General features: G+C 64.5%; 42 protein-coding genes and 8 pseudogenes (2 of these 50 running past the window's edge). 17 read left to right on the top strand and 33 right to left on the bottom strand.

The genetic code is table 11. From position 1 onward, the window contains the following. Positions 1-293 carry the 5' end (the start) of a PEP-CTERM sorting domain-containing protein gene (locus IPK20_06510; protein ID MBK8016396.1) on the bottom strand. It extends 301 nt beyond the left edge of the window, so the window shows 293 of its 594 coding nt (coding positions 1-293); it begins with the start codon at positions 291-293; its stop codon lies off the left edge, out of view. 211 nt (positions 294-504) lie between these two features. On the opposite strand from IPK20_06510, the gene IPK20_06505 reads away from it, so the two are divergent. Then, the gene (locus IPK20_06505; GenBank protein ID MBK8016395.1) at positions 505-2,178 is read left to right on the top strand and encodes an alkaline phosphatase D family protein; all 1,674 of its coding nucleotides are present in this window, start codon (positions 505-507) and stop codon (positions 2,176-2,178) included. Positions 2,179-2,256: 78 nt separating this feature from the next. Here IPK20_06505 and IPK20_06500 read toward each other — a convergent pair whose 3' ends face one another. After that, a complete protein-coding gene (locus tag IPK20_06500; protein MBK8016394.1) occupies positions 2,257-3,138 on the bottom strand; it encodes a pirin family protein in 882 nt (293 codons plus the stop codon). 22 nt (positions 3,139-3,160) lie between these two features. Further along, the gene (locus tag IPK20_06495; protein ID MBK8016393.1) at positions 3,161-3,781 is read right to left on the bottom strand and encodes an NAD(P)H-dependent oxidoreductase; all 621 of its coding nucleotides are present in this window, start codon (positions 3,779-3,781) and stop codon (positions 3,161-3,163) included. Positions 3,782-3,888: 107 nt separating this feature from the next. Between IPK20_06495 and IPK20_06490 the strand changes: the two are divergent. Then, positions 3,889-4,814 (top strand): annotated as a pseudogene (locus IPK20_06490) (LysR family transcriptional regulator). A 123-nt stretch (positions 4,815-4,937) separates the two neighbouring features. Here IPK20_06490 and IPK20_06485 read toward each other — a convergent pair. The 6 genes and pseudogenes from IPK20_06485 to kdpF form a co-directional block, all read right to left on the bottom strand. Further along, entirely contained in the window at positions 4,938-5,630 is a 693-nt protein-coding gene (locus tag IPK20_06485) for a response regulator (GenBank protein ID MBK8016392.1), read from the bottom strand. Then, positions 5,627-8,327: pseudogene (gene kdpD, locus IPK20_06480) on the bottom strand (two-component system sensor histidine kinase KdpD). The gene IPK20_06485 and the pseudogene kdpD overlap by 4 nt, the downstream one beginning before the upstream one ends. A 52-nt stretch (positions 8,328-8,379) precedes the next feature. Next, a complete protein-coding gene (gene kdpC, locus IPK20_06475; GenBank protein ID MBK8016391.1) occupies positions 8,380-8,955 on the bottom strand; it encodes a potassium-transporting ATPase subunit KdpC in 576 nt (191 codons plus the stop codon). Between the two features lie 11 nt (positions 8,956-8,966). Continuing rightward, positions 8,967-11,033, bottom strand: a complete 2,067-nt coding sequence (kdpB, locus tag IPK20_06470) for a potassium-transporting ATPase subunit KdpB (GenBank protein ID MBK8016390.1) — start codon at positions 11,031-11,033, stop codon at positions 8,967-8,969. A gap of 16 nt (positions 11,034-11,049) precedes the next feature. Beyond that, positions 11,050-12,846 carry a potassium-transporting ATPase subunit KdpA gene (kdpA, locus tag IPK20_06465; protein ID MBK8016389.1) on the bottom strand — a complete coding sequence of 599 codons (1,797 nt, stop codon included), beginning with the start codon at positions 12,844-12,846 and terminating at the stop codon, positions 11,050-11,052. Beyond that, positions 12,843-12,935, bottom strand: a complete 93-nt coding sequence (gene kdpF, locus IPK20_06460; GenBank protein MBK8016388.1) for a K(+)-transporting ATPase subunit F — start codon at positions 12,933-12,935, stop codon at positions 12,843-12,845. Before kdpF ends, kdpA begins: the two co-directional genes overlap by 4 nt. 277 nt (positions 12,936-13,212) lie before the next feature. Between kdpF and IPK20_06455 the strand changes: the two genes are divergently transcribed. The 4 genes and pseudogenes from IPK20_06455 (at position 13,213) to IPK20_06440 (ending at position 15,621) form a co-directional block, all read left to right on the top strand. Further along, positions 13,213-13,494, top strand: coding sequence for a cupin domain-containing protein (locus tag IPK20_06455; GenBank protein ID MBK8016387.1), 282 nt, complete (start codon positions 13,213-13,215; stop codon positions 13,492-13,494). 25 nt (positions 13,495-13,519) lie between these two features. After that, a complete protein-coding gene (locus IPK20_06450; GenBank protein MBK8016386.1) occupies positions 13,520-14,290 on the top strand; it encodes a ParA family protein in 771 nt (256 codons plus the stop codon). A 217-nt stretch (positions 14,291-14,507) separates the two neighbouring features. Next, positions 14,508-14,975: a tetratricopeptide repeat protein gene (locus tag IPK20_06445; GenBank protein ID MBK8016385.1), complete on the top strand. Its 468-nt coding sequence runs from the start codon at positions 14,508-14,510 to the stop codon at positions 14,973-14,975. Then, positions 14,972-15,621, top strand: a pseudogene (locus IPK20_06440) (HAD-IA family hydrolase). Before IPK20_06445 ends, IPK20_06440 begins: the two are co-directional and overlap by 4 nt. Positions 15,622-15,630: 9 nt before the next feature. Here IPK20_06440 and IPK20_06435 read toward each other — a convergent pair. The 16 genes and pseudogenes from IPK20_06435 to IPK20_06360 all read right to left on the bottom strand — a co-directional run bounded on the left by IPK20_06435 (position 15,631) and on the right by IPK20_06360 (position 37,826). After that, positions 15,631-16,419 carry an SDR family oxidoreductase gene (locus tag IPK20_06435; protein MBK8016384.1) on the bottom strand — a complete coding sequence of 263 codons (789 nt, stop codon included), beginning with the start codon at positions 16,417-16,419 and terminating at the stop codon, positions 15,631-15,633. Between the two features lie 55 nt (positions 16,420-16,474). Then, positions 16,475-17,125 carry a thiol:disulfide interchange protein DsbA/DsbL gene (locus IPK20_06430; protein ID MBK8016383.1) on the bottom strand — a complete coding sequence of 217 codons (651 nt, stop codon included), beginning with the start codon at positions 17,123-17,125 and terminating at the stop codon, positions 16,475-16,477. 31 nt (positions 17,126-17,156) lie between these two features. Then, entirely contained in the window at positions 17,157-17,789 is a 633-nt protein-coding gene (locus tag IPK20_06425; GenBank protein MBK8016382.1) for an SPOR domain-containing protein, read from the bottom strand. Positions 17,790-17,794: 5 nt separating this feature from the next. Beyond that, complete coding sequence (locus IPK20_06420) at positions 17,795-19,555, bottom strand: arginine--tRNA ligase (GenBank protein ID MBK8016381.1); 1,761 nt, start codon at positions 19,553-19,555, stop codon at positions 17,795-17,797. 85 nt (positions 19,556-19,640) lie between these two features. Beyond that, positions 19,641-21,818 (bottom strand): primosomal protein N', encoded by a 2,178-nt coding sequence (locus tag IPK20_06415; GenBank protein ID MBK8016380.1) that lies wholly within the window; start codon positions 21,816-21,818, stop codon positions 19,641-19,643. 315 nt (positions 21,819-22,133) lie between these two features. Continuing rightward, positions 22,134-23,195: a uroporphyrinogen decarboxylase gene (locus tag IPK20_06410; protein MBK8016379.1), complete on the bottom strand. Its 1,062-nt coding sequence runs from the start codon at positions 23,193-23,195 to the stop codon at positions 22,134-22,136. A gap of 130 nt (positions 23,196-23,325) precedes the next feature. Further along, a complete protein-coding gene (locus IPK20_06405) occupies positions 23,326-24,810 on the bottom strand; it encodes a glutamate synthase subunit beta (protein ID MBK8016378.1) in 1,485 nt (494 codons plus the stop codon). A gap of 94 nt (positions 24,811-24,904) precedes the next feature. Beyond that, positions 24,905-29,523, bottom strand: a pseudogene (locus tag IPK20_06400) (glutamate synthase subunit alpha). A 449-nt stretch (positions 29,524-29,972) separates the two neighbouring features. Continuing rightward, positions 29,973-31,094, bottom strand: coding sequence for a deoxyguanosinetriphosphate triphosphohydrolase (locus IPK20_06395; GenBank protein ID MBK8016377.1), 1,122 nt, complete (start codon positions 31,092-31,094; stop codon positions 29,973-29,975). Beyond that, positions 31,087-32,175 (bottom strand): 3-dehydroquinate synthase, encoded by a 1,089-nt coding sequence (aroB, locus tag IPK20_06390; GenBank protein ID MBK8016376.1) that lies wholly within the window; start codon positions 32,173-32,175, stop codon positions 31,087-31,089. Before aroB ends, IPK20_06395 begins: the two co-directional genes overlap by 8 nt. Continuing rightward, positions 32,169-32,753, bottom strand: coding sequence for a shikimate kinase (locus tag IPK20_06385; protein ID MBK8016375.1), 585 nt, complete (start codon positions 32,751-32,753; stop codon positions 32,169-32,171). Before IPK20_06385 ends, aroB begins: the two co-directional genes overlap by 7 nt. A gap of 122 nt (positions 32,754-32,875) precedes the next feature. Then, a complete protein-coding gene (locus tag IPK20_06380) occupies positions 32,876-35,008 on the bottom strand; it encodes a type IV pilus secretin PilQ (protein ID MBK8016374.1) in 2,133 nt (710 codons plus the stop codon). Positions 35,009-35,019: 11 nt separating this feature from the next. Beyond that, positions 35,020-35,550 (bottom strand): pilus assembly protein PilP, encoded by a 531-nt coding sequence (locus tag IPK20_06375; protein ID MBK8016373.1) that lies wholly within the window; start codon positions 35,548-35,550, stop codon positions 35,020-35,022. Beyond that, a pseudogene (locus IPK20_06370) lies at positions 35,550-36,172 on the bottom strand (type 4a pilus biogenesis protein PilO). The gene IPK20_06375 and the pseudogene IPK20_06370 overlap by 1 nt, the downstream one beginning before the upstream one ends. A gap of 5 nt (positions 36,173-36,177) precedes the next feature. Then, entirely contained in the window at positions 36,178-36,771 is a 594-nt protein-coding gene (locus tag IPK20_06365; GenBank protein MBK8016372.1) for a PilN domain-containing protein, read from the bottom strand. Then, positions 36,768-37,826, bottom strand: a complete 1,059-nt coding sequence (locus IPK20_06360; protein ID MBK8016371.1) for a pilus assembly protein PilM — start codon at positions 37,824-37,826, stop codon at positions 36,768-36,770. Before IPK20_06360 ends, IPK20_06365 begins: the two co-directional genes overlap by 4 nt. Before the next feature lie 223 nt (positions 37,827-38,049). Here IPK20_06360 and IPK20_06355 point away from each other — a divergent pair, with 223 nt between their 5' ends. The 3 genes from IPK20_06355 to IPK20_06345 all read left to right on the top strand — a co-directional run bounded on the left by IPK20_06355 (position 38,050) and on the right by IPK20_06345 (position 41,835). Continuing rightward, complete coding sequence (locus IPK20_06355) at positions 38,050-40,374, top strand: penicillin-binding protein 1A (GenBank protein MBK8016370.1); 2,325 nt, start codon at positions 38,050-38,052, stop codon at positions 40,372-40,374. 54 nt (positions 40,375-40,428) lie between these two features. Next, positions 40,429-41,019, top strand: coding sequence for a hypothetical protein (locus IPK20_06350; protein ID MBK8016369.1), 591 nt, complete (start codon positions 40,429-40,431; stop codon positions 41,017-41,019). A gap of 66 nt (positions 41,020-41,085) precedes the next feature. After that, positions 41,086-41,835, top strand: a complete 750-nt coding sequence (locus tag IPK20_06345) for a flagellar brake protein (protein ID MBK8016368.1) — start codon at positions 41,086-41,088, stop codon at positions 41,833-41,835. Between the two features lie 18 nt (positions 41,836-41,853). On the opposite strand, the pseudogene hemB reads toward IPK20_06345, so the two are convergent. Together hemB and IPK20_06335 are read right to left on the bottom strand one after the other, a co-directional pair. Beyond that, positions 41,854-42,867: pseudogene (gene hemB / locus IPK20_06340) on the bottom strand (porphobilinogen synthase). Between the two features lie 195 nt (positions 42,868-43,062). Continuing rightward, positions 43,063-43,655, bottom strand: a pseudogene (locus IPK20_06335) (YihA family ribosome biogenesis GTP-binding protein). Positions 43,656-43,801: 146 nt separating this feature from the next. Between IPK20_06335 and IPK20_06330 the strand changes: the two are divergent. Continuing rightward, a complete protein-coding gene (locus IPK20_06330) occupies positions 43,802-44,419 on the top strand; it encodes a c-type cytochrome (GenBank protein MBK8016367.1) in 618 nt (205 codons plus the stop codon). Between the two features lie 10 nt (positions 44,420-44,429). Here IPK20_06330 and hemL read toward each other — a convergent pair whose 3' ends face one another. Together hemL and IPK20_06320 are read right to left on the bottom strand one after the other, a co-directional pair. Next, entirely contained in the window at positions 44,430-45,716 is a 1,287-nt protein-coding gene (gene hemL / locus IPK20_06325; protein MBK8016366.1) for a glutamate-1-semialdehyde 2,1-aminomutase, read from the bottom strand. Continuing rightward, on the bottom strand, positions 45,713-46,351 hold the full coding sequence (locus IPK20_06320; GenBank protein ID MBK8016365.1) for a thiamine phosphate synthase: 639 nt from the start codon (positions 46,349-46,351) through the stop codon (positions 45,713-45,715). The genes hemL and IPK20_06320 overlap by 4 nt, the downstream gene beginning before the upstream one ends. Positions 46,352-46,471: 120 nt before the next feature. Between IPK20_06320 and IPK20_06315 the strand changes: the two genes are divergently transcribed. Beyond that, a complete protein-coding gene (locus IPK20_06315; protein MBK8016364.1) occupies positions 46,472-46,654 on the top strand; it encodes a rubredoxin in 183 nt (60 codons plus the stop codon). Between the two features lie 8 nt (positions 46,655-46,662). Next, positions 46,663-47,058, top strand: a pseudogene (gene gloA, locus IPK20_06310) (lactoylglutathione lyase). Here gloA and rsmA read toward each other — a convergent pair. Genes rsmA through IPK20_06290 form a run of 4 tightly spaced genes read right to left on the bottom strand, consistent with a single transcriptional unit; the run spans position 47,033 to position 52,388 of the window. Continuing rightward, positions 47,033-47,848, bottom strand: coding sequence for a 16S rRNA (adenine(1518)-N(6)/adenine(1519)-N(6))-dimethyltransferase RsmA (gene rsmA / locus IPK20_06305; GenBank protein MBK8016363.1), 816 nt, complete (start codon positions 47,846-47,848; stop codon positions 47,033-47,035). The pseudogene gloA and the gene rsmA overlap by 26 nt on opposite strands. Then, complete coding sequence (pdxA, locus tag IPK20_06300) at positions 47,838-48,827, bottom strand: 4-hydroxythreonine-4-phosphate dehydrogenase PdxA (GenBank protein ID MBK8016362.1); 990 nt, start codon at positions 48,825-48,827, stop codon at positions 47,838-47,840. The genes rsmA and pdxA overlap by 11 nt, the downstream gene beginning before the upstream one ends. Continuing rightward, a complete protein-coding gene (locus tag IPK20_06295; protein ID MBK8016361.1) occupies positions 48,824-50,134 on the bottom strand; it encodes a peptidylprolyl isomerase in 1,311 nt (436 codons plus the stop codon). Before IPK20_06295 ends, pdxA begins: the two co-directional genes overlap by 4 nt. A gap of 22 nt (positions 50,135-50,156) precedes the next feature. Beyond that, the gene (locus tag IPK20_06290; protein MBK8016360.1) at positions 50,157-52,388 is read right to left on the bottom strand and encodes an LPS-assembly protein LptD; all 2,232 of its coding nucleotides are present in this window, start codon (positions 52,386-52,388) and stop codon (positions 50,157-50,159) included. A 59-nt stretch (positions 52,389-52,447) separates the two neighbouring features. Here IPK20_06290 and IPK20_06285 point away from each other — a divergent pair, with 59 nt between their 5' ends. The 5 genes from IPK20_06285 to dusB all read left to right on the top strand — a co-directional run. After that, entirely contained in the window at positions 52,448-53,446 is a 999-nt protein-coding gene (locus tag IPK20_06285) for a phosphotransferase (protein ID MBK8016359.1), read from the top strand. A gap of 94 nt (positions 53,447-53,540) precedes the next feature. After that, entirely contained in the window at positions 53,541-54,242 is a 702-nt protein-coding gene (locus IPK20_06280; protein MBK8016358.1) for a nucleotidyltransferase family protein, read from the top strand. Position 54,243: 1 nt separating this feature from the next. Continuing rightward, positions 54,244-55,572, top strand: a complete 1,329-nt coding sequence (locus IPK20_06275) for an aminopeptidase P N-terminal domain-containing protein (GenBank protein ID MBK8016357.1) — start codon at positions 54,244-54,246, stop codon at positions 55,570-55,572. Positions 55,573-55,577: 5 nt separating this feature from the next. After that, positions 55,578-56,729 (top strand): FAD-dependent monooxygenase, encoded by a 1,152-nt coding sequence (locus IPK20_06270; protein ID MBK8016356.1) that lies wholly within the window; start codon positions 55,578-55,580, stop codon positions 56,727-56,729. A gap of 119 nt (positions 56,730-56,848) precedes the next feature. Continuing rightward, positions 56,849-57,671, top strand: the 5' portion of a protein-coding gene (gene dusB, locus IPK20_06265; GenBank protein ID MBK8016355.1) for a tRNA dihydrouridine synthase DusB. The gene runs 185 nt beyond the window's last position; only the first 823 of its 1,008 coding nucleotides appear in the window; the start codon lies at positions 56,849-56,851; the stop codon falls past the right edge of the window.

The following is a 57,671-nucleotide window of genomic DNA, read 5'->3' as shown; positions in this document are numbered from 1 at the left end:
GCATCCAGCGCGAACGAAAGCGTGCCGAAGGGCGAAGCCGTGAAGTTGTCGACAATGCTGTTGAACAGGGCCGAGCCGCGGTCGATGTCCGCGGCGTCCACCTCGTAGGTCAGGACCACGCTGCCCGGTGCATTGAAGCCGATGTCGACGGCGACCGTGTCAGGCGTACTGAAGTCGGTTCCGGCGGTATTCCCGTTCAGCACGCTGTCGACGAGCGACAGCGCGTGAGCGGCAGGAAGCTGAAGCAAGGCAGCGGCGCCGGCCAGCGCGGCGATTCTCAGGGAGTTCTTCACGGTCGTCCTCGGTGGATGTCATGAAGTGCGCCCGTCCGAAACGGTGGAAGCGGGGCACACCGATGTTCCGTCTGAGTCTACGACCGCCGCGTGACGGCCACGCGTGCGGGCAGTGAGCCGTAGGAGCTACCTTCCGATCGAGCCTGTTCATCGGCCTGACACCCCTGACCGCAATACTCCGGCGCTCATTCTGAAAGCACCCGGAGATGCCATGAGCTTCCACAGACGGATCGACCGCCGCGACTTCATTCGGGGCGTCGGCGCATTGGGCGCGACGGCCGCCGGGCTCCCCGCCCAGGCCGCCGCCACTCCCTTCTCGTTCCTCCACGGCGTGGCCAGCGGCGATCCTCTGGCGGACCGAGTCGTGATCTGGACCCGCGTGACGCCGCAACAGGATGCGCCCGTTCCGGTGACTTGGGAGATTGCGCTGGACGACGCCTTCCGCCGCGTTCTGCGCCGAGGCCGTGTCCTCACGAATTCCGGGCGGGACTTCACGGTCAAGGTGGACGTCCTCGGGCTCCCCAGCGGGGCCACGCTCTTTTACCGGTTCAGCGCCGGAGCCGCGGAGTCTCCCGTCGGACGTACCCGGACGCTGCCTGTGGGTCACGTCGAACAGCTCAAGCTTGCCGTGTTCTCCTGCTCCAACTACCCGGCGGGCTACTTCCATGCGTACGGCGAGGCTGCGAAGCTGGACGATCTCTTCGCCTCGGTGCACCTGGGCGACTACATCTACGAGTATCCACGGGGCGGATATGCTTCGGACACGGCGGCCGCGATGGGACGCGAGGTGGAGCCGGCCAGCGAGATCGTCTCGCTCGCCGACTACCGTCAGCGCTATGCCCAGTACCGGAGCGATCCGGATCTGCAGACGCTGCATGCGCGCATGCCGATGATCGCGGTGTGGGACGATCACGAGATCGCCAACGACACGTGGAAGGACGGCGCCGAGAACCACGACCCTGCGACCGAAGGCCTCTTCTCCCTGCGCAAGGCCGCCGCGGTACGGGCCTATCACGAGTGGATGCCGACCCGGCCCGTCGATGCTTCGCGCCCGGACCGCATCTACAGGTCATTCGCCTTCGGCAACCTCATCGCCCTGCACATGCTCGACACCCGGGTGATCGGCAGGGATCGGCAGCTGTCGTACACGGACTACTTCGGTGTGGGAGGCTTCGACGCGGCGGCATTCCAGGCAGCGCTCACCCAACCGGCCCGTCAGCTCCTGGGTGCGGAACAGTCGGGCTGGCTCAACGCGCAGGTGGCCGGTTCCACGGCGACATGGCAGGTGCTGGGCCAGCAGGTGCTCATGGGCCGCATGAACATTCCCGCACCGCTGGTGCTTGCGCAGATCTCCTTTTCCAACTACGTGGCCCTGCTGCAGAAGGCAGCCACTCATCCGGAACTGCTGACGGCGCCCGAACAGGCGATCCTCGCCCAGCCCGCCATCCCCTACAACCTCGATGCCTGGGACGGCTACTTCATGGCAAGGGAGAACGTGCTGGGCTTGATGCGGGCGCTGAACCGCAATCTGGTCGTGCTCTCGGGGGACACCCACAACGCCTGGGCCAACGATCTCGCCGACTACGCCGGCAACGCGGTGGGTGTGGAGTTCGCGACGCCGGGTGTGTCTTCGCCCGGCCTGGAGGAGTACTTCCCGCTGGAGAATCCGGTTGCCGTGGCGGCGGGACTCACCCAGATCATCGGTCCGCTGCAGTACGCGAACACCCATCAACGCGGGTTCATGGTCGTGACGGCCAATCATGCCGAATGCTCCGCGAAGTGGTTCTACGTGAGCACGGTCAAGTCGACGGGCTACTTCCCGATCGAAGGTCCGGCGTTCAAGACGCTGCCGGGTCCGGCAAACCGCAAGCTGATTCCCGTCTAGACGAGGCGTCGGCACCGGGCAGTCAAGCCCGGTGCCGACCGCTACCGTGCCAGGACAAGCGATGGGGCGGCGCCGGTGTCAGCCGGCGTCGACCAGCCGTCCCGACTGATAGTCCAGGAAGGCCTGGCGCAATTCGTTCTCGTTGTTCATCACGAAGGGTCCGTACTGCGCTATTGGCTCGTTGAGCGGGCGCCCCGCGATGATGAGCGCACGTGCCGGCTCGTCTCCCGCGACCAGTTCCACACCATCCGCATCCGCAGCGTTGGCCAGGATTGCCATGCGTTGTGCCGGGACGGACGTCGCGCCTATCGCAACGCGGCCTCGATACACGTAAACGAACGCGTTGTGCCCCGCCGGGATGGACTGGGCAAGGCTCGCTCCGGCCTCCAGATGCACGTCAAGGTAGAGCGGCTCGGTCACGTCCCGCTTCATGGCACCGGCGATGCCCATGCTTTCGCCCGCGATCACCCGAACGGTCACTCCTTCCCCACGAACCTCGGGAATCTGTTCGGACGGGATGTCCCGATACCACGCGGGCATCATCTTGTCCTTCGCCGCCAGATTGAGCCAGAGCTGGAAGCCCTCCATCCGCCCTTCTTCCTGTTCGGGCAATTCGCTGTGAATCACGCCGCGGCCGGCGGTCATCCACTGCACGCCTCCGTTGGTCAGAAGGCCCTCGTTGCCGCCGGAATCGCGATGCCGCATCCGGCCGGCGATCATGTAGGTGATTGTCTCGAATCCGCGGTGCGGGTGCGAGGGGAAACCTGCGATGTACTCGTCCGGGTTGTCGCTGCCGAAGGCGTCGAGCATCAGGAACGGATCGAGACGCCGTTGCAGCGACTGCGTGAGCACACGGGTGAGCTTGACCCCGGCACCGTCGCTCGTCGCCTGCCCCGCCACGAGGCGCTCCACGGGCCTGGGCCTTGCCACGGCGTGGATGGTGATGGGCAATGCACTCATGCTTCTCTCCTTTGTCGTCTCGTCAGGCCGGCAGGGACAACGCCGGCGCGATCAGTTCGTTCATTTCCTCGCGCGCCCGGTCCAGCCCGCGCGCCTCGGCCTCCGGCCCCATGGAAAGCCCTTCGGCATACACGAAGTGCACATCGGTCATGCCCAGGAAGGTCAGCACGGTTCGAAGATAGGGCACCACGTTGTCGGTCGGCAGGCCGCGGTGGACACCGCCCCGGGTGAGTACCACGTAGACCTTCCGGCCTCCCAGCAATCCCTCGACACCGCGCTCCGTGTAGCGGAACGTGACACGCGCCCGGGAAATGGCATCGATCCAGTTCTTGAGCAGGGCGCTTACCCCGAAGTTGATCATGGGGGCGGCGATCACCACGGTGTCGGCTGCCTGGATCTCCGCGATCAGGGCGTCGTCGGCCGCAACGCGCGCCTTCTGTTCCGGCGTTCGCTGCGAATCAGGAGTGAAAAGCGCTCCGAGCGCGGTCTCGTCCATGACGGCAGGCGGATTCTGACCCAGATCCCGCACCTTGCGGACCGCGGCAGGCGTCGAATCGAGCAGCCGCTGAACGAGTTCGCTGGCCAGACGGGTCGATAGCGAGGCGGACCCTCGCGCACTGGAATTCACCTGCAGGATGTTCATGGCGTTTCACTCCGGAGGTTGTGATGGCATGAACTGTATTGGCGCCCCCGCGGCAACAGAAGCCGTCATTCTGGATTTCATTGTTGCTTTGATGGAACAATCCGCCCATGAACTCCGATGCCGACGACCTTCTTCTCTTCGCCCGAGTCATGGAAGCGGGCAGCTTCAGCCGGGCCGCGGAGCGGCTCAGGTTGCCCAAGTCCACGGTGTCGCGCCGGATTGCCGGCCTTGAACGCCGTCTTGGCGAAAAGCTCCTGCAAAGGACCACCCGCAAGCTGTCGGTGACCGCGTTCGGTGAGGACGTCCTGCTGCGCGCGCGTTCGATCGCCGCGGAAGTCGAAGACACCCTCTCGTTCGCGCAGCACAGGCAGACGTCGCCGCGGGGCCGGCTGAGGGTGTCCATGCCGGGAGACTTCGCGTCCTACGCGCTGGCGCCCACGTTGGCGCGGTTCGCGGTGGACCATCCCGATGTCTCGCTGGAACTGGATCTGTCTCCCCGGCGTGTGGATCTCGTCGGCGAAGGTTTCGATCTGGCCGTGAGAATGGGCGCCCTGGACGACGACGCGCAACTGGCGGCCCGCCGCCTGGCCGTCTTCCACATGGGTCTGTACGCCTCGCCTGCCTTCCTGCAGACGCATGGAAACCCGGATGACCCGGAAGCGCTGCGGCAGCTCCCGGCGCTGATGATGATGTCGCGCGCGGGCGAACCGATCCCATGGCGGCTCGAGCGGCGGCATCGCGACGGAACCACGGAGACCCGGAGATCGATCCGCCGCGCAGGACGACCGCGAATGCGCCGGACCTTCTGCTGCGCATGGCCCGGCAGGACGCGGGCGTTGCTGCAGCCACGGACTTCTTCACGATGTCCGACATCGCGGAGCGGCGCCTGGAGCGCGTGCTTCCCGAGTGGACGCTCGGGACCTCTACCGCCTGGGCCGTGTTCCCGGGACGCCGGCTTCTGCCGCTTCGTACCCGGCTCTTCATCGAAGTGCTGGCAGCCGTCCTTGCCCCCTGCAATCCCTCCGAAGCGTGAACGCCTCCGATCCTGCGGCAACGTGCGCGCAGCATCATCGGAATCAGGACGCGATCGCGGACAATCGACCGAACCGACGTGCTTGCGGTCGCGCGTGGGCAGGCCGGTGGCACGCCCGCCCGCTCAACCGACGAAGCGGTAGCCGACGCCCGACTCGGTCACGAAGTGCCGCGGCCGCGACGGGTCGGCCTCCAGTTTCTTGCGCAACTGGGCCATGAAAACGCGCACATAGTGGCTGTCCTCCACATGATGCGGCCCCCAGACGGCCTTGAGGATCTGGCGGTGAGTCAGGACGCAGTCGGGGTTGGCGGCGAGGTAGGCGAGCAGCCGGTATTCGATGGGCGTGAGGTGGACGACGGCTCCTCCCTTCCTGACGACCCGCTTGCCGAGATCGATCTCGATCTGCCCGAACGCGAGGCTGGACGCGCCGGATCCGGCGATCGCGGCCCGCCTGCGAAGGTGCGCCCGCACCCGCGCCAGCAATTCGGCGGCACTGAAGGGCTTCGTGAGGTAGTCGTCGGCACCGGCATCCAGCGCAGCCACCTTCTCGGCTTCGGCTGTCCGCGCCGAGAGGACGATGACGGGGACGTCGGACCAGGTGCGAAGGTCGCGGATGAACTCGGTTCCATCCATGTCCGGCAGGCCGAGATCGAGGATGACCAGATCCGGCCGGCGCGTCCCCGCATCGATGAGCCCGCGCCGGGCGTTCTCGGCCTCGACCGCACTCAAGCCTTCGGTCTGGAGCGCCATGCTCACGAAACGCCGGATCCTTTCCTCGTCTTCGACGACGATCACCACGGGGACCGCCTCGCTCACGGCTCCCTGTCTCCGGGAGGTTCGTCGACGGGAACGATGGGAGGTGTGCCGCGCGGCACGGTGAACGAGAACCGGGCCCCGCCTTCGGCACGGTTGGAGGCACGGATGCGACCGCCGTGAGCTTCCACGATCGCGCGGCAGATGGCGAGCCCCAGTCCCACGCCGGGAGTGGGACTCTCCCGCTGCCCGCGCTCGAACTTGTCGAACAATCTTTCCTCCTTGCCCCGGGGCAGCCCCGGCCCGTCGTCCGACACCGAGATCTCGACCTCCTGCTCGTTCGCGGCTGCCGCGATGCCGATGACGCTGCCGCGGGGTGTGTACTTCACGGCGTTCTCGAGCAGATTCGAGAATACGCGCTGCATCAGCGGCGCGTCCAACCGGAGCAGCGGCAGATCCTCCGGCAGGCGGACCTGCACCTCGCGGCCGGCGAGCATCGGCTCCAGGGCCTTCAGGGCGCTTCCCACGACTTCTTCGAGCGGATGCCACTGGAGGTCGAGTTCCACGCGTCCCGATTGCAGCCTGGCCATGTCGAGGAGGTTTTCGACCAGGGACGTCATGCGCCGGATCTCCTCCGTCATGGCCTCGGTCAGTTCCCGCTGCGCATCGGTCAGGCCGGGCCGTGTCATCACCAGGGACTCGGCGAGCCCCATGAGAACGGAGAGCGGTGTCCGCAGGTCATGGGAAATCGCGGCGAGCAGCGAATTGCGAAGGCGTTCCGACTCGATCTGCAGGGTGGTCGTCTGCGCCACGTCGACGTAGTGCAGCCGCTCCAGCGTGATGGCCACCAGGCTGGCGCAAGTCTCCAGCAGACGAAGCTGTTCCGGTGAATAGAACCTGAGCGATCGCCTCGGTTCCACGGCGAGCACGCCACGGATGCGCATCGGCGCCCGCAACGGGAGGTACAGCAGCGCGCTGCCCGGGAGGGTGTCGGTGCCGTGGCCTGCCGGTTCGCCGTGATCGAATGCCCACTGCGCGACGCCGCGATCGATCTGCAGGCTGACATCGCCTGCCGGCAGCGCCCCGTTCGCGTCGGCTGCGAGGACGGCCGCGCGTGTCGAATTCTGCCTTGATGAACTGGGTCACGATCTCCGAGATCTGGTCGGGCAGCAGCGCCGCGGACAGATCCCGCGACATGGTGTAGAGGGCCCGGACCCGCGCCTCCCGCCGGTTCGCCACCTTGGCCTGATAGGTGAGATCGGCAGTGAGCTGGCCGATCACGAGCGCCACCACCAGCATCACGGCGAAGGTCATCAGGTACTGAACGTCGCTGACCGCGAACGTGAAGCGTGGCGGCACGTAGAGAAAATCGAACGCGGCCACGCTCAGGACGGCAGCGGCGACCGCAGGTCCTCTGCCGTACCGAACAGCGACGACGACCACGGCGAGCAGGAACAGCATGATGACGTTGGTCAGCTCGACCACGTCGTGAAGGGGCGCGGCGAGGAGCGCGACAAGAGCCGATGCGCCGGCGGCCTTGCCGTACGCGGGCCACGGGGCGCGGAACCGGCCGCCGAGATCCGCGAGCAGGCTGTCCTCCTCTTCGCCCCGCCGCGGCCGCGCCTCGAGCCCCGGAGCGGTCTGGATGACGTCCAGTTCAGGTGCGGCCATGCCGACCCGGTCGGCGAAGGACCGCTGCCACGGGGCCCTCTTCCGCCCCAGGTTTCGTCCCACGACGACATTGGCGAGGTTGTGATCCCTCGCGTACTTGACGATCACCTCGGCCTCGTCGCTCCCGGCGAGCGTCGCCGTTTCCGCGCCCATGTCCCGGGCGAGACGCAGCGCCCGGAGAACACCGTGCCGCCGCGCCTCGGACAGACGCTGCAGCTTCGGAGTCTCCACATAGACCGCGTGCCAGGGGACGTTCAGCCGGGCGGCGAATCGCGCGGCGCTGCGCAGGAGCTTCTCGCCGGCCCCGTCGGGACCGATGCAGACGAGCAGGGACTCCTGAGTCTGCCAGACCTGCGAGACGGCCGCGCTGCGGCGATACGTCAGCATGTCCGCGTCCACGCGATCGGCGGTGCGCCGCAAGGCGAGCTCGCGCAGCGCAATCAGATTGCCCTTGCGAAAGAAACTGGCGACGGCACGCTGCGCCTGATCCGGCACGTACACCTTGCCTTCCTTCAGGCGCTGCAGCAGTTCGTCCGGCGGCAGATCGACGAGCACCACCTCGTCCGCACCATCGAAGACATGTTCGGGCACGGTTTCGAGCACGCGAATGCCGGCGATGCCGCCGACCACCTCGCTGAGCGTTTCCAGGTGCTGGACGTTCACGGTGGAGTACACGTCGATTCCTGCGGCGAGCAGTTCCTCGACATCCTGCCAGCGCTTGGGGTGGCGCGATCCCGGCACGTTGGAGTGCGCCAGTTCGTCCACCAGAACGAGCGCAGGACGGCGCTCGAGCGTGGCGTCGAGATCGAATTCCGGAAGCGTGCGATCCCGGTACCGGACCTGCCGCAACGGCACTCGCTCGATGTTCTGCGCCATGGTCTCGGTTTCGACGCGTCCGTGCGTCTCGACAACACCGATCACCACGTCGACACCCTGCTCCTTCATCCGCCGCGCGGCCGCGAGCATGGCGAAGGTCTTGCCGACGCCGGCGGAAGCTCCGAAGAAGATCTTCAGCTTCCCTCTGGGGGCGCGTGCCTCCTCGGCCTCGATGCGCTTGAGCAGGGCGTCGGGGTCCGGACGGTCTTCCATCACGGTCGGGAATCCGGGCGTGGGCGGCAAGCCGCCTTGGCAGGTGCGCCGCTCACGATCCGCGACCGTCCAGCAGGAGGTTCAGTTGCAGGACGTTGACGCGCGGCTCGCCGAGAAAGCCGAACTTGCGCTGCACGGCGACGCGTTCGACGAGTGCGGTCACGGCGGCGGCGTCCAGGCCGCGGGCCGCTGCCACGCGGGGCACCTGATAGCGCGCTCCGGCAATGGTGATCTCGGGATCCAGCCCGCTCGCCGAGGCGGTGACGAGATCCACCGGAATCGGGCGCCGGTCCCCCGGAGCCGCGGCGCGCAGCGCGTCGATGCGCGCCTTGACCGCATCCGTGAGCGCGGGATTGGCGGGGCCCTGATTGGAGCCACTCGATGCAGACGCGTTGTAGGGCATGCCTCCCGTCGCCGAAGGACGGCCCCAGAAGTACTTCGGATCGGTGAAGTTCTGGCCGATCAGCGACGAGCCGACGATCCGGCCGTCACGGCGGATCAGGCTTCCCTCGCTTTCGTGGGGAAAGGCGAGCCTCGCCACCACCGTCACCAGGACAGGGTAGAGCGCGCCGGTGAGCAGCGTCAGCGCGACGAACAACGACAGGGCAGGACGAAGCAGAGTCCCCATGGCATACCTCCTCAGGCAAGACCCAGAGTGGCGATCAGCAGGTCGATCGCCTTGATTCCGATGAACGGTGCGACGATGCCGCCCACACCGTAGACCGCCAGATTGCGCCGCAACACCGTCGCCGCGCCCGAAGGGCGATAGGTCACGCCCTTCAATGCGAGCGGAATGAGCACGACGATGATCAGCGCGTTGAAGATCACGGCGGACAGAATGGCCGACGCGGGCGAAGCAAGCCCCATCACGTTGAGGGCGGCCAGTTGCGGGTAAGTCGCGACGAAGGCGGCGGGAACGATGGCGAAGTACTTCGCGACATCGTTGGCGACGCTGAACGTCGTGAGCGCACCCCGGGTCATCAGCATCTGCTTGCCCGTCTCCACGACCTCGATGAGCTTGGTCGGGTTACTGTCGAGATCGACCATGTTGCCGGCCTCCTTCGCGGCCTGTGTTCCGGTGTTCATGGCCACGGCCACGTCCGCCTGAGCGAGCGCGGGCGCATCGTTCGTGCCGTCGCCCGTCATGGCGACCAGCCGGCCCTCGCCCTGGAACTTGCGGATCAACTGAAGCTTCGCCTCCGGCGTGGCCTCGGCAAGAAAATCGTCCACACCGGCCTCCGCCGCAATGGCGGCCGCGGTCAGCCGGTTGTCGCCGGTGATCATCACGGTGCGGATTCCCATGCGCCGCAATTCGGCGAAACGCTCCTTGATGCCGCCCTTCACGATGTCCTTCAGCTCCACGACGCCCAGGACCCTGGCGTCATCCGCGACCACGAGCGGCGTGGATCCGCGGCGGGCGGTCTCCTCGACCGAAGCCACCACGTCGGGTGGAAAGCGGCCACCCTGGGATTCCACGTGCGTGCGGATCGCATCCGCGGCCCCTTTGCGGACGCGGCGGAGCCCCAGGTCCACACCGCTCATGCGAGTCTGCGCCGAGAAATGGACGAACGTCGCGCCCAGCGCTGCGATGTCGCGGGCGCGCAGATTGAACCGCTGCTTGGCCAGCACGACGATGCTGCGGCCTTCGGGTGTTTCGTCGGCCAGCGAGGCGAGCTGGGCAGCATCGGCCAAGTCCGCCTCCGTCACGCCTTGTGCCGGCAGGAACGCTGCCGCCTGGCGATTGCCGAGGGTGATGGTGCCGGTCTTGTCCAGCAGGAGCACATCGACGTCGCCCGCCGCCTCGACAGCACGGCCCGACGTCGCGATCACGTTCGCCTGCATCATGCGGCTCATGCCGGCAACGCCGATGGCGGAGAGCAAGCCGGCGATCGTGGTCGGAATGAGGCACACGAGCAGCGCCACGAGAACGGTCAGCGACACGGGCGCACCGGCCCCGGACGCGGCAACGCTGTAGAGCGAGTAAGGCAGCAGCGTGACCGTGACGCCCAGGAAGATGATCGTCAGCGCCACCAGCAGAATGGTCAGGGCGATCTCGTTGGGTGTCTTCTGGCGCTTGGCGTTCTCCACCATGGCGATCATGCGGTCCACGAAAGTCTCCCCCGGGTTCACGGTGACGCGCACGACGATCCAGTCGGACAGCACCCGCGTGCCTCCGGTCACGGCGGAGAAATCGCCGCCGGATTCGCGGATCACCGGCGCCGATTCTCCGGTGATCGCGCTTTCGTCGACCGAGGCCACGCCGTCGATGACTTCGCCATCGGCCGGAATGACCTCCTGGGCGGCGACCAGGACGCAGTCGCCACGGCGCAGATCCGTGGCAGGCACCGTGTGCCATTCCGAACTCACGGTCTCTCCATGGAGCTTCTTGGCCCACGTCTCCTTCTTGAGGCCCCGCAAGGCTGCCGCCTGCGCCTTGCTCCGGCCTTCGGCGAGCGCCTCGGCGAAGTTCGCGAAGAGGACGGTGAACCAGAGCCAGAGGGTGATGCCGGCGATGAACCAGGCCGAGGCTTCGGCCTGGCCGCGCAGGGCCTCGATCCAGAGCAGTGTGGTGAACGCGCTGCCGATGTAGACGACGAACATCACCGGATTGCGCCATTGCACGCGCGGATCGAGCTTGCGCAGCGCTTCGACGAGCGCCGGTCCGGCAAGCTGGGTGTCGAACAAGGAATGGTGGCGGATGGTCATGGTGATCCCCCTGGGCTCAGCGCAGGGCAGCCTGCGCGAGATGCTCCGCCACCGGCCCGAGGGCCAGCGCCGGAACGTAGTTGAGCAGTCCGATCAGCAGCACGGTGCCGATCAGCAGGACGACGAACAGCGGGCCGTGCGTGGGCATGGTGCCGTTGCCGGCCGCAATGCGCTTCTTCGCGGCGAGCGCGCCGGCCATCGCGAGCACCGGCACGATGACGCCGAATCGGCCAAGCCACATCGCGAAGGCCAGAGCGTTGTTGTAGAAGAAGGTGTTGGCCGACAGGCCGGCGAAGGCACTGCCGTTGTTGTTCCCCGCGGAAGTGAACGCGTACAGGATCTCCGAGAACCCGTGCGCGCCCGGATTGGCCACGCCCACCCTGCCGGGTTCGACCGCTACCGCGACTGCCGTACCGATCAGGACCACCAGGGGCGTCACCAGTATGGCGATGGACGTCATCTTCATCTCGTACGCCTCGATCTTCTTGCCCAGATACTCCGGCGTGCGGCCGATCATCAAGCCCGCGATGAACACTGCGAGAACGGCGAACACGAGCATCCCGTACAGTCCGGCTCCGACGCCGCCGAATACGACTTCGCCGAGTTGCATCAGCACCAGCGGCACCATGCCGCCGAGAGCCGTGAACGAGTCGTGCATGGCGTTGACCGCACCGCAAGAGGCGGCCGTCGTGATGGCGGCGAACAGGCCCGACTGCGCAATCCCGAACCGCGTCTCCTTGCCCTCCATGTTTCCACCTGGCTGCTCGCCGGAGATGCCCTGATCGACACCCAGGGACGTCAACACCGGATTGCCGGCCTGTTCGAATGTCATCGCACCCACGGCGAACACGACGAACAGGACTCCCATGGCGGCGAAAATGGCCCAGCCCTGACGCTCGTCGCCCACCATGCGCCCGAAGGCGATGCAGAGGCCCGCAGGGATGAGGAAGATCGCGAGCATCTCCACGAGATTCGTGAGCGGGGTGGGATTCTCATAGGGGTGCGCGGAGTTGGCGTTGAAGAAGCCACCGCCGTTGGTACCGATCATCTTGATCGCCTCCTGCGAGGCGACAGGACCCATGGCGATCGTCTGCGTGCGGATCGTCTCCGTGTCGACCACGGGCTTGCCGGCCAGGTCGACGACCGGCTGGCCCGCTGAATCCACCCTGGGCCTGTCGACGGACGTCCCGTCGAGTGTCGTGGCTTCCTTGTAGGCGTCGAAATTCTGGATGACCCCCTGGCTCACCAGGAACACGGACAACAGGATGGAGACGGGCAGCAGCACCCAGACCGTGGCCCGCGTGAGATCCAGCCATGCGTTTCCGATGGTTCCGCTGCCGTGGCGCGCGAATCCCCGGATGAGGGCGATGGCCACGACGATGCCTGTCGCGGCGGAGAGGAAGTTCTGCACGGCGAGCGCTCCGCTCTGCACGAAGTAGCTCATGGCAGCCTCGCCCGCGTAGCCTTGCCAGTTCGTGTTCGTGACGAAGCTCACGGCTGTGTTCAGCGCCGAATCCGCACTCACCGCGGGGAGCGCCTGCGGATTCAGCGGCAGGACACTCTGCAGCCGCTGCAGCAGATACACGGCGATGACGCCGATCCCGTTGAAGACGAGCAGGGAGATCGCGTAGCGGGACCACCCGGTTTCCTCGTCCGGACGGACGCCGCACAGAGTCAGCAGACGTGTCTCGAAGCGGGCGCCGAACGGCAGCCGCCCCTCGAAAACCGCGGCGAGGTACAACCCGACCGGCCGCGCAAGCAGGGCGACGGCGAGCAGGAACACCGTCAGGAGAATCCAGGCGTGGGTCGTCATGAGAAGTCCTCCGGGCGCAGGAGCGCCACCACGAGATAGATCAAGAGGCCGGCGGCGACGAGCGCGCCCAGCGCGTACAGGGCGCTCACGGCCGGGACCCCAGCCGGTCGCAGAGCATGATCAATCCTCCCGCCAGCCCGATCAGGGCGAGGAAGACGACAAGGGCGAGCATGTCGGTCATGGCCACCTCCTTCGTAGATGCCGGGAGACAGTGTAGGAGCGCTGCCATCAGGGCGGGGCCAAATGTGTGCCGACGAATATCAAGAAACCATCAAGACCGTACCGAAATGCCCTGCAGCGCGACGTTTCGGGGATGCGGAAAGCGCGGGCTAGCCAATCGGGCGCCCCTCTCGTCATAATCCGGGCATGATCTCCGCCAAGCCGACAGTACAGATCGACAACGACCGGGTCCGGGTGACGGAATGGCGGTTCGCTCCCGGGGCGGCCACGGGATATCACCGGCACGAGATGGACTATGTCGTCGTTCCGCTGGTCGACGGCCGGGTCCGGCTGGTGGAACCCGCAGGCACCCGCGAGGTGCAACTGCACGCCGGCGTGTCCTATTCGCGGCAGGCGGGCGTGGAACACGATGTCATCAATGCGAACGATCACGAGTTCGCGTTCGTCGAGATCGAGCTGAAGGGTTGATCACGCCGATGCCCGTTCAGCATTCATGAGCGTCGTCGCGGTCTTCAACCAGAAGGGCGGCGTCGGCAAGACGACCACCACGTTCAATCTCGCCGCCGCGCTCACCCGCGCCGACCGACCGCCGGTGGCCATCGATCTCGATCCGCAGTCTCACCTGTCGCTGGCGGCCGGTGTCCGCAACGTGCCGGGGACGGAAAGCGTCTATGCCTTCTTCACCCAGGACGTGCCCCTTGACCGGCTTGCACGCGAGGTCCCTCCGGGTTTCCGTCTCGTCCCGTCCTCGCTGGACCTGTCGAAGGTGGATGCGCTTCATGGATCGGATGTCAGCATGACGCGAAAGCTGAAGGCCGGCGTGGAGGCTGCAGGCTGGATGGAGCATCCCGACGTACTCATCGATTGCTGTCCCATGCTGGGGGTGCTGACGCTGAACGCGTTGATGGCGGCGGATCACGTGCTGATTCCCGTATCCGCGGATTTCCTGTCCCTGCAGGGTGTCCACAGGATCAACGCGGCGCTGGATGTCCTGGAGCGCAAGGGCAACCGCAAGTTTCACCGGCGGGTGGTCGTGACGCGCTACGACGCCCGCCGCAAGCTGTCGTTTCGCATCTATCGCGACCTGCAGCAGGCGTTCGGCCCGATCGTCTGCGAAACGCGCATCCACGAAGCCGTGTCGTTGGCGGAAAGTCCGATGCACGGCAAGGACATCTTCGCATTCGCTCCGTCCAGCCAGGGTGCCGCCGATTACCGGGCGCTGTTGCAGGAGCTGGACTCGACCGGCTTCCTGGCTCCTCCCTGATGCCTCCGCGGCACCTGGGGAACATGCCGGCCCGGAACACCGTGTCCGCCGGATACCCGTGCACGTCCGGCATTCCGGACGTCCAGATCGCGGCGGCTGGCCGCATCGTGGCTGTCGATCGACGCCCTGCGACGATGCGGCGGCATCGGTGGGGTGCGTATCGATCGCACCTTCCCTAGAATCCACGGTTCACGTCCGATCAACCAGGAGAACCGTCATGTCCCGACTGAATCGTGCGGTGAGTTGCGTTGTGGCCCTCGCGTGCCTGACCGGTACACCGGCCTTCGCCAATATGGGCGAATCGGGTGCCTCGAGCACGGAGGCGAACTTCGTCGCCGGCCGGCAGGCCATCGAGAAGCAGGATTGGGAGGGTGCGCTGAACGCGCTGCGCAAGGCCGTCGCTGCCGACCCCGGCAACGCGGACGCGCACAACTGGCTCGGTTTCGCCTACCGGAAGCTTGGAAAGTTCGCCGAATCGTTCAGCGCCTACGACGAAGCGCTGCGGATCAACCCGCAGCACAAGGCGGCTCACGAATACATCGGCGAGGCTTACCTGCAGACGGATCAGCTCGACAAGGCCGAGACGCATCTGGCGGAACTGAACCGCCTGTGTACCCCGATTCCGTGCGAGGAGTACAAGGATCTCAAGCGGGCGATCAACGAATACAAGAAATCGCACCGATGAAGCGTGCATCGTCCGTGCGCGCCGTCGTCTGGGACTTCGGCGGCGTCTTCACCACGAGCCCCTTCATCGCGTTTGCCCGCTACGAGCGTGAGCATGGCCTGCCCCAACACTTCATCCGGACCGTGAACACGGTCAATCCGGATCACAACGCCTGGGCCCGGCTCGAACGCGCCGAGATCGATCTCGAAGGGTTCGACTCCGCTTTCGCCGAGGAGTCTGCGGCGCTCGGCCACGCGGTACCGGGACGCGACGTCGTCCGCCTGCTTTCGGCGAGGTGCGTCCGGCGATGGTGGAGGCCCTGCGGCGCTGCCGTACTCACCTTCGCACGGCGTGCATCACGAACAACTTCGGGGCCGTGGGACCGGAAGTCGTCTCCGCGGAACGTGCCGCGGCCTGGCGGGATGTCGCAAGCCTGTTCGAGTTCGTGCTGGAGTCGAGCAAGGTGGGCGTGCGCAAGCCGGAGCCCGCCATCTACCGCATGGCGTGCGACCAACTGGGCGTGACCCCTGGCGAAACCGTCTTCCTCGACGACCTTGGCATCAATCTGAAACCTGCCCGAGCGTTGGGCATGGCCACCATCAAGGTGGACGATCCGGACGTGGCACTGCAGGAACTTGAGGCCCTCACCGGCCTCGCGCTGCGCTGACGCGGCCGCTCAGTTCTGCCCGGGCGCTCGCCTGGGCTTGCGGCCGGCGCGTGCGAATGCCCGGTCGAACACGGACCTGGGCAGTACGCGCAGCAGCTTCGCCACGGCCGCCATCTGCCAGGGCACGACCGCGTACGGCCGCCTGGCATCGATGACGCGAGCGAACCGCTCCGCAGCCTCGTCGACGTTCAGCAGGAACGGCATCGGATAGGGATTGCCTGCCGTCATCCCGGTCGCGATGTAGCCGGGAAGCAGCGTCACGACATCGACACCAGTACCACGCAACTCGACGCGCAGACTCTCCAGGAAGGTGATGAGGGCGGACTTGGAGGCGCAATAGGCGCCTGCGCCCGGAAGGCCACGGATCCCCGCTACGCTCGCCACGCCCACGAGCGCGCCCGAACCGCGCGCACGCATCGCCTCCACGAACGGCTGGAAGGTCTTCACGGCCCCCACGACATTGACGTCCATGATCCACTGCAGGGTCTCGAGGTCGTCGGCGAACCCGGTGAGATTGCCGGCATTGACGCCCGCGTTGGCAATGACGATGTCCGGCGTGCCGTAGGCCGCCGTGAACTGCGCGGCAGCCGTGGTCATTGCGTCGCGGTCCCGGACGTCGGCCGCGTAGATTCCGCACGGCACGCCCAGCGTGCTCGCCAGAGTGTCGAGCCGGTCCCGCCGGCGCGCCACCAGACCGAGAGTCCAACCGCGGCGCGCATAGACGCGTGCCAGTGCGGCGCCGATGCCGTCGGACGCACCCGTGATGAATGCGCTGGCAGAAGCGCTCGCGGGTTTCATTCGCAGCGGACCGCAGAAACGAAGAAGCCGGCTCGAGGGCCGGCTTCCGGTGGCATCACTTGCCCGACTTCTTCTTTTCCATCCCGATCAGTTCATCGATGATCTGGTGCACTCGCGCGTAGTCGGGCTTGCCGCCCTCGACGGCAAAGGAAGGGCCCGTCAGATACTTGCCCGCCACGGCCACCGTGGGCGTGCCGGTGATGCGATAGGCCTTGGTCATCTGCATGGCCCGCTGCACCTTGTTGTTCACACCGAAGGAATCGTAGGCTTCGGCGAACTTCTTGGCGTCGATGCCCGGCTGCTGCGCGACCCACTTGTTCAGGATTTCGCGATCCCAGAGCTTCAGGTGTTTTTCGTGCACGGCGTCGTAGACCTTCTCGTGAAACTGATCCACCAGGCCGAGTGCCTCGAGGGCGTAGTAGATCTTGGCCTGGGGAATGCGCGATTCGTCCCAGACCGTGGGCACGTACCGGAACTCGACATCCTTCGGCTTCTTCGCCTTCCACGCCTTCATGGCCGGCTCGAAGTCGAAGCAGTGTCCGCAACCGTACTGGAAGAACTCGAGCACCTCGACCTTGCCCGCCGCTTCCGGCGCCTGGGCCTGGGCCAGGGGCTTGTAATCCTTGTCGGGCTCGACCTTGGCCAGGGCGCTGCCGCCCGCAAAGACCAGTACTGCGGACATCAGCAATGCCGGAATACGCTTCATTTCACCTCCTGGGTTCGGTAATCGGCCGGTCTCAAGGCGCCCGCTTTTCCTGCACTTTGATCAGCGACGCTTCCATATGGTTCTCTTTCAGTCGCGCCTTGACCGGTTCCATGGACTCAACGCTCTGGAATGGACCGAGGCGGACACGATGCCACGTCTTGTCGTCGGGCAGGACTGCCGTCTGGATCTGAGCCTCGAAACCCGCCAAGGCGAGTTTCGCCTTGAGGTTATCGGCATCCGCGGCGTTCTGGAAAGCCCCGACCTGGAGGAAATACGTGCCTGCCGGCTTGCCGCCGTCGGGCCTGGCGTCGGCAGCTCTGGGGACTTCGCTCTCCTTCACCGGCTGTTCCTTGCCCGCCAGGATTCCATAGAAGTCGAAGTCCGACTTGCCCGGCGCCGCTCCCGCCGCGTCGGACTTGCCCGCGTCTTCCGGAGTGGCAGAAGGTGACTTCTGTGCAGCGGGCGGCTTGGGGGGAGGAATCGGCTTCAGTTCTCTCGCCTGCTCCACGGGCTTGAACGGCTCGGGCATCTTGAAGAGATAGATCGCCACGCCCAGCGCTATGGCCAGCCCGACGACGAGGCCGATGACGATGCCGACCAGCATCGAGCTGCCGGACCGGCCGGAGGAACGCGGAGACGGCGATTTGTAGTCTTTGGTAGCCACGAGGCTCACATTTTCTCGGGGACGCCCACGCCCAGGAGGACGAGGCCATTTCGCAGCACCTGACGCACGGCCGCAACCAGGGCAAGCCGTGCCAGACGCAGTTCTTCCTCCGGAACGAGGAAGTGGGTCGCGTTGTAGTAGCTATGGAACTCGCCCGCAAGATCGCGAAGGTAGAAGGCCAGCGCGTGCGGAGCGAGATCGCGCGCCGCGGCTTCCACCGCGTCGGGATAGTCCTGCAGTCGCTGCATGAGCGTAGCCTCCTGCGGGGCGGCGAGCGGCAGAAGATCGGTGTCCGCAAGCGACGCCTCGTCGCCCCCCCACTGCTGCATCACGCTGCACACGCGGGCATGGGCGTATTGGATGTAGTACACCGGATTGTCGTTGCTCTGGGACTTGGCGAGATCCAGGTCGAAATCCAGGTGCTGATCGCACTTGCGCGCCAGATAGAAGTAACGCGTGGCGTCGACGCCCACCTCGTCGAAGAGATCCTCGAGCGTGACGAAGCTGCCGCTTCGCTTGCCCATCTTGACCGGCTCTCCGCCGCGAAACAGGGCGACGAGCTGGATGAGCGGCACCTCCAGCGTTTCCGGATCGTGGCCCAAGGCCTGCAAGGCCGCCTTCACTCGCGGGATATATCCGTGGTGATCCGCCCCCCAGACATCGATGACGCGCTCGAAGCCGCGCACGATCTTGTCGTGGTGATAGGCAATGTCGGAGGCGAAGTAGGTGTAGAGACCGTTCTCCCGCTGGACCACGCGGTCCTTGTCGTCGCCGAAGGCGGTGGATCGGAACCACCGCGCCCCATCCTGCATGTAAAGGTGCCCGCGGCTTTCCAGCAGATCCAGTACCTCGGCGACACGGCCGGACTCGAAGAGCGATCTTTCCGAGTACCACATGTCGAACCGCACGCCGAAGCGCCCCAACACATCGCGGATCTCGTCGAGCTGCCGCTCCAGCACCTGCCGCGTGAGGTGGCCGAAGTCGTCGCCCAGCAGATGCTTGGCCCGCTCGATGAGGGCGTCCATGCGCACCTCCACCGCGTCCTCGTCGGTGTCGTCCGCGGCCGGCAACCCCGTCGCCACTTCCTGCGGCGAGCGCACGAAACGGTCGCCATCGAGCGCCTTCAGCTCCTCGGCACGCAAGCGGACATAGTCGCCCTGATAACCGTTGGCGGGAAACGGAACGGTGGGACCGAACAGTTCGAGATACCGCACCCAGGCGGACACGGACAGGATATCCATCTGCCGTCCGGCGTCGTTGACGTAGTACTCCCGGAACACGTCGAAGCCTGCGGCCTTCAGCACGTTGGCCAGACTGTCTCCGTAAGCGGCCCCGCGCCCGTGCCCGACGTGCAGAGGGCCCGTCGGATTGGCGGAGACGTACTCCACCTGGATCTTGCGCCCCCTGCCGAAGGTGCCGACGCCATAGGTCTCGCCCAGCGCCAGGACACGGCGCACGATCTGGCAGCGCGCCTGCGGGCGCAGGAAGACATTGATGAAACCGGCCCCGGCGATCTCGACCTTTTCCACCCAGGGTGAATCGGGAAGCTGGTCGACGATGCTCTGCGCGATCTGCCGGGGATTCTTCTTGAGCGCCTTCGCAAGCTGCATGGCCGCGTTGCAGGCGTAGTCCCCGTGGGTGGAAGACTTGGGACGCTCGAGCGTGACTGAAGTCGCGGCCGCTTCGGGTGCAACGACTTCCAGCGCTGTCCGGAACAGCTCCGCGAGATGGGTCTTGGCGTCGAGAGGGGTGGATGCTGCGGACATGGGCTCAACCGGCAAAGCGCTGGATTATAGCCGCGGGTTTGCTCCGGTCCCTGTCACCACGACCGATTCCCCGCGGGCCCGCATGTCAGGAATCCAGCGGATCCACGTCGACGGACCAGCGTACGCGGCGCGATTGGAGTTGCGGAATCCAGCTCCGGAGCAGTCGATGGAGCGGAGCACGCTCCGCGCTCTGGACCAGCAGCTGGCCGCGCCATTTTCCGGCGAGCTTCGCCATCCACGCGGGCACCGGATCGTAGACACTCACCCCCGGCGCCAGCTGCCGTGCGAGGGCGGCGGCGGAGTCCAGAAACTCGAACACCGCGGACTGGTCGCCGGCCTCCGCCCGCAACAGGACCTGATGGGAGAACGGAGGGAAGGACATCCGTTCGCGGACCGCCAGCTGCTGCTCGGCAAAAGCAGCGTAATCCTGCTTCACCAGCGCTGCATAGAGCGGATGATCCGGCATGCGGGTCTGCACGAGGACTTCCCCCGGCAGACCTGCCCGGCCCGCGCGGCCGGAAACCTGAAGCAGCAGGGCGAACAGACGTTCCTCGGCCCGAAAATCCGCGGCAAGCAGCGCGGCGTCGGCATCCACGACGCCGACCAGCGTCAGCCTCGGAAAGTCGTGACCCTTGGCGAGCATCTGCGTTCCCACCAGAATGTCCAGCCTGTTCTCTTCCACGTCGTCGCGCAGCCGGTTGAAGGCATCCTTCTGCCGCGTGCTGTCCCTGTCGACACGGGCAATGCGAGCACCGGGAAGACGCGCTGCCAGGGCCGCCTCCAGGCGCTGTGTCCCCGCACCGACGGGCAGCAAGTCCTGATTTCCGCAACTGGGACAATGGCGGGCGATCGCCTCTTCGTGCCCGCAGTAATGACAGCGCAGTCTTCCGGCGCTCAGGTGGACCGTCAGACGGGCGCTGCAGCGGCTGCAGGGCGCCACCCATCCGCACGCGTGGCAGAACAGGGTCGGCGCGTATCCGCGCCGGTTGAGGAAGACGAGCGACTGCTCGCCCCGCTCCAGCGTACGCGCCAAGGCGCCGCCAAGGACTGGCGAGATTCCGTCTCCTTGTCCCAGGTCGCGGCAATCGACCAGACGAATCACCGGGGCCGCACTGCGAGGACGCTGAGGAAGCCTCAGCAGCACATAGCGGGCGGTCGACGCATGCCGCCAGCTTTCCATGGAAGGTGTGGCCGAACCCAGCACCACGGGAATCCCTTTTTCGCGGGCGCGGAAGATCGCCACGTCCCGCGCGTGGTAACGCAATCCTTCCTGCTGCTTGTACGACGGGTCGTGCTCCTCGTCGACGACGATGAGTCCGAGGCGGGGCATCGGGGTGAATACAGCGAGGCGCGTCCCGATCACGATGGCCGCCTCCCCCCTTGCCGCCGTCAGCCACCGCTCGCAACGTTCTCCGTCAGCAAGATGACTGTGCAACGCCACCACCTTGTCACGGCCGAAACGATCGCTGACGCGCGCCTCGAGCTGGGGCGTGAGATTGATTTCGGGGACCAGCAGAAGGGCCTGGCGGCCTCGCGACAGGACTTCCTCGATGACCCGAAGGTAGACCTCTGTCTTGCCGCTGCCTGTCACCCCGTGAAGAAGCGTGGGAGCGAAGCTGTCGAGGCTGGCTGCGATTCGTGCGACCGCCTCCTGTTGCGACTGCACGAGTATCGGTCCGCTCTCCGCGAACACCGGGCCGGACTCCGGGACCGAGGCAGGCGCATCGCTTGTCTGTACCCAACCGCGTTTGAGGAATTCGCGCAGCCATCGTTGCCCGGTCTCTCCCATCGTCTCGACCTGCGACCGGGAGACCGTGCCGTTGCAGCGCAGCAGCGCCAGCAGGCTCCGTTGGGCGATCGACCGGGAAGAAATCGCGTCCGGCTCGACCGCCCGCCCCGAATCGGTCAGAACGTACCAGGTGGAGCGGTTGACCGAACGGCTCGATGTCCTGCGCAGCGCCGTGGGCAGCGCAGTATGCAGCGTGGCCCCCAAAGGGTGCGCGTAGTAACGGCTGCAGAAGGACGCCAGATGGAGAAAGTCGGCAGGCAGCGCCGGCAGATGGCGCAAGAGCCGGAGAGGCGATTTGAGCCTGTCGGGCGAAACGGAAGTCGTCTCAGCCGTTTCGACGACCACCCCTACGGCGCGACGCCGGCCGAAGGGCACGACGATCAGTTCGCCCGGCGTGGCCCTGCCTTCCGGTGGTTCGGTGTAGTCGAACAGCTCATCGACGGGCACATCCAGGGCCACGCGAAGAATGGTCATCCGGGTTTCCTGGCATCAGCGGGTTAGCCTCGACAGCTACGGAATTGCGTCACATGCGACGTGGAACCCTATGGCCGGCAAGATGTTTTCGTGATCGATCATTGCTGTGGATAAATCTGTTGATAGGCCCCGCCGGCAAATGTCAAGCGCGTTCCTTTCCGGATTGCGCAACCCAGTCCGACCGCTACCACTTTATTACCAGAAATCAACGAGGTGCACGACAAACCGGGCATTCCATCTGGATAACGGCACGCAAGTGCGCGACCACGCTCCCAATTTGTGCATAAGTTGGCCGTTCGCCCGGGCGAACCTCGACTAATGATAGTTTCTGGACTGCTCGTGGACGGCATCCACGAGCGCCGCCACGTTTTCCGGAGGTGTGTGCCGTGATACGCCGTGACCGAGGTTGAACACGTGGCCGCTGCCGGATCCGTAGGCGGCGAGCACCTTATGGGCCTCGCGTCGCACGGTGTCCGGATCGGTCAGGAGAATGGAAGGATCGAGGTTACCCTGGAGCGCCACGCGGGTGCCCACCCGGGCTCGCGCCGCCCCGATGTCGATGGTCCAGTCCAGCCCCACGGCATCGCATCCGGTGGCCGCCATCCTTTCCAGCCACAGGCCGCCGCCCTTGGTGAAGAGGATGTTGGGAATCCGCTGGCCGTCACGCGTCCGGGTGATTTCCTGCACGATCTGATGCAGGTATTGCAGCGAGAATTCCGCATAGGACGCTTCGGAAAGGGCGCCGCCCCATGTGTCGAAGATCATGACCGCCTGCGCGCCGCTTTCGATCTGCGCATTCACGTAGGCGATGACCGCCTTGGCGGTGATTCCGAGAATCTTGTGCAGGAGATCCGGGCGCGCATACAGCATCGTCTTGACGCGCTCGAAGTCGGTGCCGCCCTGTCCCTCGATCATGTAGCAGGCAAGCGTGAACGGGCTTCCGGAGAAGCCGATCAGCGGGACTGTGTTGTCGAGCGCCTTTCGGATCTGCGACACCGCGTCCATGACATACCGCAGGTGATCCCATGGATCCGGCACCGAAAGATCGTTGATCTCCCACTCCTCACGCAGCGGCCGCTCGAAGCGGGGGCCCTCGCCTTCGGCGAAGTACAGGCCCAGTCCCATTGCGTCCGGGATCGTGAGGATATCGGAGAACAATATGGCGGCATCGAGGGGAAACCGCGCGAGCGGCTGCAGCGTGACCTCGGTCGCGAGATCGGGGCTGCGGCACAGCGAGAGGAAATCGCCCGCCCGTGCACGCGTGGCGTTGTACTCTGCAAGGTAACGACCTGCCTGACGCATGATCCAGATCGGCGTATAGGGGGTGGGCTCCCGGAGCAGGGCGCGAAGAAACGTGTCGTTCTTGGGACGTGACATGGGAGCAGGCACCCGCATCAACGGGTGACGGAAGTTGGGGGATTCGGAATGTCGCGGACGGGGATGTCCGAAAGAGTCCCCGGAGGTCGATGCTGCTCCGCCATGCCGGTGTGCGGCGGAGCAGACCGGATCACCGAGGCAGCTCGCTGCTTCCCATCAGGAATTCGTCCACTGCGCGCGCGCACTGGCGACCTTCCCGGATGGCCCAGACCACCAGCGACTGGCCCCGGCGCATGTCGCCGGCGGCAAACACCTTGGAAACGCTGGTGCGATAGCTACCCGACCCTTCCGTCACTGCTTTCGCGTTGCCGCGACCGTCCTTCTCCACGCCGAACGACTCGAGCACGGTGGCGACGGGCGAAACGAAGCCCATGGCAAAGAGGACCAGATCTGCGTGCAGCTCGAACTCGCTGCCGGCCACTTCCTGCATCTTCATCTGACCGGTCGCTGCGTCCTTCTTCCATTCGACGCGAACCGCCACGAGACCGGTCACTTGACCATTCTCGCCCTTGAATTCGCGGGTGGAGACTGCCCAGTCACGCGCACAGCCTTCTTCGTGCGAGGAAGAGGTGCGCAGCTTGAGCGGCCAGTAAGGCCAGGTCAGCGGCTTGTTCTCCTGCTCCGGGGGCTGCGGCAGCAGTTCGAACTGTGTCACGGACTTGGCGCCATGACGGTTGGAGGTGCCGACGCAATCGGAACCCGTGTCGCCCCCGCCGATGACGATGACGTGCTTGCCCGTCGCAAGAATCTGATCCTTGACCTTGTCCCCCGCGACCACCCTGTTCTGCATGGGCAGGAACTCCATCGCGAAATGAACGCCTTTCAGGTGTCGGCCGGGAATCTGCAGATCGCGCGACTGCTCTGCACCGCCGGACAACACCACGGCGTCGAAGTCCGCAAGGACGCGTTCAGCCGGGATCGTCTCCGTCGCTGCATTGCCGACCTTGGTGTCGGAAGGCAAGGCGCCGATCAGCACGCCGGGCCGGAACTCAACACCTTCCGCCTGCATCTGCGCCATGCGGCGATCGATGTGGTGCTTGTCCATCTTGAAATCGGGAATGCCGTAGCGGAGCAGTCCGCCGATCCTGTCGTTCTTCTCGAACACCACGACGGCGTGACCTGCGCGGGCGAGTTGCTGAGCACAGGCGAGCCCCGCAGGCCCCGAGCCCACCACTGCCACGCGCTTGCCTGTCTTGCGGACGGGCGGTTGCGGAACCACCCAGCCCATCTCCCAAGCCTTGTCGATGATCGCGTGTTCTATGGACTTGATGCCGACGGCGTCGTTGTTGATGTTCAGCGTACAGGCCGCTTCGCAGGGAGCAGGACAGATGCGGCCGGTGAACTCGGGAAAATTGTTCGTCGAATGCAGCGTGGCGATCGCGCTCTGCCAGTTCTGCTTGTAGACCAGGTCGTTCCAGTCCGGAATGATGTTGTTCACCGGACAGCCCTGCATGCAGAACGGAATGCCGCAATCCATGCAGCGCGCCCCCTGGAGCTTTGCCTCGTCGTCCTTGAGGTGGCCGACGAACTCGTGCCAATGCTTGAGCCGCGCATCCTTCGTTTCGGTGGCCTCGGCGAGGCGTTGGAACTCCATGAAACCGGTGATCTTGCCCATCGTCTTTGTCAGTCTTCAGTGATGTGGTGCCGTCCGCCGGAGGCTCGCGGAGGGAGCCGCGGACTTTCGCCCGCGGCCTTCTGGTGTCTGCGGATCAGGCTGCGATCTTGCCGTTCTTCTGCGCGAGTTCTCCCAGCGCACGGCGATACTCGTTCGGGAACACCTTGACGAAACGGGGGCGCCACTCGTTCCAGCTGTCCAGAATCGTCTGTGCCCGCGCACTTCCGGTGAAGCGGGCATGATTCTCGACGTAACGCTTGAGCACCGCCTCGTCGGAGGTCTGAAGGTGCCACAGGTCACGTGAGAGCCTGGCTTCCTGTTCCGATTCCGTCAGCACCGGTTCGAGTGTGACCATGGACAGGTTGCAGCGCGACTTGAACGAACCGTCCTCGTCCAGCACGTATCCGATGCCGCCGGACATGCCTGCCGCGAAGTTGCGGCCGGTCATTCCCAGCACCAGCACGGTTCCGCCCGTCATGTACTCGCACCCGTGGTCCCCGCACCCTTCCACCACCGCCACTCCACCGGAGTTGCGCACGCAGAAGCGCTCGCCGCCCACCCCGCGGAAATAGGCTTCACCCGCGATCGCTCCGTACATGACGGTGTTGCCCACGATGATGTTCTGGGTGGGGTCCCCGCGGAACTTGGGTGAAGGCTGCACCACGATGCGTCCGCCGGACAGCCCCTTGCCCACATAGTCGTTGGCCTCGCCGATGAGATCGAGCGTGATCCCGCGCGAAAGGAAGGCGCCGAAACTCTGACCCGCGGAACCCGCGAATTTCACGTGAATCGTATCGTCGGGCAGGCCGGCCAACCCGTAGCGGCGGGCGACCTCGGACGAAAGCATGGTGCCCACCGTCCGGTTCAGATTGCGGATCGGCATGTCGATGGCCACCTTCTCGCCGCGTTCGAGGGCCGGCCCCGCCAGCTCGATCAGCCTGTGGTCGAGTGCCTTCTCCAGCCCGTGATCCTGTGTTTCGACGTGCCTGCGAGCCACCTCGGCACTCACGGCCGGGGTATAGAAGACCTTGCTGAAGTCGAGCCCTCTCGCCTTCCAGTGATCGATCCCTGCCTTCATGTCCAGAAGATCCGACCGGCCGATGAGATCGTCAAAGCGGCGAATGCCCAGCTGCGCCATGTAGGACCGCACTTCTTCGGCAACGAAGAAGAAGTAATTCACCACGTGCTCGGGCTGACCGCGGAATTTCCTGCGCAGTTCCGGATCCTGCGTCGCAACGCCCACGGGACAGGTGTTGAGATGGCACTTGCGCATCATGATGCAGCCGGTCACCACCAGCGGGGCCGTGGCAAAGCCGAACTCGTCCGCGCCGAGCATCGCACCGACGACGACATCGCGGCCGGTCTTCATCTGGCCATCGACCTGTACGGCGATCCTTCCGCGCAGCTTGTTCAGCACCAGTGTCTGCTGCGTTTCGGCAAGCCCGAGTTCCCAGGGCGTGCCCGCATGCTTGATCGACGACCAGGGCGACGCCCCGGTTCCGCCGTCGTGCCCCGCAATGGTCACGTGGTCCGACTTGGCCTTGGACACACCCGCTGCCACCGTACCCACGCCGATCTCGGACACGAGTTTCACGCTGATGGACGCCCGAGGGTTGGCGTTCTTCAGGTCGTGGATGAGCTGCGCCAGATCCTCGATGGAATAGATGTCGTGATGCGGAGGCGGCGAGATGAGCCCCACGCCAGGCACCGAGAACCGCAGTTCCGCGATGTACTCGGAGACCTTGTGACCGGGCAACTGCCCGCCTTCTCCGGGCTTGGCGCCCTGGGCCATCTTGATCTGGATCTGGTCGGCCGAACCCAGGTACTCCGCCGTCACCCCGAACCGTCCGGAGGCGACCTGCTTGATCTTGGAGCGAAGCGAATCGCCTTCCTTGAGCTCGATGTCGCGCGCGACGCGGTCCTTGCCCAGCCGCGACGCCAGCGTTTCACCGCTCTTCACCGGCGTGAATCGCCGGGGATCCTCGCCTCCTTCACCCGTGTTGGACTTGCCGCCGATGCGGTTCATCGCAACGGCGAGCGTCGAATGCGCCTCTGTCGAGATGGAGCCGAGCGACATGGCACCAGTCGCAAATCGCTTCACGATCTCCTTCGCGGGTTCCACTTCTTCCAGCGGAACGGAACGATCCGGGTCCACGCGGAAATCGAAGAGCCCGCGGAAGGTCATGTGGCGCCGCGACTGATCGTTGATGATCCGTGCGTATTCCTGGTAGGTCTCGTAGGAGTTGGCGCGCGTGGAATGCTGGAGTTTCGCGATCGCATCCGGCGTCCACATGTGTTCTTCGCCGCGGATCCGGAAAGCGTATTCGCCGCCTGCTTCCAGTGCACCGGCCAGCACGGGATCGCTGCTGAAGGCGCTGCGGTGCATGCGGATCGCTTCTTCCGCCACCTCGAAGACGCCGATGCCTTCCACCGACGAGGTTGTTCCCGTGAAGTACTTGTCGACAAGAGTGCTGGCCAGCCCGACCGCCTCGAAGATCTGCGCGCCGGTGTAGGACATGTAGGTCGAGATGCCCATCTTCGACATGACCTTCATGAGCCCCTTGCCCACCGCCTTGACGAAGTTCTTCGCGGCCTTCTCGCCCGCGATGTCGGCCGGCAGCCCGTCCTGCGCAACCTGCAGCGTTTCCAGGGCGAGGTAGGGGTGCACCGCCTCGGCGCCGAAACCTCCGAGCAGCGCAAAGTGGTGCACTTCCCGTGCGGACCCTGTCTCGACCACCAGGCCGGCGGAGGTTCGCAGCCCGCGGTTGACGAGATCCAGGTGAATGGCCGATGTGGCGAGCAGCGCGGGAATGGCAACGCGTTCCGCGCTCACCTTGCGGTCCGACAGAATCAGGATGTTGTACCCCGAGCGGACCGCATCCACGGCCTCGGCGCAAAGACTCGCCAGACGCGCCTCGATGGCCTGATTGCCCCAGGCAACGGGATAGCAGATGTCGATTTCGTACGCGCGGAACTTGTTGTCCGTGTGCGCAGCGATGTGCCGGATCTTCTCCATGTCCGCGAAGTCGAGGACAGGCTGCGACAACTCGAGACGCATGGGGGGATTCGTTTCGTCGATGCCCAGCAGATTCGGCTTGGGGCCGACGAACGACACCAGCGACATGACCAATTCCTCGCGAATCGGATCGATCGGCGGATTGGTCACCTGCGCGAAGAGCTGCTTGAAGTAGTGGTACAGCGTCTTGTTCTTGTCGGACAGCACGGCCAGCGGGCTGTCGTTGCCCATGGAACCTATGGATTCCTCACCATTGCTGCCCATGGGCAGCAGCTGGAACTTGAGGTCCTCCTGCGTGTAGCCGAAGGCCTGCTGGCGGTCCAGCAGAGGCACGCTCGCCACGGGCAGCTCGACGTTCGGCTCCGCGATGTCGTCGAGCTTCACCCGGATGCTGTCGATCCAGCCCCGGTACGGCTTGGCAGCCGCCAGCTGGTCCTTGAGCTCCTTGTCGTCGATGATCCGGCCAAGCTCCAGATCCACGAGGAACATCTTGCCGGGCTGCAGGCGCCACTTCTTGACGACGCGGTCTTCGGAAATGGGCAGGACACCCGTTTCGGATGCCATCACGACATGGTCGTCGTCCGTCACGAAATACCGGGCAGGACGCAATCCGTTGCGGTCCAGAGTGGCACCGATCTGGCGTCCATCGGTGAAGGCCACCGCCGCGGGACCGTCCCAGGGCTCCATCATGGCCGCGTGATATTCATAGAACGCGCGGCGGTTGGGATCCATCAGCGTGTGCTTCTCCCACGCCTCGGGAATCAGCATCATCATGGCGTGGGACATCGAGTATCCGCTCATCACCAGCAGTTCGAGCGCATTGTCGAACGACGCCGAGTCGGACTGCCCCGGATAGACGAGCGGCCAGAGCTTGTCGAGGTCCTTGCCCAGTGCCGGAGAGGAGATCGCACCTTCACGGGCACGCAGCCAATTGACGTTGCCACGCAGCGTGTTGATCTCGCCGTTGTGGGCGATCAGCCGGAACGGATGGGCGAGGTCCCAGGTCGGGAAGGTGTTGGTCGAGAAGCGCTGGTGCACCAGTGCAAGGGCCGAAACCACCCGCGGATCCCGCAGGTCAAGGTAGTAGTTCCCCAGCTGATCGGCCAGCAGCATGCCCTTGTAGACGATGGTGCGTGCCGACATGGAGGGAACGTAGAACTCCTTGCCATGCGCAAGCTTGAGGGACTGGATCGCATGTCCGGAACGCTTGCGGATCACGTAGAGCTTGCGCTCGAGCGCATCGGTCACCGTGACATTGCTCCCGGCCCCGATGAACACCTGCCGCATGACCGGCTCGATGCGCTTGACCGACTCGCCGAGGACCGACTGGTCGCGCGGCACATCGCGCCAGCCGAGCAGCACCTGCCCTTCTGCGCGGATTGCGCGCTCGATCTCCTGCTCGCAAGCCAGCCGGCTGGCCGGCTCCTGCGGCAGGAAGACCATGCCCACGCCGTACTCGCCCAGCGGGGGAAGCTCGATGCCGCGCGACTTCAACTCCTCGCGGAAGAACGCACGGGGCAACTGGAGAAGAATACCGGCGCCGTCGCCGGCGAGCGGATCGGCGCCCGTCGCCCCCGATGGGTGAGATTGCGAAGAATCTGGAGGCCCTGCGCGACGATTTCGTGACTTTTTCGTCCCTTGATGTGGGCGACAAAACCCACGCCGCAGGCGTCGTGCTCGTTATGGGGGTGATACAACCCCTGTTGGCTCGGCGGGAAGGACTCAACCACGGTGTACCTCTCGGTCTTCTGCTTGGGCTCGCGCGCCCCCCCCGGATGCGCGGATGCGGGGGGGTCCCTCACGCCTTGACAGGCTCGCGTTCTCTGAGGGCAAGGGGCGAAATGTTAACCCCAAGGCCCGGGGGCTTCAACCGGGCGAGAGCGCGGTCTTGCCGATGACTCAAGAGTTTTGATGTGAGCCGGCAGGCATGGCCGGCGTGGCAGCACCATGAAAGTGCATCCGGTCCGCATCGAGGCCGTCACTGCATCCGGCCGGATCTTCCCGCTGGACCGCGGGCGAGATGGCTCCTCGTGCGGCAGCGCCACCGGTCGTGCAGACCCTCGTACTTCGAACCCCGTACTGCCCTGGCGCTCCCATCCGCCGGACGGGCCCAGGAATGCAGGGCAGCCCAGGTCTTGGGCCTTCCCTAGATCGATTCGATGGCAAAGAGCCGCCGGTGCTCCGCGATGGCGTACCGGTCGGTCATGCCGGCAATGTAGTCGGCGATGGCTCGCATTCCGTCGGATTCGGCCCGCCGCTGGAATTCTGGAGGAAGAAGCCGGGTGTCCGCCGCGAACGCGGCGAACAGTTCGGTAACGATGCGCTTGGACTTGGCCGCCATGCGCGCAACGCGGTAGTGCTGGTACAGGTGCTTGCGCAGAAACACCTTGAGTTCCTGCTGCTCGTCCCGGATCGCGGCGCTGAACCCGATGAGAGGCGGGGCCGCGCGAACGTCGTCGATGGTTGCCGGCGCGGCGGCGGCTATGGCGGCGCGGCTCTGGGAGGTGAGATCGGACACAAGAGTGTTGATCATGCGGCGGATCGTCTCGTGAACCCGCCGCCGGTCCTGGAGATCCGGATAGCGGAGGGTGACCTCGTCCATGTGCCTGCGGAAGATGCCGACGCCGGACAGGGTCTCGAGGTCCAGCAGGCCGGAGCGCAGCCCGTCGTCCACATCGTGATTGTTGTACGCCAGCTCGTCGGCGATGTTGGCGAGCTGGGCTTCCAGGCCGGGCTGGCGCTTCTTGAGAAACCGCTCGCCGACGTCGCCCAGTTGCGCCGCATTCTTGATCGAACAGTGCTTGAGGACTCCCTCGCGCGTCTCGAAGGTCAGATTGAGCCCGTCGAACTCGGCGTAGCGAGTCTCCAGATAGTCCACCGTCCGCAACGACTGAAGGTTGTGCTCGAATCCCCCGTGATCCCGCATGCACTCGTTCAGCGCGTCCTGCCCCGCATGGCCGAACGGTGTGTGGCCGAGGTCGTGCGCCAGGGACACCGCCTCCACGAGGTCCTCGTTCAGGCCGAGATTGCGTGCGACCGAGCGCGCGATCTGGGCGACCTCGATGGAATGGGTGAGCCGGGTGCGGAACAGATCCCCTTCATGGTTCACGAAGACCTGGGTCTTGTATTCGAGACGGCGGAATGCGGTGGAGTGAACGATGCGGTCGCGGTCGCGCTGATACTCGCCGCGTCCCGCCGCAGGCGCTTCGGCGACGCGCCGCCCCCTGGAGACGTCGGGGCGCGCTGCGTAGGGAGCCAGATCAGCCATTCGCGGCGCGGGCGGAGAGCACCCGCGCGAGCACGTCGGGGGGCACGGACCCATCCACATAGGCGTCCCCCAGAGCACGCAGAAGCACGAATCGCAGCTTCCCGCCCTCCACCTTCTTGTCGTGCCCCATGAGATCGAGCCATTGTGCGAGCGGAAGTCCCGGCGCGTTGACCGGCAGCCTCGCCCGCTCGAGAATCGCCTCGATGCGGGCGACCTCCCGCTCCGGCAAGTGGCCCAGTTCACGGGAAGCGCGGGCGGCCAGCACCATTCCGGCAGCGACCGCCTCACCATGCAGCCAGGTTCCGAACCCGAGTGCCGCCTCGATGGCGTGCCCGAACGTGTGCCCGAGATTGAGCAGGGCCCGCCGCCCGGTCTCGCGTTCATCCTCCTCGACGATGTCGGCCTTGTTCCGGCAGCATCGCTCGATGGCATGCGCGAGGGCGGCACGGTCGCGCCGCAGCAACGGGTCGATGTTGGCTTCGAGCCAGGCGAAGAAAGCCGCATCCCCGAGCACACCATACTTGATGACTTCAGCCAGCCCCGCCGAGAGTTCCCGGTCGGGCAGCGTGTCGAGAGTTCCGATGTCCGCCAGTACCGCCGTCGGTTGGTAGAACGCCCCTATCATGTTCTTGCCGAGGGGATGATTGATGCCGGTCTTGCCGCCGACCGAGGAGTCCACCTGCGAAAGCAGCGTCGTGGGCACCTGCAGAAAGGGCACCCCCCGGAGAAAGGTGGCCGCAGCAAAACCGGTGAGATCGCCGATGACACCGCCACCCAACGCAATGAGCGTCGTCTTGCGTTCGCAGCGTGCAGCTAGCAGAGCATTGAAGATCTCGTTCAGCGTGTCCCAGGTCTTGAACGCTTCGCCATCCTTCACCACGATGGGAAGCACGACCACACCGGCTGCCTGAAGGGCACCGGTGAACTGCTCGAGATAGATCGGCGCGATCGTGTCGTTCGTCACGACGGCCACGCGCTTCTGCGGCAGGTGGGGAAGAACGAGTTCGGGCTTGGCAAGCAGGCCAGCCCCGATGTGAATGGGGTAGGCCCGGTCGCCCAGCCCGACAACGGTCGTCAGCACCCTGGCTGCTCCTGTGTGACTTCGAGTTTCCGCACCAGGGCGGATTCCAGCCGGTTGACCAGCGTCCGGAGACTCTGGCTCCCAGTGTCCATGATGAGATGCGCCACTTCCCGGTAGAGGGGGTCCCGGATGGCCATGAGTTCGGCGAGCCTGCCGCGGGGGTCTGCGGTTTGAAGCAGAGGACGGTTCCTGTCGCGCCGGGTGCGGTTCCACAGTTCATCCACGCTGGCGCGAAGATAGACGACCGATCCGCGCTCGTGGAGCGCCCTGCGGTTGGACGGGTTCAGCACCGCTCCGCCGCCCGTCGCGAGAACGATCCCGTCGAGTTGCGTGAGCTCATCGATCATCGCCGCCTCGCGCTGGCGAAAACCGGCCTCTCCTTCGATCTCGAAGATGACCGGGATCTTCACGCCCGTGCGCGCTTCGATCTCGTGATCCGAGTCGAGGAACTGCTTGCCAAGGCGCTTCGCGATCAATCGGCCCACGGAAGTCTTGCCGGCCCCCATCAGTCCGACGAGAAACACGTTGCCGGGGACGGCCGCGGCGGGCTGCAGGCGTCTGAAGGGGGAGGTGGTCATCCAGCGATTCTACTTGGTTCCACCCTTGCCACCCGAGCGCCTGCGCCACAGTCGCGCTCCAGAAAAGCGAAAACCCCGGGGACTTGCCCCCGGGGTTTTCGCCGGCGATCCTGGCCCGCAGTCTAGCGGACGGTGAGATTGTCCTTGAGGATGCGCGGCGTCACGAACACCAGCAACTCGCGGCGATCGTTGAAACGGCGCTCGTTCCGGAACAGGAAGCCGAGAATGGGAATATCGCCCAGGAGCGGGATCTTGCTGACCTGGGAGGTCTCGTCCTGTGTGTAGATGCCGCCGATCCCCACCGTGCCGCCGTTCTCCACCAGGACCTCAGTGGTGACCTGCTTGGTGTCGATGGCCGGGCCGGCATTGGTGGTCACGCCGATGCTGTCCTTGTGGACATCCAGCCGCATGATCACGTTGTCGTCGGGCGTGATCTGCGGCTTCACCTTGAGCGACAGCGTCGCCTTGCGGAAGCTGATGCTTGTCGCACCCGACGCCGTGGCCGTCTGATACGGAATTTCCGTCCCCTGCTCGATGTTCGCCTCGATGTTGTCGGCGGTGATCACGCGCGGGCTGGAAATGAGCTTGCCGCGTGCATCGAGCTGGAGGGCGGAAAGTTCGAGGTTAAGGAAGCGGGTCTGGCTGGGGTTGAAGAGTGTGAACGTGAAGGCGCCAGGCGTTCCGCTCGCGGCGCCCAGGCCCGGAGCTGGCAGGTTCACGGCAAGGGAATCGGGGAAGAAGCTCCCGGCATAGTCTTCCGCCTGCCCGGTCTGGACACCGACGCTTCGGACGTTGCCGCCGATGAACATCCTGGCGCGATCGCCTCCGAAGGGCTGGAATCCCGAACCGTTGGTGGTGATCGTGCCCAGCCTGGCACCGAGAGAACGTCCGAACGTGTCGGTTGCCTCGACGATGCGCGCTTCGATCATGACCTGACGCACGGCAATGTCGATCTTCTTGATGAGGGCGGCAATCTCCTCGAGCTTTCCGGGTGTGTCCTGGACGAACAGCGTGTTGGTCCGAGGATCGATCACGGCGCTGCCACGCTTGGAGAGCAGGCGCTGGTTCTGGTCCGAAACGATCTTCTGGAAGGACTCCGCCTTCATGTAGTTCAGCTGAAAGCTCTCGGTCCTCGTCGGTTCCAGTTCCTGGATCTGCTGCTGCGCCTCCAGGGCAAGCTTCTCCTTGGTGGCCAGCTCATCGCGCGGTGCGATCCACACCACGTTTCCGTTCTTGCGCATGTCCAGGCCCTTGGCCTGGAGGATGATGTCCAGTGCCTGGTCCCACGGAACATCCTTCAGCCGCAGGGTGAGGTTGCCACCCACGGTGTCGCTCGTGATGATGTTGAGGCCGGTGAAGTCTGCGATCACCTGCAGCACGGCACGTACTTCGATGTTCTGGAAGTTGAGCGACAGCTTGTCACCCGTGTACCCGCGGCCCGAGGCGGCACCGATCTTGGTGGGATCCTCGACGATGGTCTTCACTTCCACGATCAAGCGGTTGTCCGTCTGGTAGGCGGAATGCTCCCAGTTGCCCTTGGGCGAGATGATCAGCCTCGCATTGCCACCCTGCTTGGATGCCTCGACGATCTCCACCGGGGTGGCGAAGTCCGTCACGTCCAACCGGCGCTGCAGGTTGGACGGAATTTCAGCCTGGATGAAATCGATGACGATCGACTTGCCTTGGCGGCGAATGTCGATGCCGGTCGTGCTGTCGGCCATCTCGACGACGACCTGACCTTCGCCTGCCTTGCCGCGCCTGAAGTCGATGTTCAGAAGCGAGTGCTGTACGTTGTTGCGCCCCTGGGCGAAATGCGTCGATTCGTTGGCGGACGCGGCGGCGGGGCCTCCTCCGGCCTGAAGCGAGATCACGAAGGTCTTGCCGTCCATCTGGGTCTCGTACTTGACGGGCCGGGTCAGGTTCAGCACGACACGCGTACGCCCGCCGGATTGCCCGAGACGGACCGAACGGAGTTCCGTGTTTCCCACTTCCTGCGTGCTCTTCCCGAGGCCGTTTGCGGTTCCGGGGAAATCGAACGCAATGCGCGGAGGATTGTTCACGGTGAAGGCGACCGGCGGATTGGCGAGCGCGTCACGCGTCTTCACCTTCACTACGACGCGACCGCCCTGCCCGGAAAGAACGTCGATGGCTTCGATCGAATTCATGCCCGGTTCAGGGGCATCCTTCGCCGCCATGCCGCTGTTGGCATAAAGCAGGAGAGCCGCTGCTGCGGCAAGGAATCGGCTCAGTGCCATCCACGAGGTCCTCATTGCTTCGACTCCTCTTCATCAAGCAGCTGCAGGCTGCTCGTGCGCTCCGACCATACGCCGGACGTGTCCTGGAATACTTCCTTCAACGTGACCGACGTCTCGGTGATCATCGTGACGATTCCGAAGTTCTGGCCGAGGTAGTTGCCTATCTTGATCTGATACAAGTTGTTTTCCGGCGTCTTGACGAGGGCGAACATCTTCTTGCTCTTGTCCTGCAGCGTGCCGACCATCTTCAGGCTCTCGAGCGGGTAAGCTTCCAGCGCTTCCTTGCGACGCAGATCGCTGGCCTGCGAGGGGCGCTCTCCTGCGTTCTTGTCCGCATTCTCGGGCTTGCGCGGCTTGAACGGATCCTGCAGATCGAACGCTTCGTAGGCAAAGGGCTCGTAGGGCTTCACCTCCGGCAGCGGATCGACGCGTCCCCGAAGATTGTTGCCGGAATCGTTCACGAACTGCCGCAGGTCCTGGTATTCCTCGGTGCCGCATCCGGCGAGGACGAACACCAGCGCCGACAAGGGCCAAAGACGCATCATGGCTTGGCTCCCGGCTTGTCCTTCTTCTTCTGGGCGGCCACCTCGGATTCATCGAGATAGCGATAGGTCTTGGCGGTCGCGTCCATCGCGATCTCGCCGTTGTCCACCGACAGGGCGATGTCGTTCAAGGTGACGATCCGGGAAAGCTGCGAGACGTCGCTCGCGAACGAACCGATGTCGTGATAGGCGCCGGTCACGCGGATCGTGATGGGAAGCTCGGCATAGAACTCCGACATCGTTTCCTGGGGCGCCGGACGGAATAGCGTGAACTGCAGCCCCGGCCGAGACCCGCCTGGTTGATGTCGGTGAGCAGCGCTTCCATCTCCGACTTGTTGGGAAGCTGCTTCAGCATCGCGCCAAACGATTGCTCGATGTCCGAGAGCTGTTTGCGATAGAGATCCAGGTTGATCGCCTGCGTCTTGCGCTCGAGAAACTTCTGCCGGAGGTCCTGTTCCTTCTGGCGCTCGGCCTCGAGAGTGTCCGCTTGCGCGCGCCAGTCGAACCAGAAGCCGAGGAAGATGATGGCCAGAAGCAGTATGACCAGGGCGCCGAGCTTCGGGAGCACCGGCCAGTTGCCGATGTCCTTGAAGTTGAGCCGCTGCAGATCGTCGAGTGTCATGTTGGCTAACCCTTCGGCGCTTTCTTGCCTGCCGGCGCGGCAACGGCTTCCGGCGGCTTTTCCCGGGTGAGGTTCACGTTGAGGCTGAATTCATTCTGCAGCTGCTTGTCCACCGTGACCGCCTTGATCTCGATGAGCCCCGGGCTTTCCAACCAGGGCGACGCTTCGAAGTTGCGCATGAGCGTCGAAACTCGCGCATTCGATGTTGCATATCCGGTGACGGTGACTTTGGGCCCGATCTGCTTGACGGCCTTCAGATGCACGCCGTCGGGGATCTGCCGCACGAGCTGGTCGAGCAGACGCACGGTTTCCGAACGGTTGGACTGCAGGGACTCGACGACTTTCTTGCGCTCGAGCAGCGCCTGCGTCTGTTCCTTGAGCTTCTTGATTTCCTCGATCTGCCTATCCAGGACCGCGATCTCGCCGTCCAGGAACTGATTGCGCCCCATCTGGTAATCGATCTGGTTCGCGAAATAGGTGTGCACCGCGAACACGATCACCACCCCCAGGCCGAGGGTGAGGGCGCCCATGATCGCGAAGCGCTTGCGCTGCTCCTTCCGCCGCTCCTCTCGGTGCGGTAGTAGGTTGATTGGGATCACGGATCGAATCTCCGCATGGCGAGACCGCAGGCGACCAGCAACGAGGGGGCGTCCATGGAAAGCTGACGCTCCTTGATGCGCGACGACTTGTCCATGGCACTGAACGGATCGGCGACGAACGTGTTCACGCCGGTGCGCCGCGAGACGACCGAGTCGAGCCCGGGAATCGTGGAGCACCCCCCGGCCAGAACGATGTGGTGGACCTGGTTGTACTGCGTCGACGTGAAGAAGAACTGCAGCGCCCGCGTGACCTCGAGTGCCAGCGTGTCCATGAACGGCCGCAGTACGTCGGTCTCGTAGTTCTCGGGCAATCCACCGTTGCGCTTGGCGTTCTCCGCCTCCTCGGCCGACAGCGCGAACACGCGCTGGATCTCCTGGGTCAGCTGATTGCCGCCGAACGGCTGCTCGCGGAAGTACACCGACTGTCGATTGCGCAGGACGTTGATGTTCATCATCGTCGCGCCCACATCGACGAGGGCGATCGTCTGATCGACACCGCCTTCGGGCAACTGCGATTCGATGAGTTCGAAGGCCGTCTGAGCCGCAAAGGAGTCGATGTCCATGACGACGGCCTTCAGGCCCTGGGACTCCGCGACCGCGACCCGGTCTTCGACCTTTTCCTTGCGGGAAGCTGCGATGAGCACCTCGACTTCTTCAGGATTGGTCATCGAAGGCCCGAGGATCTGGAAGTCCAGATTGACCTCCTCGAGAGCGAAGGGAATGTACTGGTTCGCCTCCGTCTCCACCTGCATCTCGAGGTCTTCTTCGCTCTGTCCGGCCGGCACCACGATCTTCTTCGTGATCACGGCAGCGGACGGCAGCGCCATCGAGAGATTCTTTATCATGGAGTTGAGCCGCTTCCAGCCGCGCTTGAGGGCTTCGCCGACCTCCTCCAGATTCATGATGTTGCCGTCCACGACCGCATCTTTCGGCAGCGGCTCGATGGCATAGCGCTCCAGTCGCACGCGACCCTTCCCTGCGGGCACCAGTTCCACCAGCTTCACGGAAGAGGAACTGATGTCCACTCCGATCAATGGCGGGGTCTTGGGCTTCATCAGTTCCGTGAGGAACTGGGACACGGCCGAGAAATCAATTTTTCCCTTGAGCATGGGCGAGTTACGCCAATTTGCGCCTAATTCACATTAGATACGAGTCGCAACTACAAATCAAGCTTGAGAAATCAAGACACGGCACCGGCTTGACCGCAGAGGCCCTTATAATCCTGCTTCCGCCCCGGAAATTGCTTCCAGCCGAGGCGCCCAAGCAAAAAATCGGCCCATGCTGCTTCGCTGGTGGTTCTTCCCGTTCTTCCTGATCATGTCCATGGCCGTGGCGGCCGCGCTGCTCCTCGGCTATGCCACCGTCGTGGCCTACCCGAGCCTGCCCTCCCTCGAGGTGCTCACCGACTACCGGCCCAAGATCCCCCTCCAGGTCTTCAGCCACGAGGGGGAACTCATCGGCGAGTTCGGCGAGGAACGGCGGGCGCTCGTCTCCATCGCCGATGTGCCCAAGACCATGGTGCAAGCCATCATCGCTGCTGAAGACGAACGCTTCTACGAGCATGGCGGCGTCGACTACATCGGCGTCGCACGGGCGGCCTTGTCGAATTTCATGCATGGCGGCGCTCGCCAGGGCGCCAGCACGATCACCATGCAAGTCGCGCGCAACTTCTTCCTGACGAAGGAAAAGACCTTCACGCGCAAGTTCAACGAAGCACTTCTGGCGTTCAAGATCGAGCACAACCTCTCCAAGGACCAGATTCTTCAGCTCTACATCAACCAGATCTTTCTCGGACAACGGGCCTACGGGTTCGCGGCCGCCGCACAGACCTATTTCGGCAAACCTCTGGCGAGACTTAACGTTTCCGAACAGGCGATGCTTGCCGGCCTGCCGAAAGCGCCGTCCACATTCAACCCCGTGGCCAATCCCTCGCGGGCCAAGACACGGCAGGAATACGTGCTCAAGCGGATGCTGGCCCTCGGATATATCGACGAAGAAACGCATCGAACGGCCGTCGATGCGCCGGTCGAAGTCCGTCGGGAAGGTCAGTCGTATGCCACCCGCGCGGACTATCTGACGGAAATGGTTCGCCAGACCGTGTATGACCAGTTCAAGGAAGACGCCTACACCTCGGGACTGCGGGTTCACACGACGATATCCCGTCAGCATCAGGACGCTGCCTATGCCGCGGTGCGCAGAGGCGTGCTCGACTACGACCGGCGGCACGGTTACCGGGGTGCGGAGGGATACATGGAGATCCCGTCAGGCGCCACCGACGAATCGATCGAGGAACTGTTCGGTGACGAGAGCAGTTCGGACGGGATCTATCCGGCCCTCGTGCTGCAGCTGAACCGGGAGGGAATGGTCCTGTTCGCCAAGGGCATCGGGCGCGTCAGCGTGGCAGGTGAAGGATTGCGGTTCGCGCAGCGCATGCTCGGAGACAAGGCGCCAGCCGAAAGGCGACTGCGTCGCGGTGCTCTGGTGCGCGTGACCAAGGATGACGATGGCCGTTGGCAGGTCGTCCAATTGCCGCTGGTTGAAGCGGCGCTGGTTGCCGTGGATTCGAACTCCGGTGCAATCCGTGCGCTGGTGGGAGGCTTCGATTTCGGCCGCAACCAGTTCAACCATGTCACCCAGGCCTATCGGCAGCCGGGATCCAGCTTCAAGCCTTTTGTCTATTCGGCCGCACTGGAGAAGGGGTTCACTCCGGCGACCATCATCAACGACGCCCCCCTCAGCTTCGACGCCACGGAGACGGGTTCGGCGGTCTGGGAGCCGAAGAACTTCGACGGCGAGTTCGACGGGCCAATCACCATGCGAACGGCGCTCACGCAATCCAAGAACATGGTCTCCATCCGCATCCTTCAGGCAATCGGACCTCAATATGCCCAGGACTATGCGGCTCGCTTCGGTTTCGAGCGAAAGCTGATTCCCCCCTATCTCACCATGGCGCTCGGCGCGGGATCGGTCACGCCGCTCCAGATGGCGGCCGGGTATGCGACGTTCGCGAACGGCGGGTTCCTGGTCTCGCCCTACTACATCGATCGAGTCACCGACGGGAAGGGCAAGGTCATCCAGAAGTCCAGGCCCGCCCGGGCAGGAGATGCGGCGCCTCGAATCATCGATGCCCGGAACGCCTTTCTCATGACCAGCATGATGCAGGATGTGGTGAGGGGGGGGACGGCAGCCCGTGCCATGAAGCTGGGGCGCACGGACCTTGCCGGCAAGACGGGGACGACCAACGACCAGAGGGATGCCTGGTTTGCCGGCTTCAATCCGAAACTCGTCGCCATCGCGTGGGTCGGGTACGACAACCCCAAATCCCTCGGCTCCAGCGAAACCGGTGCCGCGGCCGCGCTGCCCATCTGGATGTCGTACATGGAAACGTCCCTGAAGGGTCTTCCCGACGAACCCGCCGTGGCGCCCGAGGGGGTCGTGGCGGCCCAGGTCAACCCGCACACGGGGTTGCGCGACGACCGGGGGACGGATTCGGTCCCGGAGTACTTTTTCCAGGAGAATCTGCCCCCGGACGACGATGCCGCAACACAGCCTTCCGAAAAGCGGCGCGGCAAGCACGACGAGGTCGACGACCAACTCTATTGATACGCGACATCCTTCACCATGCCACGCGACTCCCACAATCAACGGCAAATGCGGATGCGAATAGCGCAGGCTGCAGCCCGCCTGATGGCGGAGGACGGAATCGATGACTATGGCCTGGCCAAGCGGAAGGCAGCCCGGCAGACTGGCGCCCCCGACACGCGGAATTTGCCAGACAACGAGGAGATAGAGCAGGCACTCAAGGAGTATCAGCAGCTCTATCAGGCAGGGGAGCAGGCAGAACGGCTGGAAGAACTCCGGGTCGCCGCGCTGCGGACAATGCGGCGCCTGGCGGCATTCGACCCTCATCTCGTCGGGCCGGTCCTGTCCGGCAGCGCGGGGCGGTATTCGGACATCGATCTGCATCTATTCACCGATGACCCGAAGGAACTCGAGATGTTCCTGATCAACAACCGGATCGTCTTCAAGCCGAGGGAGGGCCGATTCACTGTGGCCGGCGAGACCCGAGTGGTACCGGTTTACGAGCTTTCCTCCGACGACGAGGCGGGTACGCGACTCACGGTGTTCTCGCGTAGAGACAGCCGGCATTCGATTCGTTCATCGCAAGACAGCCGCCCCATAGAACGAGTCCGGGCCCCGTGGCTCGAGCAGACTCTGTCTCCAAATGCAGACAGGACCGCGCCTTAACTTAATGGTCTCGCTGCCGAAATCCCCTTGGTTGTCTTTCCGCTGCGGGAGACGGCCTTAGCAGACATGGAATCCACTACGCCAGACAAGAAGCTCGTCCCCGAGGAAGACGAATCCCGGTTTCTGATCCACTCCCGGGTGGAAATCGGCTTCATTCTCCGCGGCGCGATGATGGCCGGAGATCGTGACGGCCCACTTCAATGCCGGCAGGGAATCGTTCGTGACGGCCTGCTCGCCGTGGACCTCCAGAACGGAATTTGCGTGGTGGACGCAGCCAAGGACGACGGGCTCAACCGAAGACTCGCCAGTTCCGATCGCATCGCCTTCGTAAGCCGGCACGACAAGATCAAGATCCGTTGGGAAGTGGATCGCAGCAAGCTCGCCGAATTCGAGGGCAGGCCCGCCCTGTACATTCCCCTTCCCCCCAGGCTCCTCAAGTTTCAGCGGCGAGAGTTCTTCAGAGCAGAAACTCCGGTTCTGCGCCCGGTGAAGTGCACCATTCCCGTCGAGAACCAGAAGCCGGTGGTGGTGCCGTTGTTCGATATCAGCCTTGGGGGCGTGGGACTGACGGGATTTCCGGAATCAGTCCCGGTCGAAGTGGGTACCGAGTTCGCCGGCTGCACCATCACTCTGCCGGAACTGGGCGTGCTGTCCGTCACCTTGCAGGTGCGAAACGTGGTCGATATCCCGTTGCGAGACCAGAGGGTCACCCGCCGCGTCGGTTGCATGTTCGTCAATGTCCCGCCCGGCACCGACACCGTGATTCAGCGTTACATCATCCGGCTCGAGCGGGAGCGCAAGTCCAAACTGGGATGACACCGGCCGCTTGCGGCTTCAGACTCCGCCCGCCTCCATCCAGGCGGCCGCCTCCAGCGCGAAGTAGGTAAGCACCGCGTCGGCTCCCGCCCGCTTGAACGAGAGAAGGCTCTCGATCACGCATTTCTTCTAGTCGATCCAGCCGTTGCCACCGGCCGCCTTGAGCATCGCGTATTCGCCGCTCACTTGATAGACCATCGTCGGCGCCCCGTAGGCGTCCTTCACCCTGCGGACGATGTCGAGGTAGGGCATGCCGGGCTTGATCATGACCATGTCCGCACCCTCCTGCAGATCCAACCCGACTTCCCACAGCGCCTCGTCCGAGTTGGCGGGATCCATCTGATAGGTGTACTTGTTGCCACCACCCAGATTGCCTGCCGAGCCGACGGCGTCGCGGAACGGCCCGTAGAAGCTGGAGGCGTACTTCGCGGAATAGGCCATTATTCGAACCATCTGGTGGCCCGCGGAGTCGAGATGATTCCGGATGGCCCCTATCCGGCCATCCATCATGTCCGAGGGTGCCACGATATCCACACCCGCCGCGGCATGGCATTCCGCCTGCCGGACCAGCACCTCGATGGTCTCGTCGTTCATGACATACCCGGATGCGTCCAGCAGTCCATCCTGCCCGTGACTCGTATAGGGATCCAGAGCGACGTCAGTGATGACACCCAACTCCGGGAAACGGTTCTTGAGCGCCGCCACGGTCCGCGGGACAAGTCCATCGGAGTGATACGCCTCTTCTGCAAGAGGCGATTTTCGCGACGCATCCACGACAGGAAAGAGAGCGATCGCCGGAATCCGCAGCCGGACGCAGCGCTCCGCGACGGGAAGCAGACGGTCGACGGTCATGCGTTCCACCCCCGGCATCGATCCGACAGGCTCGACCCGATTCTGTCCCTCGATCACGAACACGGGGTAGATGAGATCGCTGGCCGTCAGGGTGGTTTCGCGTACCAGACGGCGAGAGAAGTCATGACGACGATTGCGGCGCATGCGTCTGGTGGGAAATGAGCTCAAAGGCAGGGACATCTGCGAATCCTCGAATGGTTCGGTAGCGAATGCCGGACGTCTCTACACGGAGACGCCCGCAACTCCATTAGTCTGCGGCGGAACTAATTTCATGGCCGACGTACAAAAGACCAGACGGTGACGTCTCCCGCTTCTCCTCCCTGAGCGGGTGCCTGATCAAAGGCTTGCCCCCGGACCGGTTCCGGGGGTTTCTTTTTATGGAAGGGGCATGGCAGCCAGCCACCGCCCGATGATGGCCCGCGCTTCTTCGACCCCCCCCAGATTCAGACTCGAGAACAGCTGTACCGACACGAGATCATGAGTCTCGAGCTCCCGTTTGACCTCCCCAACTGCCGGGCGGCCTGCTGCCGACTCAGCTTGTCGGCCTTGGTCAGCAGAATATGCACCGGCCGGCCAGCGGGCAAGAACCAATCGAGGAGTTGACGATCCAGCGGTGTCAGGGGATGCCGGACGTCCATGATCGCGACGAGACCCGCGAGGTTGGGTCGAGTCTGCAGGTAGGTGCCGATCAGGTGACCCCACCGCTTTCGCTCGGCCTCAGGCACCTTTGCATACCCGTATCCCGGAAGATCGACCAGATAGCGGCCTCCCGGCAGCACGAAGAAATTGATCATCTGCGTCCGTCCCGGCGTCTTGCTGACGAACGCAAGCCGATTGTGTCCGACCAGTGCGTTGATCGCGCTGGATTTGCCGGCATTGGAACGGCCCGCGAACGCTACCTCGGGCCCGAACGGCGAAGGCAATTGCGCCAGATCGTGGGCGCTGGCTGAATACGAGGCATGCGCCAGAGGATTGACAGTGTCGTGCCGAGCTTCGGTCACAGGGCAAATCCGCTAAAATTTCGGGTTGTTCGATAATCCGACCGTTTCTTGGCTGCCCCGGCGGCAATGCATGGCCGCCGGTACGACCGAATACGCCTTACTTCGAGGACTCCATGACCCGCACCCGTATCGCCGTTTGTCTTGCCACGACGACCCTGTTGGTAGCCGTAAGCGCCCATGCCGCCGCGAAGGGAGATTCGGCGAAGGGCCAGGCGGCCGCCGCAGCGTGCGCCGCCTGTCACGGGCCGGATGGCAACAGCATGATTCCGACCAATCCGAGCCTCGCGCAGCAGCACCCCGAGTACATCGCCAAGCAGCTCGCGGAATTCAAGAGCGGCACCCGGGCCAATCCGATCATGGCAGGGATGGCCGCCATGCTCACCCCGGAATCGATGAATGACGTGGGCGCATTCTTCGGCCAGCAGAAGCTCCGTCATGCCGGGACCCGCGACAAGGATCTCGCGGCGAAGGGCCAGAAGCTCTATCGGGGCGGCGATACTGCCCGCGGCATCCCCGCGTGCTCCGGATGCCACTCGCCATCCGGAGCCGGAATTCCGGCCCAGTATCCTCGCCTCGGGGGCCAGCATCAGGAATACACGGCCGCACAACTGAAGGCCTTCCGTGCCGGCGAGCGAGCCAACGACGCGAATTCCATGATGCGTGCCATCGCGGCCAAGCTCAGCGATGCGGAAATCTCCGCCCTTTCCGAGTACGTGGCCGGCCTGAAGTAGAGCGTGGCGGTCACGCGGCGAGCGCGGAAAAAGCCTCGCCCGCCGCGACGATCGTCAAGCCCAGTTCTTCTTCGCCATGGGCGGACGACACGAAGCCCGCTTCGAAGGCGGACGGGGCAAGATAGATCCCACGATCGAGCATGAGGTGGAAGAACCGGTTGAACTTCTCCCGATCCGCCGTCATCACCTCTGCAAACGTCGCCGGGGGGTTCGCACGGAAGAACAAGCCGAACATTCCGCCCACACAATCGCCCGAGAACTCCACCCCGTTCTTCCTGGCCTCATCGACAAGGCCGGACACGAGTCTCGATGTCGCGTCGGAAAGCCGATCGAAGAAACCCGGTGCCTGGACCAGCTTGAGCGTGGCAAGTCCCGCGGCGACGGCCACCGGATTGCCCGACAGCGTCCCCGCCTGGTAAACCGGCCCGAGCGGGGCGAGACGCTCCATGATCTCGCGACGGCCACCGAACGCGCCCAGTGGCATGCCACCGCCGACCACCTTGCCCAGGGTCGTCAGATCCGGGGTGATGCCGAAGAGCCCCTGCGCGCCGCGGGGGCCCACACGAAAGCCGGTCATCACCTCGTCGAAGATCAATACCGCACCGTGATGCGCCGTCAGGTCGCGTAGCGCGCGAAGAAAGTCCTCGGAAGGGCGCACCAGGTTCATGTTGCCCACGACGGGTTCGAGAATGACGGCCGCGATATCCTTCCCCTGGGCAGCGAAGGCGCTCTCGAGAGCCTCCACGTCGTTGTAGTCCAGGACCAGGGTGTGACGAGTCGTGTCGGCCGGTACGCCGGCCGAACTCGGCTGGCCGAATGTCAGCGCTCCCGATCCCGCCTTCACGAGCAGCGCGTCGGCATGCCCGTGATAGCAGCCTTCGAACTTGACGATCACGTTGCGGCCGGTGAACCCGCGCGCAAGGCGGATGGCCGACATCGTCGCTTCCGTGCCCGAACTCACCAGACGCACCATCTCCATGGAGGGAAGCAGCGTCGTGAGCAGTTCGGCCATCTCCAGTTCCTTCTCCGTCGGAGCGCCGAAGGAGAGACTCGATGCGGCAGCCGTCTGGACAGCCTGAACCACCTCGGGATGAGCGTGCCCGACGATCATCGGCCCCCAGGAACCGACGTAGTCGACGTACTTGCGCCCGTCGGCATCCCAAAGCCAGGCACCTTCGCCGCGAACGAAGAAGCGTGGAACGCCACCCACGGAGCGAAACGCGCGGACGGGAGAATTCACTCCACCCGGGATGACTTTCTGTGACCGGGCGAAAAGGGATTCATTGCGGGAAGTCATGGAACCTCGATGAACGGTTGCGTGGCACGAAACAATGACGAGAACAGTTCCGCCCTGGCACGGATGTCTTGCGCGTCGAACAGGTCGGAGATGACGGCCACCGCATCGGCGCCCTCCTCGATCAACAGGGCCGCATTGTGCACGGTGATGCCGCCGATCGCGACTCGCGGAAGCGCGATGCGGTCACGTGCTGCGCTCAGCAGGGACACCGGGGGACGGACGGCGTGGGGCTTCACCGCGGAAGGAAAGAAACTGCCGAACGCCACGTAATCGGCCCCTTCGTGAAAGGCTCGCCCCGCACGCTCGAGATCGTCGTAGCAGGAGACACCTATCATGGACGTCCCTCCGAGGACAGCGCGTGCTGCCGCCACCGAACCGTCGTCCCGCCCTAGATGAACGCCATCGGCATGCACCTCGGCCGCGAGGGTGGGGTCATCGTTGACGATGAGCGGAACGCCCCGCGGGCGGCAGATCTCCCGAATCGCCGCCGCTTCCTTTCTACGCTCGGAAATCGCGATCGCCTTGCGCCGGTACTGCAGAACGGATGCCCCCCCTTCGACAGCCGCCTCGACCCCGTCTAGCAGGCGCTGGCTATCCCATGAATCGGGTGTGATGGCGTACAAACCATGAATCATCGGCAGGGTTCCGTTGCGTGCCCTGAAGCGGGCAGACTCTTCGCTCGAAACGCACACGCCGCCTTTGGCGAATGGACGTTTGAACGTACAATTTCCATTTTATCCAATGCCGAGCGCGCGATGTCTTCCACCACAGAATACAAGACCTTCATGTGCCTCATTTGCGGCTTCATCTACGACGAAGCCGCGGGCCTACCCGAAGAGGGCATCCCCGCCGGAACCCGCTGGGACGACGTGCCGATGAACTGGGTGTGTCCCGAATGCGGAGCACGCAAGGAAGATTTCGAGATGGTTCAGATCTGAGGGCGATCATGCGTATCCTGCACACAATGCTTCGAGTGGGCGATCTTCAGCGTTCGGTGGACTTCTATAGTCACGTGCTCGGAATGCGCGTGCTTCGTCAGAAGGACTATCCGGACGGCCGTTTCACCCTCTGCTTCATCGGCTACGGCGACGAGAGGACAAGGAAACAGTGCTCGAACTCACCCATAACTGGGACACCAAGAGCTACGAACTGGGTACGGGTTACGGCCACATCGCACTGGAAGTGGAAGACGCCTACAAGGCGTGCGAGGACGTGAAGAAGCAGGGGCGGCAAGGTCACGCGGGAGGCCGGACCCATGAAGCACGGAACCACGGTGATCGCGTTCGTCGAGGACCCTGACGGATACAAGATCGAGTTCATTCAGCGATCGCGCGCCTCCTGACGTATTCGTCGGCGGCACGGATGAATCCGCCGACATCGACCGTCTCCGGGCGCGATGCCGGATCCAGCCCGGCCGCTTCTATGCGCGGAACGTCGAGATAGCCCTCGAGAGCGTTGCGAAGGGTCTTGCGCCTGCGGGTGAAGGCCCTGGTCACCACTTCACCCAAAGCCTGCTCATCGAGCGCAACCGGTGCTTCCGGTCCCAGCGGTGTCATGCGCACGACGGCAGAACGAACCTTGGGCGGCGGGCGGAACGCGCCCGGCGGAACTTCGAAGAGCTTCTCCATCCGGAAGCGATACTGCAGCATGACACTGAGTCTGCCGTAGTCCGGTCCGCCCGGATGATCGACCATGCGGTCCACGACTTCCTTCTGCAGCATGAAATGACAGTCCCGGATTCGTGCCCGCCACTGCGCAAGGCGGAAAAGAAGCGGCGTGGAGATGTTGTACGGAAGGTTGCCCACCACACGCAGATCCGCTCCCGCGATTCCGAAGTCGAACTGCAGCGCGTCACCTTCATGTATCCGCAAGCGGCTTTCCTCGTGGGCCGCCCGCAGCCGCTGAACGATGTCCCTGTCGATCTCGACCACTTGAAGAAACGGAATCCTCTCGAGCAGGGGTTCCGTGAGTGCACCCAGGCCCGGACCGATCTCCAGTACGTTGTCGCCCCCAGCCGGCGCAAGCGCATCGAGAATCTTCCGGATGACCGACCTGTCGGCCAGAAAGTGTTGTCCGAAGCGCTTCCTGGGGACATGGGATCGCGAGGCTCCTGCTGTTCGTTCAGCGGTCATCGGAGAACCCCTCCCGCCCGACACCGGCAAGAGCGCAGGCGAGTTCCACCGCGGCACGGAGACTTCCGTCGTCGGCTTTGCCGGTGCCGGCGAGGTCGAGCGCCGTGCCATGATCCACCGACGTTCGCACGATCGGCAGGCCCAAGGTGACGTTCACGCCCCGTCCGAAGCTTGCGTACTTGAGAACGGCGAGCCCCTGGTCGTGATACATCGCAAGAACAGCATCTGCGCGATCGAGGTAGCGTGACTGGAACAACGTGTCCGCTGGCAGCGGGCCGGTGACGTCGAACCCCCGCCGCTGCATGGCCCGGATCACGGGTTCGATCACCTCGATTTCCTCGCGACCGAACCGCCCGGCCTCGCCCGCGTGAGGATTGAGGCCGGCCACCAGGATTCGCGGACGGGCGATGCCGAACTTCGATTTCAGATCCGCGTGAAGAATCCGGATGGTCTCTTCCAGGGACGGCTGCTTGATGGCATCCGGTACGTCGCGCAAGGCGAGGTGCGTCGTTGCCAACGCAACCCGCATCCCGCCGCCGACGAGCATCATGACCACCCGATCGACGCCGCATCGCTCCGCGAGGTACTCGGTATGTCCCATGAAATCGTGGCCTCCCTCCGCGATGACGGACTTCTGCACGGGGGCCGTGACCATGGCGCAGAACTCCCCGGAGGTACAGCCGTCGATCGCCCGATCCAGCGTGGCGAGCACGTAGTCCGCGTTTCTGGCATCCGGCTGTCCGGCCGCCGATGGCACAGCGAGCGGCACGTGAAGAATGGTCGGCAATCCGCTTGGGACGGCCGGGTCGTGATCGGGAATCGACGAGGGAATCCCGCAAGCCATCGCCCGCTCCCGGAGGAGGTCGCGATCACCGATGAGCACCAGCGGCAGGGAACAGCCTGCCGCGACTCGCATGCACAGTTCGGGTCCCACCCCGGCAGGTTCGCCGGTGGTGACCGCGACAAGTGGAGGGTTCAACGCTCCTCTAGGCGATATTCGACGAATGCGCGGTCACGCATCTGCCTCACCCAGTCGGTGAAGGCTTCATCGCCCTTTCGCATGCGAATGGATTGACGGGCAAGCTGACGCTCCCGCTCCTTGGTCATGTCTTCGGTACGCCGCTGGAGGACCTGGATCAGATGCCACCCGAACGGCGACTGCACCGGCGGGCTCACTTCTCCTGGCTTGAGCGCTGCCATCGCCTGTTCGAACTCCGGCACGGTGTCGCCTGGCGAGAGCCAACCGAGGTCCCCGCCCCGCGCAGCACTCGAGTCTTCCGACTGAGCGCGGGCGAATTCCGCAAAATCGCCACCCGCAACGACCTTCTCCCGGATCGCTTCCAGACGCCGCTTTGCCTCGTCTTCGGCGACGATCTCGTTCAGCCGCACGAGAATGTGACGGGCCCTCGTCTGCTCGACCACCACCTGGTTGGAGGTGGACCGCTTCTCGACGAGCTTGAGAATGTGGAACCCGTTGGGACTCCGCAGCAGCCCCGACACATCGCCGGGCTTCATGCCGGACACGGCCTGCGCAAAGATGGAAGGCAGCCTGCCCACGCTTCGCCAGCCGAGTTCGCCCCCTTGCAAGGCGTTGGTGGCGTCCGAGTAGGTCGCCGAGACCTGCTTGAAGTCGGCCCCCTGCCTCAGCTTGGCCAACGCCTCCTCCGCGCGTGTCTTCCGCGCCTGGATCTGATCGGGAGCGGCCGCCTCGGGAACCGTGACCAGGATATGCAACAGATTGAACTCGTCGTTGCGACCGGAGGCCTGCTGGCCCTTGAGATAGCTCTCGATTTCCGCATCCGACACCGAAACCCGGCCTTCCACTTCGCGTTCGCGAAGCCTCGCGATGAAAATGTCGTTGCGGACATCCTCCCGATACCGGCTGAAGTCCACCCCTTCTTCCTGCAGGAACTCCTTCAGTTCCGCCGGGCTCATCTTGTTTTCCTTCGCCAGCCGGGACACCGCCCGGTCCACCTGTGCCTCGTCCACGCGCAACCCCGTCTCCTTCGCATACTGAACCAGAACCCGCGTCGTGATCATGCGCTCGAGCAACTGCTTGTCCAGCAATTCGCGCTGCGGCAGAGCGGTCCCCTGCCTGGTCAATTCGCGTGAGGCCAGCTTGACCTGCTCCTCCAGCTCGAGCTGGGTGATGACTTCGTTGTTCACCACGGCGATCACACGGTCCACCAGGATGGGATCCCGTCTGCGCTCCGCGGCATCCGCATGTTGCGGCAGCACCGCCCAAAGGCATGCGAGAAAGATGAGTGCAAGTCTGGAGTAGGTCATCAAGGGCGGCACCTGGCTGCGGTCACTGCATGGGGTAGTAGTCTTCGTTGAACTGGGACTGCGGCAGTGCGTTCATGCGCTGATAGCCCAGCACGTTCTGCCTGAGGATTTCCAGCGGATTGGAGCCGATCTTCGACAGGCCGTTCAACTCCAGCTGGAAGAAGAACGCCCGGACGCTGTCCTGGGTGAAGGTGACGAATTCCTGCAGGACGAAACGGCCGACCCAGCAACCGGCATTGTACTCAATGCCGGCGATGGTGGTCGTCGCGCGCCGGTCGAACATCGAGTAGGCGAGGCGGCCGACACCGCTCCAGCGTTCGTTGAGCTGCCACTGACCCGACACATCGACCTGCTCGAAGCTTCCGCGATTGAAGCGATACCCGAGATTGACGAGATTGCCGATCTGGGGGTTGTAGCGCAACGAGAACATCGACCGGTCCGGGCGGCCCTGATTGATGTCCATCTTGACTGCCGTATCGATGTACCAGGACTGGCTCATGCGTCCCGTGAGCGCTGCCAGCACATCGGATCGGTTCTGCGTACGCGCGACCGTGTTGGGCAGGGTCACGCGCTGGTCGGCGAAAAAGAATCTTTGGGCCAGCGTGAGCCGCAGGCGTTCGCGGCCGTCCAGCGCGTCGATCAACCGGCTCGACACCCCTGCCGTCAGCTGGTTCGCATCGTTGATGCGGTCGCCGCCCACGAACTGGTTCTCGCTGAAGACCTGCGCGAGGTTGAAGTCCGCCACAGCCGTGTCGAAGACCGGCAGGCGGCTTTGATCGTGATAGGGAATGTAGACGTAGTAGAGCCTCGGCTCGAGCGTCTGCAGCAGCGGCGTGCCGCGGAAACTGGTGTTGCGTTCGAAGGTGACCGAACTGTCCACGCTGAAGATGGGCAGCATCCTGTCCTGCGTCCCCGGCTGGCCCGCGCCATCGAGTTCGTAACGCGTGTAGTGCAGGCCGACCTTGGGAAGTATGGTGGCGAACGACCTCTGGATCGGATACGTGAGGCTCGGATAGATCGTTGTCCGTCTGCCATTCAGCAACGTGGGATGGGAGAAGGAGACGTACTCCGATGCAAGGTTGGCATCGAATCCCCTCACATCCTGCCGAAGCGCCGTGAAGGTGAGCTGCGGCAGCCTGGCATAGGGAGGAGTGATGGGGGCCAGCGGATCCTGCAGCGTCTGGAATTTCTGCGTCCGGCCCGCGAAGGTCCACCAGCCGCCGTTGTAGGTGAGCCCTCCTTCCCGGGGAAGATTGGATATCGACGTGACGGCCAGCCGGTTGGACAGGTCGACAAAGTAACGGTCGTCGGAAGCCTTCTGCAGATTCACGTAGCCGGTGAGCGCCGGCGTGAGCGCATGGTTGTGGCGCAAGGCAAGCGCGTACCGGCGCTCGCCCCCGCGTTCGCGATCGTTGGGAAGGAACTCCGCATTCACGATGCCCGAGAAGTTGGCGTTGAGGTAGCGGAACTCGTTGTTGAACATCAGTCCTCGCTTGGCGAGGAACCGCGGGGCGATCGTGGCGTCGTAGTTCGGGGCAAGATTGAGGTAGTACGGGACGGTCAGTTCGAAGCCGCTCTTGCCGGTGGTGCCATAGGTCGGGCCGAGGAAGCCGCTCTTGCGTGCATTGGAGAGTGGAAAGTCGATGTAGGGCGTGTAGAGAAACGGCACATTCTTGAAATACACCGTGGCCCCCCGGGCGACGCCTTCATCCTTCTCGCGATCGAGATCGAGCTTCCTGACCTTGAGAAACCAGTCCTGACTGGGAGGGACGCAGGTGCTGTACGTGGCCGCTTCGGCCTTGATGCGCGTCTTGCTGTCGACGAACAGTCGATTGGCTTTGCCCCGCGCGTTCAGCGCGCGGAAGTAGTACTCGGGCGACTCCGCGTATGCCTTGTCGTTCCGCATGTCGATGCGCACCTTCGCGCCTTCGATCATGTCTCCCAGCCTGTCGACCCTGACATGGCCGGTGGCCGTGAGCACCTCGTCGGCGGGTGTATAGACGACGTTGTCGGCGAAGACAGTCTGGCCGCGTGACCGCAGGCGCACGTTGCCGTCGGCCTGCACACTGTCGCCCGCCTTGCCGGCCACGCGATCGGCCTCGAGAAAGAGCGCGGAGTCACCCTGCGTGAGTTCGGCAGGCGTCGGCGCGCGAAGCGCAGGATCGAGCTTGAGCTTGAGTCCGAGCGACTGCCCCATGGCCGTCGCGGGTAGCGAGACGGCCGCGGCGAACAGCCATCGGGCGACGAGCGGCATGGGTGGCGAGACGGGGGCGTTGTTAGAATGCCGGAAGTATAGAACCCGCAGGTCGCTCCTTGGATCGTCTCGACGCGCTAAAAGTCTGGTTGTCCCGTGCACTGCCCGGTATCCGGGTGTCCCTCGAACCGGCCTCATCGGACGCGAGCTTCCGCCGCTACTTCCGCGCGCGCGACGGCGAACGATCCTGGATCATCATGGACGCGCCACCGGAGCACGAGGATTGCCGTCCTTTCGTCAAGGTGGCGCAACTCCTGAATGAGGCGGGGCTGCACGCGCCGAAAGTGCTGGCACAGGATCTCGGAGCCGGTTTTCTGCTCCTGACCGACCTGGGCAATGCCACCTTCCTGCAGGCGATCGAGCGCGACCGGACGCTCGCACCCGGACTGTTCGATTCGGCGACGACGGCACTCGTTTCCTGGCAGCTCGCGAGCCGGCCGGATGTGCTGCCCTCCTACGACGAGGCACTGCTGCGGCGGGAACTGGCGCTCTTTCCCGATTGGTATCTGGCGCGGCACCACCGCCTTGAGTCGACCGCGGAACTCGCCGGCATGCTCGAAGGCGTGTTCGCCACCCTGCTTCGGAACATCCTGGCGCAACCTCGCGTCTACGTTCACCGCGACTACATGCCACGCAATCTGATGGTGAGCGACCCGAACCCCGGCATCCTGGACTTCCAGGATGCCGTGCATGGTCCGATCACTTATGACGTGGCTTCCCTGATGCGCGACGCCTTCATCAGCTGGGAGGAACGGGAGATCCTCGACTGGACCATCCGCTACTGGGAAAAAGCGCGTCGTGCCCGGCTCCCCGTGTCGGCGGATTTCGGCGAGTTCTACCGCGACGTGGAATGGATGGGAATGCAACGGCACCTCAAGGTGCTCGGCATCTTCGCCCGGCTCAACTACCGGGACGGGAAGCGGGGCTACCTGGAGGACACGCCGCGGTTCTTGCGGTACGTGCGGTCCACGGCGCTGCGCTACGGCGAACTCGCGGGCCTGCTGCCGCTCCTGGACACGATCGAGGAACGCGCACCCCAGGCTGGCTACACCTTCTGATGAAAGTCCCGGAAATGGCAGGTATCCGCAACTCCGGGCAACTCATCGCCGAGCACGTCTTGCGCCGGGTGTGGGCATGGACAGCTTGAAGGCGATGATCCTGGCCGCCGGCCGGGGCGAGCGGATGAGGCCCCTGACCGACCGTTGCCCGAAGCCTCTGCTGGAGGCGGGCGGAAAACCGCTCATCGTCTGGCATCTCGAACGATTGGCCGCCGCGGGAATCCGCGACATCATCGTGAATCATGCCCACCTCGGCTTCATGATCGAGGATGCTCTGGGCGACGGGAGCCGTTGGGGACTCGCGATCACGTATTCGGCGGAACGCGAGGCCCTGGAGACCGCGGGAGGCATCGCGCTGGCCCTCGATCGGCTGGGTACCGAACCCTTCCTCGTGATCAACGGTGATGTGTATTGCGAAGCGGACTTCGCCGCCCTGGCGAATCGTGGACGGCGCCATCTGGAGCCTTCCGACGCGCTCGCACACCTGCTGCTGGTGGACAATCCGGACCACCATCCCGCCGGCGATTTCCGGCTGGACGGAGATCGCGCCTTCGCCGACGGGTCGCCCCGGCTCACGTTCAGCGGCATCGGCATGTACCGCCCCGAGCTGTTCCGGCACATTCCACGCGGCTCGCGTGCAAAGCTGGGGGTCTTGCTACAGAACGCGATGGCCCGCGGGGCGGTCACAGCGGAACGTCTTGATGGCTTCTGGCTGGACGTCGGAACGCCGGAACGGCTTGCCTCCCTCGACCTGCGTCTGCTTGCACGCGGCGCGCGACAACCTGCGAATCCCTGACATGACCGAATCCCTGAAGATCCCCCCGAGCATCGCACCCTTCCGGGAGCGGCGTTCGCGCCTGCTCCGTGCCATGGAACGTGGCGTGGCAGTCGTGGCCACCTCGGCCGAACGCACCCGCAATCGCGACACGCACCACCCGTTCCGATTCGACAGCTACTTCTACTACCTCTCCGGATTCACCGAGCCCGGGTCGGTTCTCGTGCTCGTCGCCGGTCCGGATCCGAAGTGCATCCTGTTCTGCCGCGAGAAGAATCTGGAACGCGAGATCTGGGATGGCTACCGGTTCGGTCCCGCGCTTGCGAAGGACGCGTTCGGCTTCGACGAGGCCAACGACATAAGCACTCTCGACACGCGCATGGCAGAACTGCTCGGTGACCAGCCGGCGCTGTATACGGACGTGGGCTCCGATGCTGCCTGGGACGGCCGGATCATCGAGTGGCTCAATGCGGTGCGGTCCAAGGCGAGGAGCGGGATCGCCGCCCCGGGCGAGATCCGCGACATCCGGCGCCTGCTCGATGACATGCGTCTGATAAAGGACTCTCACGAGATCGCAACCATGCGGGCTGCGGGCGCCATTTCGGCCCGGGCACACGCGCGCGCCATGAGGGCGACCCGGCCGGGCAGGCACGAGTACGAGATCGAGGCCGAGCTGCTGCATGAATTCGTGGGTTCCGGCGCCCGTTTTCCGGCCTACCCGTCGATCGTGGCGAGCGGCCCCAATGCGTGCGTCCTGCACTACGTGGAGAACACGCGCCGCATGGAAGACGGCGACCTGCTGCTGATCGATGCCGGATGCGAACTGGAGGGATATGCCTCCGATATCACGCGGACCTATCCGGTGAATGGCCGGTTCTCGTCTCCGCAGAGGGATATCTACGAGCTGGTGCTTGCAGCGCAGGCGGCTGCGATCGCGCAGGTTCGCCCGGGCAATCCCTGGGAAGCGGCGCACGATGCGGCGGTTGCCGTGCTGGTCCGGGGATTCATCGACTTCGGGTTGTGTGCCGGAACGGTGGAATCGGTCATCGAGTCGGGAGACTTCCGCCGCTTCTACATGCACCGCACGGGACACTGGCTCGGGCTGGACGTGCACGACGCGGGTGACTACAAGCGGGACGGCCAGTGGCGGACCCTGGAAACCGGCATGACGCTGACCGTCGAACCAGGGTGCTACATCCGTCCTGCGGAGAACGTCCCCGAGGCGTTCTGGAACATCGGCATCCGCATCGAAGACGATGCGCTGGTAACGGCGACCGGTTGCGAACTCCTCACCGCGGAGACGCCGAAGTCGGTTGCCGATATCGAATCCATCGTGGGCACCGTGGCCTGACGGACGTGCTTCCGACCGGCTCGAACGAACAGATATGTATCGTGGGTGCGGGGCCGGTGGGTCTCTATCTCGCACGCGCTCTGTCCGATGCGGGCTTCCGCTGCCGGGTGCTCGAATCGCGCGGTCCCGATCAATTCCGCGCGGACCGCCGTGGACTCGCCCTTTCTTGGGGCAGTCATCTCAAACTTCTGGGAGCAGGGGTCGATCTGCGCAAGATAGGCACGGCAACACCGATCCTGGCGGTTCATGTGTCGCAGTGCCACGCGGTCGGCCGCACTCACCTTCTTGCCTCCGACATCTCGCTTCCCGCGCTCGGTTTTGTCGCCACCTACGGTGACGTGGTCGATTCGATCCTGAAGCGGGCGCGGGAGACCTGCGAGATCGATTTCGGAACGACGGTCGAGCGCATCGACGACGAGGGCGACGGAGTGCGCCTGACCACGTCCGGCGGTCCCGTGGCGGCGCGCGTGGCCGTCATCGCGGACGGAGGCGGCGCGCTCCTGGACTCGGCAGGATTCACGGTCCGGTCAGATGACTACGGTGTTCATGCCCTGGTGGGGACGGTGCGCGTGGCCAAAGGGAGTTCAGGTACCGCGTTCGAACGATTCACCGACCATGGGCCTCTTGCACTGCTTCCATCCTTCGATGGTTACGCCCTTGTCTGGACGCTTCCACCCGAGATCGCAGAACGGCTCGTGTCCGCCTCGTCCGGCCATGTGCTCGATGCCTTGCAACAGTCTTTCGGCTGGCGGCTGGGCCGTTTCCTGGCAATTCGCGACCGCGGCGCATTCCCGCTGTCGCTCCGAAGAACGAGCCCCATCGCGCGCGGCAACGTCGCGGTGATCGGCAATGCGGCGCAGACCCTTCACCCCGTCGCGGGACAGGGGTTGAATCTGGGACTGAGAGATGCGTGGGCATTGACCAAAGCGCTGACGAACGCAGGCAATGCCTCCGCGAAGGTTCTGGAAGGATACGCGGCGTCACGCCAATTGGATCGTACCGTCACCATCGGTATCACCGACTTTCTTGCCCGCGCATTCCGTATCTCGATGCCTGGCGCCGCGGCGGCGCGAGCATGCGGCCTCGAGATTCTCGATCTGCTTCCGGTTCCCCGCCGTTCCTTCACCTCGCTGCTCACATCCGTTCCACTTCGGTAGCCACAGCATCGCTGCCATTCCGATGCGTTGCGTGTTTTGCGATTCTGCGGCGTTCGCACCAGTGGTTTCTGATTACAATACGCCCCCTTTCTTCGTCGACTCCGCCCGAGCCTTCCGGCATGCAGATCGGACCCTATCGACTCCGCAATCGGCTCGCGGTGGCACCGATGGCCGGCGTCACGGATCGCCCGTTCCGTCAGCTTTGCCGGCGGCTGGGCGCGGGATACGCCGTCTCCGAAATGACGACGTCCGACGCTCGCCTCTGGAACACGGCAAAGAGTCGCAGGCGGCGCGCGCACGACGGTGAACCGGAACCGGTGGCCGTGCAGATCGCCGGCACCGATCCAGAGCAGATGGCCGAGGCGGCGCGCTTCAATGTGGAGCAAGGTGCCCAGATCATCGACATCAACATGGGATGCCCAGCGCGCAAGGTCTGCAACGTCCTCGCCGGATCCGCGCTGATGAGGGACGAATTGCTCGCTGCCCGGATTCTCGAACGTGTCGTCCAATCCGTGGCCGTGCCGGTAACCCTCAAGATGCGCACGGGGTGGAACCGGGACTGTCGCAACGCCGGGCGCATCGCCCACATCGCCGAGGAAGCCGGAATCAGTGCGCTCACCATCCATGGTCGGACCCGCGCGGATTTCTACGACGGGCATGCGGAATACGAGACGATCGCCGCCGTGAAGTCGGCCGTGCGGATCCCCGTGATCGCCAATGGCGACATCGACTCGCCCGCAAAGGCCCGACAGGTGCTGGAATCGACCGGGGCCGACGCCTTGATGATCGGGTGTGCGGCACAAGGCCGCCCATGGATCTTTTCGGAGATCGACGCGAGCCTCGAACAGGGAACCGTTGCGGCCGGTCCCTCGCCGGAGGAGATTCACGCGATCATCGTCGAGCACCTCGAGGCGCTCTACTCCCTGTACGGCGCAGTGGCCG

Source organism: Betaproteobacteria bacterium (genome assembly GCA_016713305.1).
Lineage (GTDB): Bacteria > Pseudomonadota > Gammaproteobacteria > Burkholderiales.
This window is presented reverse-complemented; position numbering and strand designations above follow the sequence as displayed.

What these genes read in the sequence shown, in the direction of transcription:
- IPK20_06450 (MBK8016386.1), top strand. Translation starts at nt 13,520, where the DNA reads ATGAGCGTCGTCGCGGTCTTCAACCAGAAGGGCGGCGTCGGCAAGACG.
- rsmA (MBK8016363.1), bottom strand. Translation starts at nt 47,848, where the DNA reads ATGACCGCTGAACGAACAGCAGGAGCCTCGCGATCCCATGTCCCCAGG.
- IPK20_06380 (MBK8016374.1), bottom strand. Translation starts at nt 35,008, where the DNA reads ATGGCACTGAGCCGATTCCTTGCCGCAGCAGCGGCTCTCCTGCTTTAT.
- IPK20_06395 (MBK8016377.1), bottom strand. Translation starts at nt 31,094, where the DNA reads ATGGCTGATCTGGCTCCCTACGCAGCGCGCCCCGACGTCTCCAGGGGG.
- IPK20_06500 (MBK8016394.1), bottom strand. Translation starts at nt 3,138, where the DNA reads ATGAGTGCATTGCCCATCACCATCCACGCCGTGGCAAGGCCCAGGCCC.
- hemL (MBK8016366.1), bottom strand. Translation starts at nt 45,716, where the DNA reads ATGACTTCCCGCAATGAATCCCTTTTCGCCCGGTCACAGAAAGTCATC.
- IPK20_06455 (MBK8016387.1), top strand. Translation starts at nt 13,213, where the DNA reads ATGATCTCCGCCAAGCCGACAGTACAGATCGACAACGACCGGGTCCGG.
- IPK20_06320 (MBK8016365.1), bottom strand. Translation starts at nt 46,351, where the DNA reads ATGATTCATGGTTTGTACGCCATCACACCCGATTCATGGGATAGCCAG.
- IPK20_06315 (MBK8016364.1), top strand. Translation starts at nt 46,472, where the DNA reads ATGTCTTCCACCACAGAATACAAGACCTTCATGTGCCTCATTTGCGGC.
- IPK20_06275 (MBK8016357.1), top strand. Translation starts at nt 54,244, where the DNA reads ATGACCGAATCCCTGAAGATCCCCCCGAGCATCGCACCCTTCCGGGAG.
- IPK20_06360 (MBK8016371.1), bottom strand. Translation starts at nt 37,826, where the DNA reads ATGAAGCCCAAGACCCCGCCATTGATCGGAGTGGACATCAGTTCCTCT.
- IPK20_06495 (MBK8016393.1), bottom strand. Translation starts at nt 3,781, where the DNA reads ATGAACATCCTGCAGGTGAATTCCAGTGCGCGAGGGTCCGCCTCGCTA.
- IPK20_06295 (MBK8016361.1), bottom strand. Translation starts at nt 50,134, where the DNA reads ATGACCTACTCCAGACTTGCACTCATCTTTCTCGCATGCCTTTGGGCG.
- IPK20_06350 (MBK8016369.1), top strand. Translation starts at nt 40,429, where the DNA reads ATGCGAATAGCGCAGGCTGCAGCCCGCCTGATGGCGGAGGACGGAATC.
- IPK20_06280 (MBK8016358.1), top strand. Translation starts at nt 53,541, where the DNA reads ATGATCCTGGCCGCCGGCCGGGGCGAGCGGATGAGGCCCCTGACCGAC.
- IPK20_06355 (MBK8016370.1), top strand. Translation starts at nt 38,050, where the DNA reads ATGCTGCTTCGCTGGTGGTTCTTCCCGTTCTTCCTGATCATGTCCATG.
- IPK20_06415 (MBK8016380.1), bottom strand. Translation starts at nt 21,818, where the DNA reads ATGACCATTCTTCGCGTGGCCCTGGATGTGCCCGTCGATGAGCTGTTC.
- IPK20_06375 (MBK8016373.1), bottom strand. Translation starts at nt 35,550, where the DNA reads ATGCGTCTTTGGCCCTTGTCGGCGCTGGTGTTCGTCCTCGCCGGATGC.
- IPK20_06385 (MBK8016375.1), bottom strand. Translation starts at nt 32,753, where the DNA reads ATGACCACCTCCCCCTTCAGACGCCTGCAGCCCGCCGCGGCCGTCCCC.
- IPK20_06290 (MBK8016360.1), bottom strand. Translation starts at nt 52,388, where the DNA reads ATGCCGCTCGTCGCCCGATGGCTGTTCGCCGCGGCCGTCTCGCTACCC.
- IPK20_06420 (MBK8016381.1), bottom strand. Translation starts at nt 19,555, where the DNA reads ATGTCCGCAGCATCCACCCCTCTCGACGCCAAGACCCATCTCGCGGAG.
- IPK20_06405 (MBK8016378.1), bottom strand. Translation starts at nt 24,810, where the DNA reads ATGGGCAAGATCACCGGTTTCATGGAGTTCCAACGCCTCGCCGAGGCC.
- IPK20_06345 (MBK8016368.1), top strand. Translation starts at nt 41,086, where the DNA reads ATGGAATCCACTACGCCAGACAAGAAGCTCGTCCCCGAGGAAGACGAA.
- kdpC (MBK8016391.1), bottom strand. Translation starts at nt 8,955, where the DNA reads ATGGGGACTCTGCTTCGTCCTGCCCTGTCGTTGTTCGTCGCGCTGACG.
- IPK20_06430 (MBK8016383.1), bottom strand. Translation starts at nt 17,125, where the DNA reads ATGAAGCGTATTCCGGCATTGCTGATGTCCGCAGTACTGGTCTTTGCG.
- IPK20_06505 (MBK8016395.1), top strand. Translation starts at nt 505, where the DNA reads ATGAGCTTCCACAGACGGATCGACCGCCGCGACTTCATTCGGGGCGTC.
- IPK20_06330 (MBK8016367.1), top strand. Translation starts at nt 43,802, where the DNA reads ATGACCCGCACCCGTATCGCCGTTTGTCTTGCCACGACGACCCTGTTG.
- kdpA (MBK8016389.1), bottom strand. Translation starts at nt 12,846, where the DNA reads ATGACGACCCACGCCTGGATTCTCCTGACGGTGTTCCTGCTCGCCGTC.
- kdpB (MBK8016390.1), bottom strand. Translation starts at nt 11,033, where the DNA reads ATGACCATCCGCCACCATTCCTTGTTCGACACCCAGCTTGCCGGACCG.
- IPK20_06435 (MBK8016384.1), bottom strand. Translation starts at nt 16,419, where the DNA reads ATGAAACCCGCGAGCGCTTCTGCCAGCGCATTCATCACGGGTGCGTCC.
- IPK20_06445 (MBK8016385.1), top strand. Translation starts at nt 14,508, where the DNA reads ATGTCCCGACTGAATCGTGCGGTGAGTTGCGTTGTGGCCCTCGCGTGC.
- IPK20_06410 (MBK8016379.1), bottom strand. Translation starts at nt 23,195, where the DNA reads ATGTCACGTCCCAAGAACGACACGTTTCTTCGCGCCCTGCTCCGGGAG.